This window comes from Amycolatopsis sp. Poz14 (genome assembly GCF_006704225.1).
Lineage (GTDB): Bacteria > Actinomycetota > Actinomycetes > Mycobacteriales > Pseudonocardiaceae > Amycolatopsis > Amycolatopsis nivea.
In genome coordinates, this window is the sequence record NZ_JACLHD010000001.1 from 4,753,239 (window position 1) to 4,810,909 (window position 57,671).

44 protein-coding genes (2 of these 44 cut by a window edge) are annotated in these 57,671 nt (G+C 70.6%); 23 read left to right on the top strand and 21 right to left on the bottom strand.

Features of this window, described 5'->3' with window-relative positions:
* The 5 genes from der to FKO37_RS22650 form a co-directional block, all read left to right on the top strand.
* Window positions 1-928, top strand: the 3' portion of a protein-coding gene (gene der, locus FKO37_RS22630) for a ribosome biogenesis GTPase Der (protein WP_134668134.1). It extends 557 nt beyond the left edge of the window; the window shows 928 of its 1,485 coding nt (coding positions 558-1,485); its start codon lies beyond the left edge, outside the window; it ends in the stop codon at window positions 926-928.
* A 273-nt stretch (window positions 929-1,201) separates the two neighbouring features.
* Complete coding sequence (locus FKO37_RS22635) at window positions 1,202-5,089, top strand: Pls/PosA family non-ribosomal peptide synthetase (protein ID WP_238605690.1); 3,888 nt, start codon at window positions 1,202-1,204, stop codon at window positions 5,087-5,089.
* An 82-nt stretch (window positions 5,090-5,171) separates the two neighbouring features.
* Window positions 5,172-6,536 carry a M1 family metallopeptidase gene (locus FKO37_RS22640; RefSeq protein ID WP_238608319.1) on the top strand — a complete coding sequence of 455 codons (1,365 nt, stop codon included), beginning with the start codon at window positions 5,172-5,174 and terminating at the stop codon, window positions 6,534-6,536.
* A 497-nt stretch (window positions 6,537-7,033) separates the two neighbouring features.
* Window positions 7,034-9,328, top strand: coding sequence for a hypothetical protein (locus tag FKO37_RS22645; RefSeq protein WP_238605691.1), 2,295 nt, complete (start codon window positions 7,034-7,036; stop codon window positions 9,326-9,328).
* Between the two features lie 21 nt (window positions 9,329-9,349).
* Complete coding sequence (locus FKO37_RS22650; protein ID WP_238605692.1) at window positions 9,350-11,638, top strand: Tat pathway signal sequence domain protein; 2,289 nt, start codon at window positions 9,350-9,352, stop codon at window positions 11,636-11,638.
* 1 nt (window position 11,639) lies between these two features.
* On the opposite strand, the gene FKO37_RS22655 is transcribed toward FKO37_RS22650, so the two are convergent.
* The 5 genes from FKO37_RS22655 to FKO37_RS22675 form a co-directional block, all read right to left on the bottom strand.
* Window positions 11,640-13,370: an FAD-dependent monooxygenase gene (locus FKO37_RS22655; protein ID WP_238605693.1), complete on the bottom strand. Its 1,731-nt coding sequence runs from the start codon at window positions 13,368-13,370 to the stop codon at window positions 11,640-11,642.
* Window positions 13,357-15,282 carry a maleylacetate reductase and hydroxyquinol 1,2-dioxygenase domain-containing protein gene (locus FKO37_RS22660; RefSeq protein WP_238605694.1) on the bottom strand — a complete coding sequence of 642 codons (1,926 nt, stop codon included), beginning with the start codon at window positions 15,280-15,282 and terminating at the stop codon, window positions 13,357-13,359. The genes FKO37_RS22655 and FKO37_RS22660 overlap by 14 nt, the downstream gene beginning before the upstream one ends.
* Before the next feature lie 92 nt (window positions 15,283-15,374).
* Window positions 15,375-16,256, bottom strand: coding sequence for an AraC family transcriptional regulator (locus FKO37_RS22665; RefSeq protein ID WP_238605695.1), 882 nt, complete (start codon window positions 16,254-16,256; stop codon window positions 15,375-15,377).
* Between the two features lie 41 nt (window positions 16,257-16,297).
* On the bottom strand, window positions 16,298-17,122 hold the full coding sequence (locus tag FKO37_RS22670; RefSeq protein ID WP_238605696.1) for an NAD(P)-dependent oxidoreductase: 825 nt from the start codon (window positions 17,120-17,122) through the stop codon (window positions 16,298-16,300).
* 48 nt (window positions 17,123-17,170) lie between these two features.
* Window positions 17,171-17,968: an IclR family transcriptional regulator gene (locus FKO37_RS22675; protein ID WP_037815491.1), complete on the bottom strand. Its 798-nt coding sequence runs from the start codon at window positions 17,966-17,968 to the stop codon at window positions 17,171-17,173.
* A gap of 129 nt (window positions 17,969-18,097) precedes the next feature.
* On the opposite strand from FKO37_RS22675, the gene FKO37_RS22680 reads away from it, so the two are divergent.
* The 6 genes from FKO37_RS22680 to FKO37_RS22705 all read left to right on the top strand — a co-directional run bounded on the left by FKO37_RS22680 (window position 18,098) and on the right by FKO37_RS22705 (window position 27,229).
* Window positions 18,098-19,030, top strand: coding sequence for a 5-dehydro-4-deoxyglucarate dehydratase (locus FKO37_RS22680; protein WP_238605697.1), 933 nt, complete (start codon window positions 18,098-18,100; stop codon window positions 19,028-19,030).
* Window positions 19,030-20,286 (top strand): glucarate dehydratase family protein, encoded by a 1,257-nt coding sequence (locus FKO37_RS22685; RefSeq protein ID WP_238605698.1) that lies wholly within the window; start codon window positions 19,030-19,032, stop codon window positions 20,284-20,286. The genes FKO37_RS22680 and FKO37_RS22685 overlap by 1 nt, the downstream gene beginning before the upstream one ends.
* 4 nt (window positions 20,287-20,290) lie before the next feature.
* Window positions 20,291-21,439 (top strand): hypothetical protein, encoded by a 1,149-nt coding sequence (locus FKO37_RS22690; protein WP_238605699.1) that lies wholly within the window; start codon window positions 20,291-20,293, stop codon window positions 21,437-21,439.
* A gap of 359 nt (window positions 21,440-21,798) precedes the next feature.
* Window positions 21,799-23,253: an aldehyde dehydrogenase (NADP(+)) gene (locus FKO37_RS22695; RefSeq protein WP_238605700.1), complete on the top strand. Its 1,455-nt coding sequence runs from the start codon at window positions 21,799-21,801 to the stop codon at window positions 23,251-23,253.
* A 78-nt stretch (window positions 23,254-23,331) separates the two neighbouring features.
* A complete protein-coding gene (locus FKO37_RS22700) occupies window positions 23,332-25,650 on the top strand; it encodes a polysaccharide lyase 8 family protein (protein WP_238605701.1) in 2,319 nt (772 codons plus the stop codon).
* A 106-nt stretch (window positions 25,651-25,756) separates the two neighbouring features.
* Window positions 25,757-27,229, top strand: coding sequence for an NAD(P)/FAD-dependent oxidoreductase (locus FKO37_RS22705; RefSeq protein WP_238608320.1), 1,473 nt, complete (start codon window positions 25,757-25,759; stop codon window positions 27,227-27,229).
* Window positions 27,230-27,362: 133 nt separating this feature from the next.
* On the opposite strand, the gene FKO37_RS22710 is transcribed toward FKO37_RS22705, so the two are convergent.
* Window positions 27,363-28,115: a maleylpyruvate isomerase family mycothiol-dependent enzyme gene (locus tag FKO37_RS22710; RefSeq protein WP_238605702.1), complete on the bottom strand. Its 753-nt coding sequence runs from the start codon at window positions 28,113-28,115 to the stop codon at window positions 27,363-27,365.
* A gap of 44 nt (window positions 28,116-28,159) precedes the next feature.
* On the opposite strand from FKO37_RS22710, the gene FKO37_RS22715 reads away from it, so the two are divergent.
* The gene (locus FKO37_RS22715; protein WP_238605703.1) at window positions 28,160-29,050 is read left to right on the top strand and encodes a MerR family transcriptional regulator; all 891 of its coding nucleotides are present in this window, start codon (window positions 28,160-28,162) and stop codon (window positions 29,048-29,050) included.
* Between the two features lie 132 nt (window positions 29,051-29,182).
* Here FKO37_RS22715 and FKO37_RS22720 read toward each other — a convergent pair whose 3' ends face one another.
* The 6 genes from FKO37_RS22720 to FKO37_RS22745 form a co-directional block, all read right to left on the bottom strand.
* Window positions 29,183-30,343, bottom strand: coding sequence for a VWA domain-containing protein (locus FKO37_RS22720; protein WP_238605704.1), 1,161 nt, complete (start codon window positions 30,341-30,343; stop codon window positions 29,183-29,185).
* The gene (locus tag FKO37_RS22725; RefSeq protein WP_238605705.1) at window positions 30,340-32,520 is read right to left on the bottom strand and encodes a DUF5682 family protein; all 2,181 of its coding nucleotides are present in this window, start codon (window positions 32,518-32,520) and stop codon (window positions 30,340-30,342) included. The genes FKO37_RS22720 and FKO37_RS22725 overlap by 4 nt, the downstream gene beginning before the upstream one ends.
* Entirely contained in the window at window positions 32,517-33,602 is a 1,086-nt protein-coding gene (locus FKO37_RS22730; protein WP_238605706.1) for an AAA family ATPase, read from the bottom strand. The genes FKO37_RS22725 and FKO37_RS22730 overlap by 4 nt, the downstream gene beginning before the upstream one ends.
* A complete protein-coding gene (locus FKO37_RS22735) occupies window positions 33,599-35,041 on the bottom strand; it encodes a DUF5691 domain-containing protein (RefSeq protein ID WP_238605707.1) in 1,443 nt (480 codons plus the stop codon). Before FKO37_RS22735 ends, FKO37_RS22730 begins: the two co-directional genes overlap by 4 nt.
* Window positions 35,038-36,345 (bottom strand): SWIM zinc finger family protein, encoded by a 1,308-nt coding sequence (locus tag FKO37_RS22740; protein WP_238605708.1) that lies wholly within the window; start codon window positions 36,343-36,345, stop codon window positions 35,038-35,040. Before FKO37_RS22740 ends, FKO37_RS22735 begins: the two co-directional genes overlap by 4 nt.
* 106 nt (window positions 36,346-36,451) lie before the next feature.
* Window positions 36,452-37,609 carry an NAD-dependent epimerase/dehydratase family protein gene (locus FKO37_RS22745; RefSeq protein WP_037815513.1) on the bottom strand — a complete coding sequence of 386 codons (1,158 nt, stop codon included), beginning with the start codon at window positions 37,607-37,609 and terminating at the stop codon, window positions 36,452-36,454.
* 188 nt (window positions 37,610-37,797) lie between these two features.
* Between FKO37_RS22745 and FKO37_RS22750 the strand changes: the two genes are divergently transcribed.
* A complete protein-coding gene (locus FKO37_RS22750; protein ID WP_238605709.1) occupies window positions 37,798-38,304 on the top strand; it encodes a GtrA family protein in 507 nt (168 codons plus the stop codon).
* Here FKO37_RS22750 and FKO37_RS22755 read toward each other — a convergent pair.
* Together FKO37_RS22755 and FKO37_RS22760 are read right to left on the bottom strand one after the other, a co-directional pair.
* Entirely contained in the window at window positions 38,234-40,408 is a 2,175-nt protein-coding gene (locus tag FKO37_RS22755) for a glycosyltransferase family 2 protein (RefSeq protein ID WP_037815516.1), read from the bottom strand. The genes FKO37_RS22750 and FKO37_RS22755 overlap by 71 nt on opposite strands.
* Complete coding sequence (locus tag FKO37_RS22760) at window positions 40,405-41,349, bottom strand: NAD(P)-dependent oxidoreductase (RefSeq protein ID WP_037815517.1); 945 nt, start codon at window positions 41,347-41,349, stop codon at window positions 40,405-40,407. The genes FKO37_RS22755 and FKO37_RS22760 overlap by 4 nt, the downstream gene beginning before the upstream one ends.
* A gap of 224 nt (window positions 41,350-41,573) precedes the next feature.
* Between FKO37_RS22760 and FKO37_RS22765 the strand changes: the two genes are divergently transcribed.
* From FKO37_RS22765 to FKO37_RS22775, 3 genes are read left to right on the top strand one after another with little or no spacing between them, the layout of a single operon-like run.
* Window positions 41,574-42,017, top strand: a complete 444-nt coding sequence (locus FKO37_RS22765; RefSeq protein WP_037815518.1) for a hypothetical protein — start codon at window positions 41,574-41,576, stop codon at window positions 42,015-42,017.
* Complete coding sequence (locus FKO37_RS22770) at window positions 42,014-42,622, top strand: hypothetical protein (RefSeq protein WP_238605710.1); 609 nt, start codon at window positions 42,014-42,016, stop codon at window positions 42,620-42,622. Before FKO37_RS22765 ends, FKO37_RS22770 begins: the two co-directional genes overlap by 4 nt.
* Before the next feature lie 7 nt (window positions 42,623-42,629).
* Window positions 42,630-43,712, top strand: a complete 1,083-nt coding sequence (locus FKO37_RS22775) for a hypothetical protein (protein ID WP_238605711.1) — start codon at window positions 42,630-42,632, stop codon at window positions 43,710-43,712.
* On the opposite strand, the gene FKO37_RS22780 is transcribed toward FKO37_RS22775, so the two are convergent.
* On the bottom strand, window positions 43,654-44,175 hold the full coding sequence (locus FKO37_RS22780; RefSeq protein WP_238605712.1) for a 2'-5' RNA ligase family protein: 522 nt from the start codon (window positions 44,173-44,175) through the stop codon (window positions 43,654-43,656). The genes FKO37_RS22775 and FKO37_RS22780 overlap by 59 nt on opposite strands.
* 173 nt (window positions 44,176-44,348) lie before the next feature.
* Between FKO37_RS22780 and FKO37_RS22785 the strand changes: the two genes are divergently transcribed.
* The 4 genes from FKO37_RS22785 to FKO37_RS22800 all read left to right on the top strand — a co-directional run bounded on the left by FKO37_RS22785 (window position 44,349) and on the right by FKO37_RS22800 (window position 48,836).
* A complete protein-coding gene (locus tag FKO37_RS22785; RefSeq protein ID WP_167756662.1) occupies window positions 44,349-44,510 on the top strand; it encodes a hypothetical protein in 162 nt (53 codons plus the stop codon).
* A 123-nt stretch (window positions 44,511-44,633) separates the two neighbouring features.
* A complete protein-coding gene (locus FKO37_RS22790) occupies window positions 44,634-45,434 on the top strand; it encodes an alpha/beta fold hydrolase (protein WP_238605713.1) in 801 nt (266 codons plus the stop codon).
* Between the two features lie 965 nt (window positions 45,435-46,399).
* Window positions 46,400-47,926 carry a CehA/McbA family metallohydrolase gene (locus tag FKO37_RS22795; RefSeq protein ID WP_134731298.1) on the top strand — a complete coding sequence of 509 codons (1,527 nt, stop codon included), beginning with the start codon at window positions 46,400-46,402 and terminating at the stop codon, window positions 47,924-47,926.
* Between the two features lie 94 nt (window positions 47,927-48,020).
* Window positions 48,021-48,836: a hypothetical protein gene (locus FKO37_RS22800; protein ID WP_037815525.1), complete on the top strand. Its 816-nt coding sequence runs from the start codon at window positions 48,021-48,023 to the stop codon at window positions 48,834-48,836.
* A 69-nt stretch (window positions 48,837-48,905) separates the two neighbouring features.
* Here the strand turns inward: FKO37_RS22800 and FKO37_RS22805 are convergent, their stop codons facing one another.
* The 4 genes from FKO37_RS22805 to FKO37_RS22820 form a co-directional block, all read right to left on the bottom strand.
* Window positions 48,906-49,904 carry an IS481 family transposase gene (locus FKO37_RS22805; protein ID WP_238605714.1) on the bottom strand — a complete coding sequence of 333 codons (999 nt, stop codon included), beginning with the start codon at window positions 49,902-49,904 and terminating at the stop codon, window positions 48,906-48,908.
* Window positions 49,905-50,025: 121 nt separating this feature from the next.
* Window positions 50,026-50,784 (bottom strand): class I SAM-dependent methyltransferase, encoded by a 759-nt coding sequence (locus tag FKO37_RS22810; protein ID WP_238605715.1) that lies wholly within the window; start codon window positions 50,782-50,784, stop codon window positions 50,026-50,028.
* A gap of 38 nt (window positions 50,785-50,822) precedes the next feature.
* Complete coding sequence (locus FKO37_RS22815) at window positions 50,823-51,746, bottom strand: serine protease (RefSeq protein WP_238605716.1); 924 nt, start codon at window positions 51,744-51,746, stop codon at window positions 50,823-50,825.
* 814 nt (window positions 51,747-52,560) lie between these two features.
* Window positions 52,561-53,040 (bottom strand): hypothetical protein, encoded by a 480-nt coding sequence (locus tag FKO37_RS22820; RefSeq protein ID WP_037815532.1) that lies wholly within the window; start codon window positions 53,038-53,040, stop codon window positions 52,561-52,563.
* 181 nt (window positions 53,041-53,221) lie between these two features.
* Here FKO37_RS22820 and FKO37_RS22825 point away from each other — a divergent pair, with 181 nt between their 5' ends.
* From FKO37_RS22825 to FKO37_RS22835, 3 genes are all read left to right on the top strand, one after another.
* Window positions 53,222-53,893 carry a GntR family transcriptional regulator gene (locus FKO37_RS22825; protein WP_009079497.1) on the top strand — a complete coding sequence of 224 codons (672 nt, stop codon included), beginning with the start codon at window positions 53,222-53,224 and terminating at the stop codon, window positions 53,891-53,893.
* Window positions 53,894-53,957: 64 nt separating this feature from the next.
* The gene (locus FKO37_RS22830) at window positions 53,958-55,370 is read left to right on the top strand and encodes an aldehyde dehydrogenase family protein (protein WP_238605717.1); all 1,413 of its coding nucleotides are present in this window, start codon (window positions 53,958-53,960) and stop codon (window positions 55,368-55,370) included.
* Between the two features lie 25 nt (window positions 55,371-55,395).
* Entirely contained in the window at window positions 55,396-56,478 is a 1,083-nt protein-coding gene (locus FKO37_RS22835) for an alcohol dehydrogenase catalytic domain-containing protein (protein ID WP_238605718.1), read from the top strand.
* 4 nt (window positions 56,479-56,482) lie between these two features.
* Here FKO37_RS22835 and FKO37_RS22840 read toward each other — a convergent pair whose 3' ends face one another.
* Complete coding sequence (locus tag FKO37_RS22840; protein ID WP_205673282.1) at window positions 56,483-57,175, bottom strand: GNAT family N-acetyltransferase; 693 nt, start codon at window positions 57,173-57,175, stop codon at window positions 56,483-56,485.
* Between the two features lie 14 nt (window positions 57,176-57,189).
* A protein-coding gene (locus FKO37_RS22845; protein WP_037815538.1) for a pyruvate dehydrogenase crosses the window boundary here: on the bottom strand, window positions 57,190-57,671 show its end. The gene runs 1,834 nt beyond the window's last position; the window shows 482 of its 2,316 coding nt (coding positions 1,835-2,316); its start codon lies beyond the right edge, outside the window; it ends in the stop codon at window positions 57,190-57,192.

The following is a 57,671-nucleotide window of genomic DNA, read 5'->3' on the forward strand; positions in this document are numbered from 1 at the left end:
GCACCCGGTCAGCGCGCTGCACGGGCGCAGCTCGGGCGACCTGCTCGACGCGATCATGGCCGCGCTGCCCGAAGCGCCGCGCGAAGCCGGCACGGTGACCGCCGGGCCGCGCCGCGTCGCGCTGGTCGGCAAGCCGAACGTCGGCAAGTCCAGCCTGCTCAACAAGCTTTCCGGCGAGCAGCGTTCGGTGGTCGACTCGGTCGCGGGCACCACGGTCGACCCGGTCGACTCGCTGGTCGAGCTGGACGGCGAGGTCTGGCGGTTCGTGGACACCGCGGGCCTGCGCAAGCGCGTGAACTTCGCCGACGGCGCGGAGTACTACGCCTCGCTGCGCACCAAGACCGCGATCGACGCGGCCGAGGTCGCGCTCGTGCTGCTGGACGCCTCGGAACCGCTGACCGAACAGGACCTGCGGGTGCTGACGATGGTGGTCGAGGCGGGCCGCGCGTGCGTGCTCGTGTTCAACAAGTGGGACCTGGTCGACGAGGACCGCCGGTACGCGATGGTGCGCGAGCTGGACCGCGGCCTCGTGCGGGTGCCGTGGGCGGAGAAGGTCAACGTCTCCGCGCTCACCGGGCGCGCGGTGCGCAAGCTCGCGCCCGCGCTGCGCACGGCGCTGTCGTCGTGGGACCAGCGCGTGTCGACCGGTCAGCTCAACGGCTGGCTGTCCGACCTCATCGCGGCCACGCCGCCGCCGGTGCGCGGGGGCAAGCAGCCGAAGGTGCTGTTCGCGACGCAGGCGGGCATCCGCCCGCCGACGCTGGTGCTGTTCACCACCGGGTTCCTCGAGGCCGGGTACCGCCGGTTCATCGAGCGGAAATTCCGCGAGCAGTTCGGCTTCGCGGGCAGTCCCGTCCGGGTGAATGTGCGCGTCCGCGAAAAGAAGCAGAAGCCGAAGGCGGGCGGAAAAGCGGCCCGCAACCGCTGATTCCTTTCCCGGCAAGGGAATTCCCGGCGCATCCGATTTCCCGGGATTCCCTTGCCGGACCAGCGGTCCGTGACGTCCGACACGCGGGCGTTACCCAGGCGCGACCTGGGCTTGATCGCCGCGTAAGGTAGACGGTCGCTACGGGCGCCTCATTCGGATGGCCAGCCCGAATGACGCTCGCGAAAGGTGAGTGATGGGCTTGCGCGCCCACAGTCCGACCGTGTCCACCCCGTTCCGGAATACCGGAACGCACCCGGCCGCTGGGGCGGCCCGGTGACGCTGACCGCCGATTCCGGCAGCACCGAAGCCCTGACTCTCGCCGTCGAGGCCGCGCTCTCGCCCGCTCTGTTCGAGACCGCCGCCCCCGCTGCCGAGCGCACCCTCCTGGACATCCTCACCGCGACCGCGGAGCGGCATCCGAACGCCGCCGCGCTCGACGACGGCACCGGCCCGCTGAGCTACCGCAGGCTGACCGAAGAGATCGACGCGTACGCCCGCAAGCTGCGCGAGCACGGCGTCGGCCTCGGCGACCGCGTCGGCATCCGGATCTCCTCGGGCACCGCCGAGCTGTATATCGCGATCCTGGCGACCCTGTCGGTCGGCGCGGCGTACGTGCCGGTCGACGCCGACGACCCCGACGAGCGCGCCGAGCTGGTGTTCGGCGAGGCAGGCGTCGCGGCGATCGCCACCGACGGCGAGATCACCGTCGCCGGGACCCCGGGCGGCGCCACCGGGCAGCCCGGCCCGGCCGACGACGCGTGGATCATCTTCACCTCCGGCTCCACCGGCAAGCCGAAGGGCGTCGCGGTCACGCACGCCTCGGCGGCGGCCTTCGTGGACGCCGAAGCGCAGCTTTTCCTGACCGACGAGCCGATCGGCCCCGGCGACCGGGTGCTGGCCGGACTGAGCGTCGCGTTCGACGCCTCCTGCGAAGAGATGTGGCTGGCCTGGCGGCACGGCGCCTGCCTGGTGCCCGCGCCGCGCGCGCTGGTGCGCACCGGCGTCGACCTCGGCCCGTGGCTGGTCGCGCAGGGCATCACGGTCGTCTCGACGGTGCCGACGCTGGCCGCGCTGTGGCCGGCGGACGCGCTGGAAGACGTGCGCCTGCTCATCTTCGGCGGCGAAGCCTGCCCGCCGGAGCTGGCCGAGCGCGTGGCCGTCGAAGGCCGCGAAGTGTGGAACACCTACGGCCCGACCGAGGCGACCGTTGTCGCCTGCGCCGCGCAGATGACCGGCGAGGGCCCGGTGCGGATCGGGCTGCCGCTGGTCGGCTGGCAGCTCGTCGTGGTGAACGAGGAGGGCGAGCCGGTCGCCATGGGCGAGACCGGCGAGCTGGTCATCGGCGGGGCCGGGCTGGCCCGGTACCTCGACGCGGAGAAGGACGCGCAGAAGTTCGCGCCGCTGCCGTCGATGGGCTGGGAGCGCGCCTACCGCAGCGGCGACATGGTCCGCGCGGAGCCGGAAGGCCTGCTGTTCCTCGGCAGGCTCGACGAGCAGATCAAGCTCGGCGGGCGCCGGATCGAGCTGGGCGAGGTCGACGCGGCGCTGCAGGCGCTGCCCGGCGTGCGCGGCGCGGCCGCCGCGGTCCGCCGCACCAAGGCGGGCAACCAGGTCCTGGTCGGCTACATCGTCCCCGAGGACGGCGAAACGCTCGACACCGACGACGCCGCGACCCGGCTGCGCGCGCAGCTGCCCGCCGCGCTGGTGCCGCTGCTGGCGACGATCGACGACCTGCCGACCCGCACGTCCGGCAAGGTCGACCGCGCCGCGCTGCCGTGGCCGCTGTCCACTGTGGACGCGAGCGCGGCCGGGCTGTCGCCCACCGAGGCGTGGCTCGCCGAGGGCTGGAGCGAGATCCTCGGCGTGTCGGTGAGCACCGCCGGCGCCGACTTCTTCACCAACGGCGGCGGCAGCCTCACCGCGGCGCAGCTGATCGCGCGCATCCGCACCCGCCACCCCGAGGTGTCGGTCAGCGACATCTACCAGAACCCGAAGATCGGCGCGCTCGCCGCGAAGCTGGACGCGCTCAGCGGCGAGGAGACCGAACGCCGCGAGATCGCGCCTACGCCGCGCCGCGCCGGTCTCGTGCAGTCGCTGCTGATGGTCCCGCTGATGGGTCTCGTCGGGCTGCGCTGGACGACGCTCGCCGCCGCCTGCTCGAACGTGCTGGCGCTGCTGGGTGTGTCCTGGGCGCCGACGCTGAACTGGGCGTGGCTGGTGCTCGCCTGGCTCGTGCTGTTCACCCCGGCGGGCCGGATCGCCATCGCCGCGGGCGGCGCGCGCGTGCTGCTGTCCGGCGTCCGCCCCGGCACCTACCCGCGCGGCGGGAGTGTCCACTTGCGACTGTGGACCGCCGAGAAGCTGGCCGAGTTCTCCGGTGCGGACAGCGTCGCGGGCGCGTCGTGGATGACGACGTACGCGAAGGCGCTCGGCGCGCGCATCGGCAAGGACGTCGACCTGCACTCGCCGCCGCCGGTCACCGGTTTCCTCAAACTGGGCCGCGGCGCGGCGGTGGAGCCCGAGGTCGATCTGTCCGGCCACTGGGTCGACGGCGACGTCGTGCACATCGGCAAGATGCGGATCGGGGCCGAAGCCAGGGTCGGCGCGCGCAGCACGCTGTTCCCCGGCGCCCGGATCGGCAAGGGCGCGGAGATCGCCGCCGGGTCGACCGTGCGCGGCGCGGTCCCGGCGGGCCAGCGCTGGGCCGGTTCGCCCGCGGTGCGCTCGGACGTCAAGGACGCGCTGAAGTGGCCGTCGAGCCGTCCGCCGCGGTCGCGGTTCTGGGCTTCGGTGTACGGCGCGACCTCGGTGTTCCTGGGGCTGCTGCCCGGGATCGCCGCGCTGCCGGGCGTCGCGGTGATCGGGTACGCGGTCGCTGGCACCTCTGATCTGAGTGCCGCGTTGAGCCAGGCGTTGATCTTCGTGCCGGTCGCGACCGTCGCTTACTTCCTGACCTACGCACTGCTCGTGCTGGCCGGCGTCCGCGCGCTGGGCGTCGGCATGGTCGAGGGCTATCACCCGGTGCACGGCCGCGTCGCGTGGCAGGTCTGGGCGACCGAGCGACTGATGGGGATGGCCCGCGAAGGCCTGTTCCCGTTGTACGCCAGCCTGTTCACGCCGGTGTGGCTGCGGCTGCTCGGCGCGAAGGTCGGGCGCAACGTGGAGGCGTCGACCGTCCTGGCGCTGCCGAAGATGACCAAAGTGGACAGTGGCGCGTTCCTCGCCGACGACACCATGGTCGCCACCTACGAACTGGGCCACGGCTGGCTGCACGCCGCCCCGGCGCGGATCGGCAAGCAGGCGTTCCTCGGCAACTCGGGGATGACCGCGCCGGGCCGTTCGGTGCCGAAGCGCGGGCTGGTCGGGGTGCTGTCCTCGACGCCGGCGAAGGCGAAGAAGGGCTCGTCGTACCTGGGCATGCCGCCGCTGCCGGTGCGCCGCGCGGTGGAGGAGAGCGACACCAGCCGCACGTACACGCCGCCGCTGCACCTCAAGGCGGCGCGGGCGCTGGTCGAGCTGTGCCGGATCCTGCCGGTGATGTGCGCGGTGGCGCTCACCGTCGGCGTCGCGTTCGCGCTGGTGGCGCTGGCGGAGTGGGGCGGCTTCTGGGCCGCCGCGCTGCTGGCCGGGCCGGTGCTGCTGGCCGCCGGGATCGTCGCGGCGCTCACCGCGACCGCGGCGAAGTGGCTGCTGGTCGGGAAGTTCCGCGAGATCGACCATCCGCTGTGGAGTTCGTTCGTGTGGCGCAACGAGCTGGCCGACACGTTCGTCGAGGCGCTCGCGGTGCCGTGGCTGATCGGGTCGCTCGGCGGCACGCCGCTGCTGCCCGCGTGGCTGCGCACGATGGGCGTCAAGATCGGCCGCGGCGTCTGGCTCGACACCTACTGGCTGCCCGAGTCCGACCTGGTCGAACTGGGCGACGGCGCGACGATCAACCGCGGCTGCGTGGTGCAGACGCACCTGTTCCACGACCGGATCATGACCATGTCGCGGGTGACGCTGGAAGAGGGCGCGACGCTCGGCCCGCACGGGATCGTGCTGCCGGGCGCGAGCATCGGCGCGCGCACCACGGTGGGCCCGGGTTCGCTCGTGACGCGCGGCGACGCGGTGCCCGCGGACAGCCGCTGGCTCGGCAATCCGATCTCGGCCTGGCGGCGGTGAGGGCACGGCCGTTGCGGCCCCTGCCCTCGTGCCTCATCCTGGAAACGATCACGGCAGCGGGCGAAGGCGGGTTTCGGTGCGGGTGAACGGGAAAGCGGCCGCGCCCGGAGCGGAGACCTCGGGCGACGGGTACCTCCCCGCGCACGGGAACGGCGGCTACCGGGTCCGGCACTACGACCTCGATCTCGACTACCGGATCGGGCCGAACCGGCTGTCCGCCGCCGCGGTGCTCACGTGCGAGGCCACTCAGGCGCTGTCCCGGCTGACGCTCGACTTCGGCGAGTTCCGGGTGTCGCGCGTGCTGGTCGACGGCAAACCGGCGAAGTACGCGCGGCGCGGGCTGAAGCTGCAGGTCAAACCGGCGCGGTCGCTTCCGTCCGGTGCCGAGTTCCAGGTGGAGATCCGCTACGCGGGCAATCCGCGGCCGGTCAGCAGCCGGTGGGGAGACATCGGCTGGGACGAGCTGACCGACGGCGCGCTGGTGGCGAGCCAGCCGGTGGGCGCGCCGTCGTGGTTCCCGTGCAACGACCATCCGGCGGACAAGGCGAGCTACCGGATCTCGGTCGCGACGTCGTCGCCGTATCTCGTCGCGGCGACGGGGAATCTCGTGTCGCGGTACCAGTCGGCGAGCACGACCAAGTGGGTGTTCGAGCGGCCGGAGCCGACTTCGACGTACCTGGTGAGCGTCCAGATCGGGCGGTACGAGGACCTCGAATTGTCTTCCGGCGCCTGGGTTCCGGGTACCGCGGTCGACCGGCCGGACGGCGTCGTCCAGCGAGCCGCGGTGCCGCCCCGGCTGCGGCGGGCGTTCGCGCGGGACTTCGGGCGGCAGGGCCGGATGATGGACGCGCTCGAGGAGTGGTTCGGGCCGTATCCGTTCGGCGAGTACGTGGTGGTCGTGACGGACGACGATCTTGACGATCCCATCGAGGCGCAGGGGATGGCGATCTTCGGGGCCAACCATGTGGACGGGAAGCGGACTCACGAGCGGCTGGTGGTGCATGAGCTGGCGCATCAGTGGTTCGGGAACAGTCTGACTGTCGCTGATTGGCGGCATATTTGGCTTAATGAGGGGTTTGCTACTTACGCCGAGTGGTTGTGGTCGGAGCGGGCTGGTGGGGAGTCGGCGGAGGGGTTGGCTCGGGGTTGGTATGCGCGGGTGCGGGCTAAGCCTGCGGATGTGATTATCGGGGATCCTGGGGTTTCTCGGATGTTTGACGAGCGCGTGTATAAGCGTGGGGGGTTGACGCTGCATGCGCTGCGGGGGGAGATGGGGGATTCGGCGTTTTTCGCGCTGGTTAAGGCTTGGGCTGTGGAGAATCGGCATGGGGCGGTGACTACGGAAGGGTTCGTGGCGCTGGCGGAGTCTTATGCTGGGCGGTCTTTGGGGGAGTTCTTCGTCCGGTGGTTGGAGAGGGTTGAGTTGCCGTCCTTGCCGTTGTTGTGAGGGTGGCTCGTCGCCTGGCGGCGACATTGCCTGCCTTGGTTGCGTGGGGCACCCCGAAGGTTGATTGTGCTGACGGTTCGGGGGTGCTTGTCAAGGCGGGAAAGATGCCTTGACAAGCACCCCCGAACCGCAGGGGAGCTTCGTATCGGGGTTGGGGGAGGGCTGGGTGCCTCGCTCGTTGGGTGGATCGGCTGCGGTAGAGGGGCTGGGTGCCTCGATGGTTGGGTGCGTCGGCTGCGGTTGGTGAGCGGGGCGGTCCGTGAAGGGCCCCTCGCCGCGTGCGGAAGGTCGTGGGGGGAACCCTGAGGGAATCAGAGTCAATGAGGGTGGCCCTCACGCGCTTCACGTATCTGAACGCACACCCGCCGGATCCCAGTCATCGGATGTCTGTGCGGCTTTCCGGGTGAACAACTCTGGCTTTCGGTTGCTCTGTCTGGATATATTCCGCTGACCCCGCTCCTGCGGGAGCGAAACGTAATATGAATCCGGAGGGTGACATGGTCGGGGTGTCGCGGCGGACGGTGCTTCGATCGGTGTCGGTCGCTGCGGGAGCGGCGGCGTTCGGCGGGCTGTGGGCGCAGGGTGCGCCGCCGGCGGTGGCGGCGCCGCGCAATCCGCATCGGGATGTTGCGGTGGATGCGCGGATGCGCTGGCAGCGGTTGCCGAAGAACTGGCAGGAAGCGCCGTTTCTCGCCAACGGTTATCTCGGGGTGCAGGTCTACGCCGGGCAGACGCCGCAGGTGCTGAAGTTCATGCTCAGCCACACCCAGGTCCAGGACCAGCGCGTTCAGTGGGAAGCGGGGATCGGGCTGTCGCGGTTGCCGATCGGGGCGGTCACGCTTGCCTTCGCCGGAGCGATCACTGGGGTCGACTGGACGCTCGACCTTTACAACGCGGAGCTCGGCGGCACCATCACTACGACGCGCGGGCAGGTCGCGTTTTCCGCGGTGGTGCACAACGATCTTGGCGTCTTGCTCGTCTCGCTCGAGCCCAGTGCGGGTGAATCCGGGGCGACGTGGGGGTTCGCGCCGCTCGTGTCGGCGACGACGCGGACGGTGCGCAAGCCGCCGGAGTACACCGCGAATCCTGAGCCGGAGCAGGCCAATGGATACTGTGCGCAGCCGCTGATCGCCGGTGGTGGGTATACGACGGCGTGGCGGGAGAAGCGGGTCGGCACGAAGCGGTTGTTCGCGGCAGCGGTCGCTTATTCTTTCCCGCGGTCTACGCATACCCGGGACGCGGTGTCGTTGGTCGGGCGGACGCTCGCGATGAATCCGGATCTGCTGGTCGCCTGGCATCGTCGCTGGTGGAACGGCTTCCACGAGCGCAGTTTCGTGTCCGTGCCGGACAAGCAGGTCCAGCGGTTCTACTGGATCCAGCTTTACAAAATCGCCTCGGCGACCCGCGAGGACGGGCCGGTCACCGCCGAATGGGGGCCGTGGTTCCCCGAGGTCGGCAACAGCTGGACGGCGGTCTGGTGGAACCTGAACGTCCAGGTCACGTATCCGATCGTGAACAGTACCAACCATCCGGAGCTGGACGCGGTCACCGAAACGTTCCGCCGCGATCATGCGAACCTGGAGGTGTCGGTTCCGTCCGCCTATCGGGACGGCGACACTTACGCGCTTTCGCATCCGGGGGACTGGCGGCTGCGGCCCGGCGGCGTGCGGACGGTCGGCGTGCCGGGGACTACGTCCAAAACGGACCAGACCGGGAACCTGTTGTGGGGCTTGCACAATGTTTGGCTCGCGTACCGCCATCACCTCGACCAGTCGGTGCTGCGCGACGTGCTCTACCCGACGCTCGCGAAGGCGCTCAACTTCTACCGGCACTTCCTCTTCACCGGACCGGACGGCCTCCTGCACCTGCCGCTCACCCGGTCGCCGGAGTACGCCGACGCGGCCGATTGCACGTATGACCTGTCGTTGATCCGCTGGGCCGCGACGACGTTGGTCGACTCCGCGCGGATCCTGCGATTGAACGAGCCGCGCGTGCCGATGTGGCGGGAGATCGCGGCGAAACTCGTTCCGTACCATGAGGATCCGGCCGACGGCGTGCTGATCGGCGACGGGGTCCGGCTCGCTGCTTCGCATCGGCACTTCTCGCATTTGCTGTGGCTGTACCCGTTGCGGGAGAAGAACTGGGAGCGCCCGGCCGATCGGGACATCATGACCCGCACTTTCCGGCATTGGGCGGCGGATCAGTCGGCGTGGCACGGCTACAGTTACGCGGCCGCGTCGTCGATGAACTCGGTGATGGACCAGCCCGAGGAAGCGTTGCGGTACTTGAAGTTCTTCCTCGATCGGAACATCGTCGCGGACACTGAGCTGACCGCGAACACGATGTACCGCGAGGGCTCGAACTTCGCCATCGAAAGCCCGATCACTGCCGCGCAGTCCGTTGTGGACATGCTGCTGCAAGGGTCCGGGGGAGTGGTGAAGGCGTTCCCGTCGGTGTCGGCGAAGTGGCCGGACGCGTCGATCGCCGGGCTGCGTACCGAGGGCGCGTTCCTGGTGGACGCGTCGCGGCGGCGCGGTGCGACGGAGTTCGTGCGGGTGCACAGCGAAGCTGGTGCGCCGTTGGTGCTTGATCACGGCATCGACGGCGAGATCGACGTGCGTGACCAATGGGGTCGGCGGTTGCCGTGGCGGTCGATTGGGGCACGGCGGATCACGGTGGAGTTGCGGCGCGGGAGCACGGTCACTGTCACCCCGCGTGGTGCCCGTCCGGACTTCGGGCCGCGTGACGTTCCTTCGCTGGGTGCTGTTCCGGCCTGGGGTTTGCCTGACTAGAAAACGAGGAGGCTGGCGGACATGGACATCTCGCGCCGGACAGTGCTCGGCGGAGCGCTCGCCGGGATCGCCGCCGGAGCGGTCGGGCTGCCGCAAGCCAGCGCGGCGGAGCTGGGCCGCGACGGCGTCGACTGGGCGGATTTCCTGGCGACTGCGGACCTGCGCTGGCGGCGGATGCCGAAGACCTGGTACGAGGGGCCGTTCCTGGGCAACGGTTTCCTCGGTTCCGGCATCTACGCCGAACCCGGGCGCAACGCGGTCCGCTTCAACGTCCAGCACAGCCAGGTGCAGGATCACCGGCCGCAGTTCGGGTCGCTGTTCGGCCTGGCGCGGCTGCCGATCGGGTACTTCACGCTCGAACCGGTCGGCGCGATCACCGGGCTCGACTGGCGGCTCGACCTGTGGAACGCCGAACTGACCGGCACGATCACCACCGCGGCGGGCAGCCTGGAGCTGCGTGCGATCGTCCACACCGGACAGTCGTTGCTCGCGGTGGAGGTACGGCCGTCCGAGGGAGAACGCGGTTTCCAGTGGGTCTTCCATCCGGCGAAGGCGATCAGCCCACGCGCTGACCCGGTATGGAAGAAACCGCCGCCGGACGGATACGTGGAGAATCCCCCGGTCCAGTTGCAGCAGGCCGGCGACGCGCACCTCGCGGTCCAGCCGCTGCTGGCGGGCGGCGAGCACGTGACAGCCTGGCGCGAGGTCACCCGGGGCAGTGCGCGGACGCTGTACACGTCGGTCGCGTGGTCGCATCCGGAGAAGACCTCGGCGGTCCGCGCGTTGCACACGGTGCGGCGCGCGAGCACGCTGGACGTGCTGACCTGGGACCACCGCCGCTGGTGGCACGACTACTACCGGCGCAGCTTCCTGTCCGTTCCGGACACTCGGCTGCAGAGTTTCTACTGGATCCAGCTGTACAAAGTCGCGTCGGCCGCGCGCCGGGAAGCGCCGGTGATGGCGACTTCCGGGCCGTGGCTGGAAAACACGCCGTGGCCCGCGACGTGGTGGAACCTCAACGTGCAGCTGGAATACTGGCTGATCCAGGGTTCCAATCACCTCGAACTCGACGCGGTCAGCTACGCGCTCGGCAAGTACCGCGACCGGCTCACCAGCCAGGTCGCGAAGCCGTATCAGGCCGATTCCGCGGGCATCCCGCGCACCACCGACATGACGCTGCTCAACGGTCTCGCCGATTCCACCAGCGGCTACCCGGTCGGCATCCCCGGCCAGGACACTCCGACGCCCGAGGTCGGCAACCTCACCTGGGCGCTGCACAACGTCTGGCTGTCCTACCGGCACACGATGGACCGTCAGCTGCTGCGAGACACGCTGTTCCCGTTGCTGCGCAAGGCGATCAACTACTACCTGCACTTCCTCGCCTCCGGCGCGGACGGGCGGCTGCATCTCCCGGCGACCTTCTCCCCGGAGTACGGCGTGAACGCGCCGGACACCAATTACGACCTCGCCCTGATCCGCTGGGGTTGCAAGACGCTGCTGGACACCGCCCGCGAGTTGCGTATCGCCGACCCGCTGACGGGGAAGTGGCAGCAGGTGCTCGCCACGCTCACCGATTACCCGGCCGACGAGAACGGCTACATGATCGGCGCGGGCGTCCCGTTCGCGAAATCGCATCGGCATTACTCGCATTTGCTGCAGATCTATCCGCTTTACGAGATCACGTGGGAACAGCCGGAGCACCGCAAGATCATCGAAACTTCGCTCAACCACTGGGTCGGCTTCGAGGGTGCGTTGCAGGGTTACACGTTCACCGGGGCCGCGTCGATTTCCGCGCAGATGCTGCGCGGCGAGAAGGCCGCGTACTACCTCGGCGAACTGCAAAAGCGGTATATCCAGCCGAACACGATGTACAAGGAATCCGGTCCGGTCATCGAAACGCCGTTGTCCGCGGCGAAATCCATGCAGGACATGCTGGTGCAGAGCTGGGGCGGCGTCATCCGGCTGTTCCCGGCGGTGCCGGAGGCGTGGGGCGACATCGCGCTGCGCGACTTCCGGACCGAGGGCGCGTTCCTGCTCAGCGCTTCCCGTTCCGGCGGGAAAACGCGCTGGCTGAAGGTGCACAGCGAAGCCGGTGCGCCGTGTGTCCTGCGCCCGGGCATCGACGGCGAGTTGACGGTGACGGACGCGCACGGCCGTCCGCGGCGCTGGCGGCGGCTGGCGAACGGAGACGTGCAGGTCGATCTCGGACGCGGTCAGGACGCGTATGTCTGCCGCCGCGGCGACCGGCCGGACTTCACGGTCCGGCCGGTCGCGCCAGGCGGGGCGAGCGATCCGTGGGGGATGCCGTGAGTTAACGGTCCAGGAGCTTGCGAAGTGCTTCCGGCAGGCCGGTTCCGGCGGCCGCGTGCCGCCAGGCGACGCAGCCGTCCGGCCGGATCAGGAGACAGCCGTCTTCCTCGATCTCGCTGATCCGCGCCCAGTCGCCGTAGGAATCGCGGGCCTCGGGCGAACCGATGGTCACCACCCGGAGGTCCAGCCCGAGGTCCGCGCCGGCTTTCGCGGCGGCGTCCCGCCAGGCGCCGCCGGTGAGTCCGGTGAGGACAGTCCACCGGCCATGACCGACGAGGTCCAGTGTGGACACTCGGCGGCCGTCCGGGCCGACGAGCCAGACGTGCGGCAGTTTCGCGCCCGGCGTGGTCGTCGGACGGTGGTACAGCTCGGGATCCCGGTCCGCAGCGGGCTCGACGCCGTCCGGGAGCACCGCGGCCGAGACGTACCGCTGGTCCATTTCCACGCCGTGCGCGTTGAACTCGTAGTTCTTCAGCTCGATCGCCGCCTGCAGTTGCTTGCGCCGCAACGCTCCGTCCTCGGTCGGGGCGGTGCAGGCGGCGAGACCGGCGGTGATGGCGTCCGCATCGGAGTCGCCGTCGATGCCGAGCGCGGCGAAGATCGGCCCGAACTGGTCGCGGCTGAGGTTCGCCCGGTCCACGATCTGCTTGCCGACCGGGGCGCGCTCGGCGCTGTAGCTGTCGAGAAGTCCTTCGCCCGCCTCGCCGCGGACGACCATCGCGAGTTTCCACGCCAGGTTGTACGCGTCCTGCACCGAGGTGTTGGACCCGAGCCCGTTCGACGGCGGATGCCGGTGCACCGCGTCGCCCGCGCAGAAAACGCGGCCGGACGAGTACTGCGTGGCGTAGCTGTGGTTGACCGTCCACAGTGAAGTCGAGGTGATCTCCACCGGCAGGCCGGGATCCCCGACGAGGTCGCGGACGATCCGGGCCGCTTCCTCGGCGGTCACGTCGGGCGGCGGCTGGGCGATGTCGTAACCCCAGGTCAGCAGCCATTCGTTCCACGGCCGGACCATCCGCACCAGACCCATCCCGATGCCGCCCAGGTGCGCGCCGGGCCGCATCACCCAGTACAGCACGCTCGGCCGGTGCGCGACGTGCTCGGAAAGATCGGCGGTGAAGGTGATGTTCATGCTGCCGGCCTTGCCGGACTGGCCGTCGATCGGCAGCCCGGCCTGCTCGGCGACGCGGCTGCGGGCGCCGTCCGCGCCGATCAGGTAGCGGGCGCGGAGGGTGAACTCGTCGCCGCGGACCCGGTCTCGCAGCCGCGCGGTCACCCCGTCGGCGTCTTGGGTGAAGTCGAGGAATTCCGTGTCCAGGCGCAGTTTCGCCCCGCGAGCGGCGGCGTTCGCGGCCAGGATCGGTTCCAGGTAGGTCTGCGGCAGGTCGATCATGTGGCACGGGCTCGCCGCCGCGTACTCGGCGGCCGAGCGATCGGCGGTGCCCCAGCTCGCGATCCGGCCGATTTCCTCGCCGACGAGCGACGTGCACAGCACGGTGTCGCCCATCAGCTCCGGGGGAGTGCCTTGCGCGAGCGCCTGGTCTTCGATGCCGAGGTCGCGGAGGACTTCCATGGTCCGCTGGTTGGTGATGTGCGCGCGGGGCGTGTGCGCCATCCAGCCGTACTTGGTCGCGAGCACGGTGCGCACGCCGTAGGTCGCGAGCAGCAGCGCGGCGGAACCGCCTGCCGGGCCGCTGCCGACCACGAGGACATCGGTGTCATAGCTGGTCATGGTGGGTTCCCGGGGAGATGCGGAAGGTGAAATCGAGGCGGCGCCAGGGTTCGCGCCCGTCCGGCGCGGGGCCGGTCTGCTCGGCGAAGTCGACGATCAGGCCGTCCTTCACGCCGAACACGGTGTCCGAATCGAGGTAGTCGCCGCCGCGGACGAACAGCTGGGTCACCAGCGTGCGGTAGCCCGGTTTGGCGATCATGAAGTGCACGTGCGGCGCGCGGTAGGGATGCCGTTCGGTCGCCGACAGCATGCCGCCGACCGGGCCGTCGTCCGGGATCGGGTACGCCGACGGCACGATCGTCCAGAACCGCAGCCTGCCTTCGGCGTCGGTGCGGAACCGGGCGCGCAGCACCGGGCCGTCCAGGTCGGGGAGCTGGACGTCGTAGAAACCGTCCTCATTGGACTGCCAGACGTCCACGACCGCGTCCGGCACCGGAGTCCCGTCCGGTTCGGTCACCTGGACGTCCGTCCACAGTGGAGTTCCCGGAAGCCCTTCGGCGAGATCCGCGCCCTGCTCGGTTTCCGGCGGGCCTTCGACGTAGAACGGGCCCAGCACGGCTGACGGCGTGGTGTCCGGCGTGCGCGAGTTCGTGAGCACGTCGACCACGCTCGAAACGCCGAGGGTGTCCGACAGCAGGATGAACTCCTGCCGCGTGTCCGAGCTGATCTGCCCGGTGCGGGTGAGGAAGCCGATCGCGTACTCCCACTCTTCCTGAGTGAGATCGGTGCGCACGACGTACGAATGCAGCGTGCGGACCAGCTCGGACAGCAGTTCGCGCAACCGAGGGTCCGGCGTGTTGGCGAAACTGTCCACGACCTCCTGCGTCAGCCCGCGCAGATCCGGCGGCGTGCCTTCCGCGGGGGTCGGCCGGGTGCCGGACCACGCACGCCGCAACAGATCCTCGATGCCGTCGCGGGTGAGTTCGCGCGGATTAGGATACGGCGCGGCGGTGGCCAGTTCGGCGGCCTTGGCGAGATCGCCTTCGGCAAGACCGATTTCGGCCAGCGAATGCGGTACCGGCAGGCTGGCGATCAGATCGAACACTGCGGTCGGCGCGTCCGGCGCACCGAGCGCTTCGGCGATCCGCCGCATCGCCTCTGGAGCGTTCGGCGCGTTGTACGCCATAGCGTGCGGAAGGACGATCGTGTGCGTTTCCGCGTGCGGCAGCCCGAAGCTGCCGCCGAGGGTGTGGCACAGCTTGTGGTGCAAGCCCATCCCGACCGAACCGAGGCAGGAGCCGGCCAGCCACGCGGCCCGCAGCGCGTCTGTCCGAGCGTCCACATCGGACGGATCGGCGGCGATCCGCGGCAGCGCGGAGGCGAGCAACCGGATCGCCTCCAAAGCGAACTGGTCGACGATCGGGTTCGCCTGCGCCGAGTAGAGCGCCTCGACCGCGTGCGCCATCGCGTTGACGCCGCTGGTCAGCGAGGTCGGCACCGGCAGGCCGAGAGTGAGGTCGACGTCGTAGACGACCACCTCGGGCAGCACCTTCGGCGACGACTGGGTGGTCTTGCGGCCGTTCTCGGTCTGGCCGACCACCGGCGTCATCTCCGAACCGGCGTACGTAGTCGGCACGATGACCTGCGGAATGTCGGTGCGCAGCGCGAGCGCTTTGGCCAGCCCGGTCGCGGATCCGCCGCCGATCGCGACGACGCAGTCCACGGAGTGCTCGGTGACCAGCGCGAGCGCGCGTTCGGTGACCTCGACCGGGGTGTGCATGGCGGGCTCGCCGAAGCGGGCGGCGAGCCGCGGGCCGAGCGCCTCGGCCGTCCGGTCGGCTGCCTCGGCGGCGGACTTCCCGGCCACCAGCAGCACCCGGCCTGCCTCGAGCCGCTGCACCTCGTCGGGAACGACGGCGAGCGTGCCGCTGCCGAACACGACCCGGGCCGGGTTGGCGGTGTAGGTGAACATCGACGGTCCTTCCACGCGGGTACGTCGAGTATCCGGGCGGAGGAGAGACCGCGCCTGCACAGACGTGCTGAGCGGACTGCACGAAACGCGCGTCAGCCGTCCCGGCGAAGCGCGGCGGGCGTGGTGCCCAGCTGGGCGCGCAGGACTCGCGTGAGGTGTTCCTGGTGGGAGAAACCGCAGCGCACGGCGATGTCCGCGATCGGTTCGGTGCCGGTCCGCAGCAGCAATCCGGCCTGCTCTACGCGCAGTCGCAGCAGGTACCGGTGCGGCGGCAGCCCGGTGCGCGCCTTGAACCGCCGGGCGAACCGGCTGACGCTCAACCCGGCTGCCGCGGCGAGTTCGTCGAGGCCGAGGGGTTCGGCGAGGCGTTCGTCCATCAGCTCGCGCACCTGGGCGAACTGCCGGTCGGTCAGCGCCTCGACCGGCCTCGCCGCCGCGGCCGCGCTCCGGCCGGCCCGGTGCTGGCGGGCGAGCTGCGCGGCGACGAGGGTGCTGAGCTGATCCGCGTACGCGCGGGCGCCGGGTTCCCACTCGCGCACGACCTGGTCGAGCGCGAGAACGAGCTGTTCGAGCAGGGGATCCACGCTGCCGAGCTCGTCGGCCAGCTGGATCGGAGCGTCCGATCCGGCGGCCTCCTGCACCGCCGAATCCGGCAGGTAGACGTGCAGCGTGTCGAGCTCGCCGCCGAGTTCCACCGACAGTTCCTGGTGCGACGGCTGGAGAAAGAGCCCGCCCGCCGGGATCCGCCTGCTGCGCTCGCCGGGCGTCCCGACGCCGCGGCGGACCGTGACCGGACCGGCGAGGTGCAGGATCAGCTGGTGCGTGCGCGCGGGCCCGAACTCCGCGCGATACGGCCGTTCGCGCTGTTTGGACAGGTAGATCCGGTCCCAGCCGAGACCCGCGCTGGTGCGTTCCGGGCGGATCCACGGCAGGGAAAGGATGCCGTTCGTGTCGGCAGGCCCGAGCTCGCCCACGGCGTCCTCCTCCTCGAGGGTCCCGTGGGCGAGGGTACCTCTCAGAGCGGGTTGAACACGCCCAGCGGCGCGGTGCAGAACGGCCCGCCGACGTACTCGGCGGCGGCCCCGGTCGGCGCGGGCTTGTCCGCCAGCTGCTCGGCGTAGACCTCGGCGTTGTCGTGCGACTTGTAGCCCAGCGCCTCGGCCTCGGCGAGCGAGTAGACGCGGCGGGTGTTGTCCGAGACGCCCCAGATCATCCGGTAGCCCGGCGACGGCGCGCTCAGGCAGGCCTCGAACAGCCGGGCCCCGTCGTCCGGCGACAACCAGCTGGTCAGCCCGCGGATGCCGAGCGGCAGCGGGGTCTCGAAGCACGAGCCGATGCGGATGACGATCACGTCCATGTCGAAGCGCGACGCGTACAGGCTGCCCAGCGCTTCGATGGCGGCTTTGCTCACGCCGTAATAAGTGTCCGGCCGGGTGCTGGAGTCGGCGGGCAGCCCGTGCTCGCCCGCGTCGGCGTTCCGGCGGAAGCCGACGGCGTGGTTGCTCGACGCGAGCACGACCCGGCGGATCCCGGCTTCCCGGGCGGCTTCGAGGACGGTGTGCGTGCCGTTGATGTTGACGTCGAGGGTGGCGTCCCACGAGGCCTCGCGGCTGAGCCCGCCCAGGTGGATCACCGCGTCCGCGCCCGCGCAGGCGGCGGCCATCGCCTCGGGGTCGGTGACCGAGCCGGTCACGATCTCGACCGCTTCGCCGTCCTCGGCGGCGGGCTGCTCGGCGAGGTCGAGCAGGCGCAGCACCCGGCCTTCCCGGCGCAGCCGCGGCCGCATCAGGGTGCCGACGACGCCGGCCGATCCGGTGATCAGCACACGCTGGTCTGGCATGGAGTTCCTCTCACGAAAGCCCGCGGACGGGCGACACGGTGGCGGCGGTCAGCGGATTCCGGCGCGGCGCAGCTGCTGGCCGAGCTCGGCGGTGGTTTCGGCCAGCAGTTCGCCGACGCGTTCGACGTCGGCGTCGGTGACCTTGCCCAGCGGCATCGAGCAGCTCATCGCGTCGGTGCCGGGGATGCGGTACGGGATCACCGCGGCCACGCAGCGCACGCCGAGGGTGCCTTCTTCGATCTCGGCGGCGTACCCGCGTTCCCGGGTGCGCGCGAGGTCGGCGTGCAGCGCGTCGAGCGTGGTGATGGTGTTCGGGGTGAGCGCGACCAGCTCGTCGGGCATGAGCGCCTCGACCTCTTCGTGGGTCAGCTCGGCGAGCAGGGCCTTGCCCAGCGCGGTCGCGTGCGTGGGCAGCGTGCGGCCGACGCGCGAGATGAGGTGCGTGGAGTGCTGCGACTCGCGCGTCTCCAGGTAGACGACCTCGGTGCCGTTGCGGCGCGCGAAATGCGCGGTGAAGCCGGTCTTCTCGCGGATGCGCTCCAAAGCTTCGGTGGCGTAGGGGACGATCGCGTCGCGGTCGAGGTACGCGGTGCCGCAGATCAGCGCGCGCACGCCGAGCCGGTAGCGCGCGGAGTTCGCGTCGGCCTCCAGCCAGCCCGCGTCCAGCAGGGTGCGCAGCAGACCGTGCAGACTGGAGCGGGGGAACCCGGTGCGCGCATGGAGATCCGACAGCGACAGCCACACGTCGTTCGCGGCGAACGTCTCGATCAGGTCGATGGCGCGCCGCGCCGACTTCACGCCCGCGGACTCCGCGGGAGCGGTGGCGGGGTCCGTCTTCTGCGCCATGCGCGTCCTCCAACCGGGCCGTTGACTTGTGAGTCCGGCCATATTAGCGTCCCGAACAGCGTTCTTGTGGGTGAACATAGTCACGATAACAGACTCCATTCAAGAATGTGAACATTGGAGCAGAAACTGATGGCACAGACCGAAATCGAGCTGGACGGCTTGCTGGCGTTCCCGCTGACCCCCTTCACCGAAGACCTCGAGATCAATCTCGACGGGTTCGCGGAGAACGTGGAGAGCCACATCGCCGCCGGTGCGGGCGCGCTGTTCGTCGCGTGCGGCACCGGGGAGTTCAGCTCGCTGTCGGTCGACGAGGTCGCCGCGCTGCTGGCCAAGGCGCGCGAGGTCGCGAACGGGCGGGTACCGGTGTGGGTCGGCGCGGGCGGTGGTGCGGCCGGTGCGCGCGCGGGCGTCGCGGCGGCGCAGGCGGGCAACGCCGACGGGGTGTTGCTGCTCCCGCCGTACCTGGTCACCGGGCCGCAGGACGGGCTGGTCGACTACGTGCGCTACGCGGTCGGCGACACGTCGGTCCCGGTGATCGTCTACCACCGCAGCACCGGCGTCTTCACCGCGCCGGCCGCGGCGAAGCTGCTGGACATCCCGTCGGTGGTCGGGATCAAGGACGGCTACGGCGACGTCGAAACGATGACCCGGATCGTCACCACGATCCGTGCGCTCGGCACGCAGCGGTCCGCGGACTTCTTGTTCTTCAACGGTCTGCCGACCGCTGAGGTGTCCGCGAAGGCGTACGCGGCGGCAGGCGTCGCGCGCTACTCCTCGGCGGTGCACTGCTTCGCGCCGGAAATCGCGCACCGGTTCCACCGCGCGCTCGCGGAGAACGACGACGCGACGATGGACGCGCTGCTCGCCGGGTTCTACCTGCCGCTGGTGGCGTTGCGCGACGAGACGCCCGGCTTCGCGGTGTCGCTGGTCAAGGCCGCCGCCCGGCTGCGCGGCGACAAGGTCGGCACCGTCCGGCCGCCGTTGATCGAGCCGACGCCGGAGCAGATCGACCGGCTGGGCAAGGTCGTCGAGAACGGTTTCGCCGTGCTGAAAGGCCTCTGATGAAGATCCGGGACGTAGTGCTGACCCCGGTCGCCTTCGCGGACGCACCGCTGCTCAACGTGATGGGCGTGCACGAGCCGTTCGCGTTGCGCAGCGTGGTCCAGGTGGTGTGCGACGACGGCGTGGTCGGCCTCGGCGAGTCTTACGGCGACGCGGCGTTCCTCGGCGAGGTGCGCAAGGTGCTGCCGGAACTGGCCGGACACGACATTTTCGACCTGCCGGGCCTCAAGCGGATCATCGCGCGCGAGCTGGCCGGAACCGTGCTGACCGACGAGCACGGCCTGATCGGCGGGTTCTCCATCCGCAAGACGATCGCCAGCGTGTACTCGCTGTTCGAGGTCGCCTGCCTGGACGCGCAGGGCCAGTTCCTCGGCCGTCCGGTCGCCGACCTGCTCGGCGGCAAGGCTCGCGACGCTGTCGACTTCTCCGCGTACCTGTTCTACAAGTACGGCGCGCACATCGATGCGGACGAGGACAGCTGGGGCGACATCCTGACGCCGGAAGCGCTGGTCGGCTCGGCGAAGCGGATGGTCGACGAGTACGGGTTCCGCTCGGTCAAGCTCAAGGGCGGGGTTTTCGCTCCGGAGCAAGAGATCGAGGGCATTCGCGCGCTCGCCGAAGCGTTCCCCGGGCATCCGCTGCGCATCGACCCGAACGCGGCGTGGACGCCCGAAACGAGCATCCGCGTGGCCGCCGAACTCGACGGCGTGCTGGAGTACCTCGAAGACCCGACGCCGGGCATCGAAGGCATGGCACGTGTTGCGCGCGAGGCGAGCATGCCGTTGGCCACCAACATGTGCGTGGTGAACTTCGGCGACCTGGAGCCCGCGTTCCGGGCGCGCGCGATCGGCGTCCTGCTGTCCGACCACCACTTCTGGGGCGGCATGCGCGACACCCAGGCGCTGTCGGTGGCTTGCGAGAGCTTCGGCGTCGGGCTGTCCATGCACTCCAACAGCCATCTCGGGATCAGCCTCGCCGCGATGGTGCACGTCGCGGCCGCGACCCCGCACCTGACGTACGCCTGCGACACGCACTGGCCGTGGAAGACCGCCGACGTGATCGAACCGGGCGTGCTGAATTTCGTCGACGGAGCGGTCGCGGTGCCGGACCGGCCCGGGCTCGGGACCACGCTGGACCAGGACGCGCTCGCCAGGGCGCACGAGGACTATGTCCGATGTGGACTGACCAAACGGGACGATGTGACGTACATGCGCAAGTACACGCCCGGTTTCGAGCCGAACACGGCGAGGTGGTGACCCGGTGAAGGTGACCGGATACGCGTATCCGTGGGACGTGCTCGGCGACACCGCGTTCGCCGAGCGGGTGCAGGACCTCGGCGTGGACGAGGTCGCGGTGGCCCTGGCCTACCACAGCGCGCGCGCCGCGACGCCGTGGTCGACCGAGCGCACCTCGGTGGTCGCGCGCACCGCCGCGCTCTACCGCCCGGTGCGCGCGGAAGCCTGGGCGGGCCGGGATCTCGTCCCCGCCGCGCCGGACTGGGTCTCGTCGGAGGACAGCGGCGGCGACGCGGTCCGGCGGCTCAATGACGCCGGAATCCCGGCTGCCGCGTGGATCGTGCTCACGCACAACTCGCAACTGGGCACTGAGTTTCCGCAGTACGCCGTGCGCAACTGCTTCGGCGAGACGTACCCGTGGGCGCTGTGCCCCGCGCAGCCGGCGGTACGCGAGTACGCCGCGACGCTGACTGCGGAATCCGTTGCGGGACTGAAGCTTTCGTCGGTGCTGCTGGAGGCGTGTGGTCCGCTCGGCGGCGTGCACCAGCATCAGCACGAAAAGACCGACGGCGTGTGGGCTCCGGCTACCGCGCGGCTGTTGTCGATCTGCTGCTGCGATGCTTGTGCGGAGGGCTGGACCGGCCTCGACCCGTCCGACGTCCGCGAGACTCTGCGGGCCGAGGTGCAGCGGCTGATCGCTACGGCGGATTTGTCGGTGGTCGAGGATAGACTTCCGGGTGAGTTGAAGGAAAAGCTGCTTTCCGGTCGGCAGCAGGCGACCGACGCGTTGCGCGCTGCGGTCTTGGCGGTGCTGGAGCCGGGTACGCGGATCGTGCTGCACGGCGCGCTCGACCCGTGGGTCACCGGCGCACTGCCCGGCCTGACCCCGACGGCCGCCGACGACGCCGAGACGGTCGTGCTGCAGAACTGGGCACCGGGTCAAGCGAGCGTCGACGCGGTCGCGGCCGCACGGCGAGCGCTGCCGGACCGAGTCGCGATCGGCAGCTACATCACGGCGGTCGCGGCTAGCGCGGTGCCGGACATCGCGGCGTATGTGGGCGAACTGGCTAAGGCGGGAGCTGCGGAATTGCACCTGTACCACTTGGGTCTCGCCGGTCCGGCGCGGTGGCCGGATCTGCATGCCGCTACTGGTGCTGCGCACTCGGTGTCGTGACGGTTTGTTTGATGAGATGCGTTGCGTCGCCTCGGCGTTGGAAGACGTGCTGGCTGCACCCGACGTCCTGAATTTGTTTGATGAGGAGGTCCGTTGAGCCGCGAAGCCTCCGGCCCGGCGCGGGAACCCGTGTTGGCCGCTGAAGCTCGGCGGTTCAGCGATCGCGTCCCGGCTGATCGAGCCGCAGCGCGCCTGACGTCCTGAACCTGTTTGACGAGGAGGTCCGTTGAACCGCAAAGCGTCCGCCCCGGCGCGGGAACCCGTGTTGGCCGCCGAAGCCTGGCGGTTCAGCGATCGCGTCCCGGCTGATCGAGCTGCAGCGCGCCTGACGTCCTGAACCTGTTTGACGAGGAGATCCATTGAGCCGCGAAACTTCCGCCCCGGAACTGGAAAGCGTGCTGGCCGCCGCGGCCGCAGCCGCCCGGCCGTTCGCCGAGAGCACCCCGGCTGACCGGGCCAAGTGGCTGGCCGCCGCCGCGGACGCGCTCGACGCTGCCGCCGAAGAGCTGATTCCGCTGGCGCACCAGGAAACCCGCTTGCCGGCCGCGCCGCGGTTGAAGGGCGAGCTCGCGCGCACCACGTTCCAGCTGCGGCTGTTCGGCGAAGTGCTGCGGGACGGCGAATTCCTGGGCGCGACCGTCGACCACGCCGACCCGGCCTGGCCGATGGGCGCCCGGCCGGACCTGCGCCGGGTGCTTGTGCCGATCGGTCCGGTGCTGGTGTTCGCCGCGAGCAACTTCCCGTTCGCGTTCAGCGTCGCGGGCGGCGACACCGCTTCGGCGCTGGCCGCGGGGTGTCCGGTGGTGCTCAAAGCGCATCCGGGCCACGAAGAACTCTCGACGCGGACCGGCGAGATCGTCGCCCAGGCGTTGACCGCAGCCGGTGCGCCGGAGGGTGCGTTCGCGGTGATCCACGGGGTCGAACAGGGCGTCACGGCGCTCAGGGACCCGCGGATTTCCGCCGCCGCGTTCACTGGTTCCGTGCCGGGCGGGCGCGCGCTGTTCGACATCGCGGTCTCGCGGCCGACGCCGATTCCGTTCTACGGCGAGCTGGGCAGCGTCAACCCGGTCGTCGTCACGCCGGGTGCGGTCGCCGCGCGCGGCGAAGCGGTGGCGAAGGGCTACGCCGGGTCGTTCAGCCTCGGCGCGGGCCAGTTCTGCACCAAGCCGGGCCTGCTCTTCCTGCCCGAGGGCCACGGATTGGACGACTCTCTCCGCGAGGCGGTCAGCGCGGTGGCTCAGCAGGAAATGCTGAACGACCGCATCGCGGCCGGGTTCGCGCAGAAGCTGGCGGACCTGCGTGCGGTGTCCGGCGTCGAATCGGTCGTGGAAGGCGCGCAGGACGGCGACGCGTTCACCCCGTCGCTGCTGGCCACCACGGCGAAGGAGTTCCTCGCGGGCGGCGAGGCGGTCCGCGAGGAGCACTTCGGCCCGGCGTCGCTGATCGTCACCTACTCCGACCAGGCCGAACTGATCGAGGTCCTCGACAGCCTCGAACCCGGCCTCACCGCGACGGTCCAGGGCGAGGACGGCGACGCCGATTTCGTGCGTCCGCTGCTGCCGTCCCTGACCCGCCTGGCCGGACGGCTGCTGTGGAACGACTGGCCGACCGGCGTCACGGTCAGCTGGGCCCAGCAGCACGGCGGCCCGTACCCGGCGACGACCGCGCCGACCACGACGTCGGTCGGCACCGCCGCGATCGAACGCTTCCTGCGCCCGGTGGCCTGGCAGAGCTTCCCGGACGCGCTGCTGCCGGAAGCCCTTCAGGAAGCGAACCCGTGGCAGCTGCCGCGCCGTGTCGACGGAGCGCGCTGAGCAGACCCCCTCGTGCGCGGCGGTCCCGGTTCCGGCCGGGATCGCCCCGCACAACCAACCCCACTGGGAGGCACCGTCATGCCCGTGAACCGCAGAACCGCACTGCGTGGCGGTGCCATCGCCGCCGCGTCGGCCGCGCTCGTCGCCACCGCGCGCCCGGCCTTCGCCGCACCTGCCGCGGATCCGCTGAAGAAGATCGTGGCCGGCTACCGCGAGCTGCAGACGGGCATCAACCGCCCGTCGCCGGAACGCACGGCCGCGCTGAAAAACCTCGGCCGGGTCGCGAAGTCGTACTACGACAGCATGTCGGTGTCCGGAAACGGTCCACTGTGGACGGACCTGCCGCTCGGTCCCGGCAGCGACTACACGACGTCGATGTACGCCCGGCTGCGCGCGATCGCCGTCGACTGGGGGACGCCGGGCAGCACGCTGTCCGGCGATCCGAAGGTGCTCGACGGGATCAAGAAGGCGCTGGAGCTGATCTACGCCAGCCAGTACAACCCGCAGGTCGGCGAGATCGGCAACTGGTACACCTACGAGATCGGCGTGCCGTACTACCTGCTGCACACCCTCGTCACGGTCGCCGACCAGCTGACCGCCGACGAGCTGGCGCGGTATGTCAGCCCGGTCAAGCGGTTCGTCGGGAACCCGAATCTGCGCGCGAACAACCCGAAGATCGTCGAAACCGGCGCGAACCGGGCGGACAAGGCGCTCATCTCCATCGTTTCCGGCGCGCTGACCGGCGACACCGCGTGGATCCGCACCGGCATCGACGCGATCACCGACGTCGCCGGCGGGGGAGCGGCCAGCGTCCTGGCGAAGCTGGACCGCGCGGCGGGCGACGGTTTCCACGCCGACGGCTCGTTCATCCAGCACGACACCATCCCGTACCCCGGGCACTACGGCATCGTCCTGCTGACTGCGCTCGCCGGGACGATCCACGTCACCGAAGGCACCGAGTACGCGCTGCCGGACGAGCTGAAGCAGAAGGTGTACGCGCTGGTCGGCGACACGTTCGCGCCGTTCGTGTACGCGGGCGCGCTGATGGAGCCGGTGCGCGGGCGGATGCTGTCGCGGCAGGGCGAAACCGCGCACGACATCGGACACCAGCTGACCGTCGCGACTTTGGTCCTCGCCCGGTCGGCGACCGGCCCCGTGCAGTCCGAACTGTCCGGGCTCGCCGCCAAATGGATCAAGGAAGGCGCGTACGCGCCGTTCCTGGAAATCCCCGATCCCGAACGGTTCGCGCCCGGCCCGGACCTCGTCGCGACGCCGGGCATCGAGTTCGCCCAGGAGATGCTCGCCGGACGCGTGCGGCCCGCGCCGATCGTCGCGACGCACCGGATCTTCGGGCAGCAGGACCGGATGGTGCACGTGACCGAGGGCTGGTCCGCGTCGCTCGGCGTCGGCTCCACGCGGATCTCGCGCTACGAGTCGATCAACGGGATGAACCTGCACGGCTGGCATGTCGGCGACGGGGTGCTGTATCTGTTCCTTCCCCACGCGAAAGGCCACTATTCGGACGCCTATTGGCCGACTGTCGATCCTGCCCTGCTGCCTGGCACGACGGCGAAGGCCGGGCCGCCGGGGCCGCTGGCAGCGACGCCGTTGACGACGAAAGCGCACGTCGGCGGCGTGCGCTGGGACGCCCGGCACGGCGCGTACGCGATGGATTTCGTCTCCGAAGACGGTTCGCTGACCGCGAAGAAGTCGTGGTTCTTCACTCCGGCGGGCGTCGTCTGCCTCGGCGCGGGAATCACCGACACGTCCGGGCAGGCGGTCCGGACGACGATCGAAAACCGCAACCTCGGCGAAAACGGACGCGGCACGCTGCTGGCCGACGCGCGCGCGGTCGGCGATTCGAGCACGCTGCACCGGCCGCGCTGGCTGCACCTCGACCAGGTCGGCGGGTACGTCCTGCTCGACAACGCCGAGGTCACCGCCCTGCGCGAAGACCGGACCGGCGCGTGGCGCGACGTCGACACCGGTGCCAACACGAAGGGCACCACGACACCGAACACGCGGCGGTACCAGAAGCTGGTGATCGAGCACGGTGCGAAGCCGGTGGACGCGAAGTACGCGTACGCGGTTCTGCCGGGCGCGTCGGTGGTGGGGACGGTCGCGTCGGTGCTCGCGTGGCGCGTGCGGGCCAATACGCCCGCTGTCCAGGCTTTGCGGCTGTGGGATAACACACTGCTCGCAAACTTCTACAGTGCGGGTACGGTAGACGAAGTATCCGTTTCAGGACCGGCTTCGGTAGCGCTCGGCCGGAACAGCATCGCTGTTTCCGACCCGACGCAGCTGCAGGACAGCGTCCGCGTGACGGTGCGGCGGCGCACGGTGGAAGTTCCGCTCAAGGACACCTTCGGCGCCACCAAGGTGGTTTCCTTGCGGTGAACCCGGTTTTCCCCGCCGGGCCGGTGGTTCCCGGCCTGGCCCGGCGGGGCCCCACTTGATCCGGCCCCGGCCGTAAAGTGGGCGGAGTCGCTTCTCGCGGGGAGGAATCGTGGCGCATTTCGATGTCCTGGTGGTCGGAGCCGGGCTTTCCGGCATCGGCGCGGCCTGCCGGCTGCAGCAGCAAGCCCCGGACCGGACGTACGCCATCCTCGAAGCGCGCGACACGATCGGCGGAACCTGGGACCTCTTCCGGTACCCGGGCGTGCGCTCCGACTCGGATATGTTCACGCTCGGCTATCCGTTCCGGCCGTGGCGCAAGGAACAGGCGATCGCGTCCGGCGCCGAGATCCTCGAGTACATCCGCGAGACCGCCGCTGAGCACGAGGTCTCCCGGCTCATCCGGTTCGGGCACCGGGTGGTCCGCGCGTCCTGGTCGTCCGCGTCGGCCCGCTGGACGGTAGCGGCCTCGCACGACGGCGAGGTCGTCACTCATACCTGCTCTTTTCTGTATTTGTGCAGCGGCTACTACAGCTACGAGAACGGCCACGTCGTCGACTTCCCCGGCCGCGACTCGTTCCGCGGCGAGATCGTGCACCCCCAGTTCTGGCCGGAGGGGTCGGACTTCGCGGGCAAACGAGTGGTCGTCATCGGCAGCGGCGCCACCGCGGTGACCTTGGTGCCGGAACTGGCTTCCACGGCGGAGTCAGTGACGATGCTGCAGCGCTCGCCGAGCTACGTCCTGTCCCGCCCGTGGACGGACTCGCTCGCCCGCCGCCTGCGCCGATTCCTGCCTGCGCGGCTCGCGTACCACGTGGTGCGCGCGAAGAACGTCCTGGTGACGACCTTGCTGTACCAGTTCTCGCGCCGCCAGCCCGACCGCGCGGCGGCTTTCTTGCGCGACGCGGCCGCGAAGCAGTTGCCCGCCTCGATCCCGGTCGACCCCCATTTCTCGCCCCGGTACCGGCCCTGGGACCAACGACTCTGCCTGACGCCCGGAGCGGATTTCTTCCGCGCACTCCGCAGCGGCCGAGCGGACATCGTCACCGACCGGATCGACCGCTTCACCCCCGACGGCATCACGCTGGAATCCGGCGCACACCTGCCCGCGGACGTGGTCGTCACCGCGACCGGCCTGCGCGTGATCGCGTTCGGCGGAATCGAGCTGACTGTCGACGGCGAGGTCATCGAACCGTCGGAACAGCTGGTGTACAAGGGAATGATGCTCGGCGGAGTGCCGAACCTGGCGTGGTGCATCGGTTATGTGAACGCCTCCTGGACGCTGCGCTCGGATCTCGTCTCGCGGTACGTGTGCCGGTTGCTGAACCACCTGTCACGCAACGGTTTTGACACCTGTGTGCCCCGCCCGCCCGCGATCCCGTCCACGCGTCGGCGGCCGATCATGAACCTGACGTCGGGCTACCTCACCCGCGCCGCCTCAGTCCTGCCCCGCCAAGGCGACCGCCGCCCGTGGCTGATGCGGCAGAACTACCTGCTGGACGCAGCGGATCTCCGCCTGAGCCGCATGGACGACGGGGTGCTGCGGTTCGAGCGGGTGGGGGCGCAGCGCGTGACCTCCTGACCTGGTGGGCTGTGCTCGGTTTTTTGTGATTGGTCAGCGGGTGTGCTTTTTGAAGCTCGCCGAAAAGGAACCCAGGCTGCTGAACTCGACAGGTCGAGGGTTCGGCAGCCCGGGTTCCGGGAGTTCGACGCGCTCACGCCGCCGAGTGAGCCAGCCAGTGGTCGGCCAGGTCGCGGTCGCCGGTGATCGTTACCCGGTCGGCTGGCAGGCGCCGGGTGAGCACCAGCAGGAGGTCCTGGACCGAACCTGTCAGCGTCGCGTCCGCAGCGTCCGCAGCGTCCGTCGCGCGCGTCCACCGGACGCCGTCGGGGGTACGGGTGATCAGCCAGCCCGCACCGTCGCCAGGTCGGAGCTGGAGCGTCTGACCGGTGCCGCGCAGGGCCGAGAAACCTGGTCTCAGGGTCGCCATGACCGGATGGGACAGCATTTCCAGCCACTCGCTGACCGCGTCGGCCGCGAGGTCCGGTGCCACTGCGAACGCGGTCCCGGTGGCGAAGGCCGCGTCCGCGTGGTGCACCGTCGTGTCGTGGAGCATGCGGCGCAGCCAGAACGTCGCCGGTCGCGGGCCGAAGTAGGTCCACACTGGACGGTCGGCGGCAGCGAGCACCGCGTCGGCGAGGTCCGCGGCGCCCGCTTGCAGCCAGGCCGACCATTCGCCGGGTGCGCCTGGGTCCGCCTCGAACGGGTCGGGAACTGGAGCCGGACCGGACCGGATGAGGTCCGCCGCCCAGCGATGGGCCTGTCCGACGTGACCGGCCAGCACTCGCAGCGGCCACTCCGGGCAGGTGGGCACCGGAGCCTCCGGATCCGCGCCGGCGACGGCCTTCGCGAATCCCTCCGTGTGTTCGTGCAATCCCTGGACAAATCGTGCGGTATCGAGATCCATGGCCGTACCGTAGGAACTCCACCCGGCTGGAGGTTCCATCGGAAGTGACTGGCGACACACTCGGAATCGGCGACCTGGCGCGGCGCACCGGCGTGCCCGTCCGCACGATCCGCTTTTACTGCGACGAGGGACTGCTGGCACCCGTGCGCAGCGCCGGCGGACACCGTCGATTCGACCCGGCGGACGTCAGCCGCCTCGTCCTGGTGCGGCGCTTGCGCGGACTCGGGCTGAGCTTGAAGCCGATCATGGACGTCCTTGCCGGAGAAAGTTCCCTTTCCGACGTCGTGTCCGCAGAGCGCGCCGCGCTGGACCGCGAGCTGACGACGCTGGCCTGGCGACGCTCAGCCCTCCGCGCCGTCGAGGAGGCACCGCCTGCCGCCCGCGCCGCCCGGCTCGAGCTGCTGTCCGTCGCGACGGACGGCTTCGGCGCGCATGCGGCCCTGGTCCGCCTTTGGCACCCGATGGCCACCGGCGCCGTCCCGCCGGACACGGCAGACATGTTCCTCGCCGCGAGCGCGCCGCGGCCGCCGGAACTGCCGACCCCAGCGCAGGTCGTCGCCTACGCCGAGTTAGTGCTGCTCGCCGCCGACCGCGCGTTCGCCGCCCGGCTGCGCGCCAGCCCGCTGGTCACGCACCTGGGTGCCCTCCACGAAGGCGTCGGCGAGGCCTGCGAGCTGGCGGCCCCGCAGGTAGCGGCCGGATCCGAGCCGGAACCAGGACCGGCACTCGACCGGTTCGCCGCGGCCCACGCCGCCGCGTCCGGCACCCGCGACACCCCGGAGTTCCGCTGCACACTGCGACGGCGCACCGCTGGCGATCGGCATCCGCAGGTGCGCCGCTATTGGCGTCTCGCGGGCGAGATCACTGGAGAAGCCGCGCCGGTCGGGGTCGCGCATACCTGGCTGCTGGACGCGCTGGACCGCTCGGCCGGCTGAGATTTCTCGAGCGGGAAACGTGTCGGCTCGCGCGACGCGTTTCGCTGGGCTGGACGGACCAGCGAGCGGGGGTTCGCTCCCTAGCCCGCGCTCGCCGAACCGTTCCCGGCGGAAGAGGCTAGGCGCGCCGGGTCATTGAGCGGTCGCCGAGGCGGCCCATCGGGACAAGTCCTCCCTTCGGAGTGCGGCGGCCATCAGATCCGGGAAAAGGTCTGGCGTGCAGGCGAAAGCGGGCACCCCCAGTTCGCTGAGCGCGGCCGCGTTCTCGTGGTCGTAGAACGGCGCTCCCGAGTCCGACAGTGCCAGCAGCGTGACCACTTGCACTCCGGATCCCACCAGGTCTGCGACTCGGCGCAGCAGATCGTCTCGTAATCCGCCTTCGTACAGGTCGCTGATCAGCACCAGGAGGGTTTGTTCGGGGCGTTCCACGAGTCCTTGGCAGTACGCCAATGCGCGGTTGATGTCGGTGCCGCCGCCTAGTTGGGTGCCGAAGAGGACGTCGACCGGGTCGTCCAGGTGGTCGGACAGGTCGGCGACCGCCGTGTCGAACGCGACGAATTTCGTGCTCAGGGCGCGCATCGAGGCCAGCGCCGCGCCGAAAACGCCTGAGTACACCACGGATTCTGCCATTGAGCCGGACTGGTCGACCGCGAGGATCACGTCGCGGCGGACGCTTTGTTCTCGGCGGCCGAAGCCGAAAAGCTGTTCGGGCACAATGGTTTTCAGCTTGGGGGAGTAGTGCTTCAGGTTCCGGCGGACGGTGCGGTCCCAGTCGATGTCCGCGCCTCGGGGGCGTTGGGTGCGGGCGGCACGGTCCAGTGCACCGCGGACTGCTGCTCGGGTGCGTTCGGCTAGGCGTTCCTCCAGCTCGGTGACGACTTTGCGTACGACGGTGCGTGCGGTTTCCTTCGTCTCCTCGGGCAGGACGTTGTTGAGGGACAACAGGGTGCCGACCAGGTGGACGTCCGGTTCCACGGCGCTGAGCAGTTCCGGTTCCAGCAGCATCCGGGTTATGCCCAAGCGGTCTACGGCGTCGCGTTGCATGACTTGGACTACGGAGCCGGGGAAGTACTTCCGGATGTCGCCGAGCCAGCGCGCGACTCGTGGTGCGGAGGCTTGCAGGCCGCCGCTGCGGTCGCCGCTGCTGCGGGAGTTTTTGGGGCGCTCGTCGTAGAGGGCGGCCAGCACGTTGTCGACGCCGGTGTCCCCTTCGGACAGTGCGTGGCCGGTGCCGTCGGAATCTCCGCCCAGCACTAGGCGCCAGCGGCGGAGGCGTTCGGGGTCGGTGGTCACGGGGCGGCTCCCAGGAGGGTGGCGAAGACCGGCAGGACGGCTGCGGCGCGGATTTCGTCCAGGTCTTCGGCGAGCGTCGGCTCGACCCGGCGAACGCCGGACAGGGTGGCGGCGCGTTCGCCGATGGCGCGTTTTTCCGGACTGGCGAAGGCGCCGAAAGTGCGGCGCAGCAAGGGAAGCACCTCGGTGAAGACCTCGGGCGGGATCGAGGTCAGCCAGGTGTCGACGACGCGCAGCATGCGTTCGTCGTGCACCAGCAGGAGCGCGCCGCCGGAGAAGAAGCCTTCGACGTAGGCCGCGCCGTCGGTCGGGGCGATGCCGGGGGTGAGCATGCGGCTCAGCCGGAGTTCGACCTCAACGCCGTCCAGCAGGTCGGCGTCGTGCAGCAGGCGCACGATGCGGCCAGCCAGCAGCGGGGGCAGGGCGTCGCGGGTGGAGAGGCGGGCCAGTGCGGTGAACCAGCGGTCGCGGGCGGCGTCGCCGAGGAGGTCGGTGGCTTCGTGGACGTCGTCGATGAGTTCGCAGAACTGTGCGGCGGCTTCCTCGTCGATGCCGTGCACGGCGGGGGGAAGGCCGGCGCAGACCCGGGTGAGGATTCGGTCGGCGACTTCTTGCAGCTGTGCGGTGTCGGTGCCGCGGACGTCGCCGTAGCGGGTTGCCCGCGCCAGTGGCGGCAGCGCGGTCATGAGGTGCGCGACGTCCGCGTCGGCGGCGGCGCGGGTGTCCAGAGCGGCGAGGGTTTCCGGCAGAGCGTCGCCCAGGTCGGCGAGGAGGCAGCGTTCTACCGCGGCGGTGATGTCGGCGAGCGGCGGAGATTCGGCGACGGTTTCGCGCACGACCGCGGTGGCGGCCGCGGGCACGGTGGTGCCGTGGACCGCGGCCGCGACCAGGTCGACCTCGAACCCTGGTTCCCAGCACAAAGTCCAGGTCTCCCGGAAGGTGCCTTTGTTCCGCACCGAGGACAGTTCCGGTTCGCCCCAGGGGATGCCGAGGATCTGCAGGCGGTGCAGCAGGCGCGAGCGGTCGAGGCCGCCGGGGGTGCGCAGGTCCAGATCCAGTTCCCGCGCTTGAGGTTCGCGTTTGAGCCGGAGCCGCCGGGCGGTGGCGATCAGGTCGGCGGCCAATGGCGCTTGCGGCACGTGGTCCGGGACCTCGCCGAGCAGTTCGCCGACCACGAGCCGTCGCGTGACCAGGTCGGCCTGGACGTCGTCGCCTCCGCACAGGACCGCGCGGGTGGCGGCGTCGACCTCGGCCAGTCCGGCGGACGACCGGCCGCGCAGGGCGGCCAGTGTGTCGGCCAGCCGCACCGCTTCGATCACGTGCGCGGTGGAGACCGGCAGATCTTCCTCGCGCAGCACTCCGGCGACGGCGGTGAGCCACCGGGTGGTGACGTCGGCGGAGGTGCTGAACAGGTGGTGGTACCAGCCGGGAGAGCGGACGCCCGCGCCGTAGCCGGTGACCGACGCGAGCCTGCCGTGCGTCCACGGCACCCACGTGCACACGACCTTGCGCTTCGGGAGTCCTTTGAGGACAGCCTGGTCCTTGGACGCGGGCGGAAGCGGATCGGCAAGCGCGGGCACGTGCCATGCCCCGCACACGACGGCGATCCGTTCGTAGCCTTCCTTCCGCGTCTTGCGCAGCACGTTCCGCATGTACGCCTCGCGCCGCTGCTCGTGCGGATCGTCCGGCCGGTCGCCCTCGCGCAGCGCGGTCATCGCGTCGGCGATCACCTCGAACGGCGATTCCTCGCCTCGCCGGGATTCGACGAAGTCGTCCCACCAGCGTTCCGGATCGTCGTATCCGCCCGCCGCGGCGAGCTCCGCGAGCGGGTCGGTGCGCGGTGCGGTCCGTTCCTCGCCGAGCGCGAACTGGTGTGCGGCGGGGAGATCGCAGAACTTCACCGGGACACCGGCCGCGGCGGCGTACCGCAGGGCCTGCCATTCCGGGCTGAACACCGCGAACGGCCAGAACGCCGCGCGCGACACGTCGTCGGACGCGTACGCCAGCAGCGCCACCGGCGGACGCATGCCGTCGTCCGCGGCGAGATCGACGAGCTGGTCCGCTTCCGGCGGTCCCTCGATCAGCACCACGTCCGGTTCCAGTTCGGCGAGCCGGGCGGCGACCGCCCGCGCCGAACCGGGACCGTGGTGCCTGATCCCGAGGAGGTGAGTGGTCATCCGGCGATCTCCTGGCCTGCCCGGTAGAAGTCGGCCCAGCCTTCCCGCTCGCGCACCACGGTCTCCAGGTACTCGCTCCAGATCGCGCTGTCCGCGACCGGATCCTTCACCACCGCACCGTGAATCCCCGCCGCGACGTCCTGCGCGCGCAGCACGCCGTCGCCGAAGTGGGCGGCCAGCGCGAGACCGCCGGTGAGCACGCTGATCGCCTCGGCCGTCGAGAGCGTGCCCGACGGGGTTTTGACCGCAGTGCGGCCGTCCTCGGTGCGGCCGGCCCGCAACTCGCGGAACACCGTGACCACCCGGCGGATTTCGGCGAGATCGGCGGCTTCGGCGGGCAGCGACAGCGCGGCGCCGAGCTGACCGACCCGCCGCCGGACGATGTCCACCTCGGCTTCGGCGGTGTCCGGCAGCGGCAGCACGACGGTGTTGAACCGCCGCCGCAGCGCGCTCGACAGCTCGTTGACGCCCTTGTCCCGGTTGTTCGCCGTGGCCACCAGCGTGAACCCGGGCCGGGCCTGCACCTCGGAGCCCAGCTCGGGGATCGGCAGCGTCTTCTCGGACAGGATCGTGATGAGCGAGTCCTGCACGTCCGCCGGGATCCGGGTGAGTTCCTCGAGCCGCGCGACCTTGCCGTCGCGCATCGCCCGCAGGATCGGGCTTTCGACCAGCGCCCGGTCGCTCGGCCCTTCGGCGATGAGCCGCGCGTAGTTCCAGCCGTAGCGGATCTGCTCCTCGGCGGTGCCCGCGGTGCCCTGGACGAGCAGCGTGGAGTCCCCGCTGATCGCCGCCGCGAGGTGTTCGGACACCCAGGTCTTCGCCGTGCCCGGCACGCCGAGCAGCAGCAGCGCGCGGTCGGTGGCGAGGGTGGCGACCGCGACCTCGATCAGCCGTCGCGGACCGACGTACTTCGGGCTGATCTCGGTGCCGTCGTCGAGTTTCCCGCCGAGCAGGTAGGTGACCACCGCCCACGGGGACAGCCGCCAAGACGGCGGTTTCGCCCGGTCGTCGGCCGCGGCGAGAGCGGCCAGTTCGCCGGCGTATTCCTGTTCGGCGTGCGGCCGGAGGACGGGGGACGTCATGCGAGCTCCTTGTGCATTTCACGGCGGAAGGACAGGGTTTCGGCGACTGCGCGCCGCCACGGGGCGGCCTCGCCGGGAAGCGGGATCTCGGCCAGCGGGTGGCCGAGGCAGGCGACGGGCACGGCTTTCGCGATCAGCGCGGCCGCGTGCGCGACCAGCCGGTGGTCGCGCTGCCCGGAGACCCAGTCGAGCAGCACCGTGCCGAGCGCGGCGGGCCACGGCTGCGGCAGGTCGAGGATGAGCCGGGTCAAGGCCTCGACCGGCAGGCCGCGGGTCAGCTTCGCGACCGTGGCGGCCTGTTGTTCGGGCGACAGCACGCCGATGAGCGCTGCGGTACTGCGGCCGCCGGGCTCGGCTTCCACGAGGGCTTGCGCCCATTGCTCGTCACGCTGCCGAAGCGCGGCGGTGGCCCAGCTTTCGCGCACCACGTTCAGCGGCGGCCCTTCGACGAGCATCCCGGCCAGTTCGCCCGGGGTGCCGTACTCGGCCCAGAACCGCAGGGGAGTGGCGGCGATGATCGCGCGCAATCGGGCGGTGCCCTGCCCGGGCCCGGCCGGGACGCGGATGCCGTCGCGGATCAGGCTGTCGTCCGGTTCGGGCGGGGTGAATTCGAGGACGTCGGCCCGCAGCGCACGGCTGCGTACGGTGACGCAGGCGCGCAGCCGTTCGATCATCCGCTCCCCGGAGGCCGAATCGGGGTACCGGCCGATCAGCCGCAGCGCGATCTCGCGCACCCCGGCCGCCCGGTCGCCGAGCGCGGCTTCGACGAACGGCTCGTCCTCCTCGGTGAGGTGCTCGCCGAGCAAGGTCAGGAACGTCGCCCGGACGTCGGCCGGTTCGTTCCCCCAAGCCGCGGCGAGCGTCTCCCGCGCGCGGGCGGGATCGGCGGCGAGCACGCGTTCCAGCCAGGCCTGCCGACGCGCGGCGGTGCCGAACTGCCAGGCGTCGTCGCTGGTGTCGTCGTCGGCGGCGACCAGGAACGCCCAATCCGGGTTCCGCTCACCGAGCCACGCGCCGACCGGCCCGGCGACCGTCGCGAGCGGCGCCCGCAGCGACACCCGGGTCCGTGCCGCGTCGGCCAACGCGGGCAGCCGCTCGGCCGGGACGCGGAATCCCTTGTGCGCCACCGTGGCGAGCCATTCCTCGACCAGCTCCGGCCGGTTCGCGGAGAGCAGGTGCCCGAGCCGCGCCCGCGCCACGTTCGGGATGAACGGGCGGGTGTCCTCCGCCGCGGCGGGTTCGGGTTCGATGCCGGTGAGCGGTCGCTGCCCGGCGCGCCGATAGCCGGTGTACGCCGCCGCCGCGACGAGCGCTTGGTCGGCGGGCTCGGTGCGGTGTCCGGCGATTTCCGTTACGCCGGGCGGTAATCCGGCCGGGTCGAGGGTCCGGCGGCGGGTGCCGAGCAGGACGGTGCTGACGAGATCGTTCCAGGCAGTCACAGTCGCACCATCCCGTCGCGATGCCAGCAGCTCAACGGCCGCAGCCCCGCTGTCGTCCACTCCGCGGCCACGGTGACCGGCCGCTCGGCCGCGAGCGCCAGCAGCGGCCACGGATCCACCGAAGACACCAGCGGCAGCGCCGCACCGTCCACATCGGACAGTGCCCATCCCTCCCCGTGCCGCGCCGGACGAAGATCGCTCACCAGCACCGGCCACCGGTCCAGCCAAGGATCAGCCGCGAGCGCGGCGGCGTGTTCGGCCAGCGCGGCAGCGAAGGTCCCGCCCACCGGCCCGCTTTCCGGAGCGACGGGTTCCTCCCGGTGGTCGAACACCGCCCGCAGCGGCACCGCACCCGGGTGGAACACCAGCTCGCCCGCGACGACGTATCCCGGCGGCAGCGAACTGTCCAGCGGACGCCCGGGCGGAGCGAACGACAGCACCAGCGCGTGCCGGCCGCTGCGTTTGCCCCGCAGCCACGTGCGCCTGCTGCGCAGCGACTCCTGCTCCTCGTCGATCGCGCCGGTGACCAGCCATTGGTCCGGCACCCGTTCGCCGGACTCCAGCACTTGCGCGTTGCTCACCGAGAACCCGAGCCGGGTCCGGACGGTGTCGGCGAGCCCGGCGGGCAGCGACTCCAGCCTGCTCGCCGCGTCCGCGAGCACGTACACCAGCGACAACTCGGCCAGCAGCCGGTCCGGCCAGTCCCGGCCGACCAGCGCCGCCGCCCGGCGCAGGCCGTTCGCCAGCCCGGGAGCTTGCGCGTCGACCATGCGCGAGGCGACCGTGTACAGCTCGTCGGCGCCGCCGCGTTCGAACGCCGCGAACCCGGCGGACACCCGGTCGGCAAGCCATCCGCGCAGCTCAGCGGCTCCGGAGGTGACCCGCGCGAGCCGTTCCTGCGCCCGCTTCGCCGCAGCTTCGAGATCCTTCGGCGCGTCCGTCTTCTTCTCGGCCCGCTCCGCGCGCGCGGCCCGTTCGTCCAGCCACGGGTGCACCCATCCGGGCTCCTCCGCGCGGGGGACCTGGCCGTCGGCCCAGAGCAGCAGCAACCCCAGCGCGTGCTTGCACGGGAACTTCCGGCTCGGGCAGGTGCACCGGAACGCGGGCCCGGCCGTTTCCACCGTCGTCTGGTACGGCCGCTTCCCGCTGCCTTGGCACGCGCCCCAGACCGCACGGGCGGACGCGCCCGCGTCCGACCACTTCGCCGGCGCCGCCTGCCCGCGCCCGGCTTTCGCCGACGCGGCGTCCGGAGCGAGTTCGAGCACCCGCTCCGGGCTCCACCGCGCCGCTGCTTCGTCCCCCACGTTTTCCTTGCCGCTCTTCCAGTTCTTCCCCCCTCGGGGGCTGACTCGAAGAGCATCCCACCCGCCACCGACAATTTCCGCGGGCGGCGGGGGAGAGCAGCGGAAATCAGGAGGATTCGACCGCCCCGCGCCAGCGCACCGTGGGCCGCAGCCGGTCGTCGTTCACCCGGTGCTTGTTCGCGCCGACGATGTCGAACATCGACTCGATCAGCGTGTCCGACAGCAGATGCGGCTCCAGCCCCAGCCCGACCAGCCCGGTGTGCTTGACGTTGTAGTAGTGCTCGGGCTGCTCCACCCGCGGGTTGTCCAGGTTCTCGATCTGCACCGGCCCGGGGAAGCGGTCGGCGACGAGTTCGGCGATCTCCCGCACCGACATGCTCTCGGTCATCTGGTTGAAGACCCGGAACTCGCCGCGCCCGGCCGGATTCTCCACGGCCAGCCGGATGCACTCGACGGTGTCGCGGATGTCGATCAGCCCGCGCGTCTGCCCGCCCTTGCCGTACACCGTGAGCGGCTGCCCCAGCACGGCCTGGATGACGAACCGGTTGAGCACCGTGCCGAACACCGCGTCGTAGTCGAACCGCGTGGCCAGGCGCGGGTCGAGCGCGGTCTGCGGCGTCTGCTGGCCGTACACGACGCCCTGGTTGAGGTCGGTCGCGCGCAGTTCCCAGATCCGGCAGGCGAACTCGATGTTGTGCGAGTCGTGCACCTTCGACAGGTGGTAGAACGAGCCCGGCTTCTTCGGGTACAGCATCCGGTCGCGGCGGCCGTTGTGCTCGACCTCGAGCCAGCCTTCCTCGATGTCGATGTTCGGGGTCCCGTACTCGCCCATCGTTCCCAGCTTGACCAGGTGGATGTCCGGGTCGATCTCGGCGATCGCGTAGAGCAGGTTGAGGTTGCCGACCACGTTGTTATGCTGCGTGTAGACGGCGTGCTCGCGGTCGATCATCGAATACGGCGCGGACCGCTGCTCGGCGAAGTGCACGATCGCCGCGGGGCGGAAATCGCGCACCGCGTCGAAGAGGAATTCCGCGTCGAGCAGGTCGCCTTCGTAGCTCGTGATGCGCTTCCCGGACACCTCGTGCCACGCGTCGACGCGGGTGCTCAGGTCTTCGATGGGGACGAGGCTCTCGGCGCCGAGCTCGACGTCGTACTGCCGCCGCGCGAAGTTGTCCAGAACAGCCACTTCGTGGCCTTTGTCCGACAAGTGGAGCGCAGTGGGCCAGCCTAGGTAGCCGTCACCGCCGAGAACCAGCACTCGCATCCGGAGCACCCTTTCCTTTCGTTTTCGCGACAGGCACGGCCTTTCGTTGTACACGACGCCCGGATGTCGCGGTGGCAGATCCGAACCTAATCGCCCGCCGCTGATGTTCGGCTGGCAGTCAGCTGTGAATCCGCTGTGGGCCGGGGGGTCGCGCGGCGGAGCCGGCGGCCCGAGGGGAGACTGGGACTATGACGACGGTAACCAACCCGGCGAACCCGCGCACGACGGAAGAATCGCCCGAGCCGCGCCGCCGCGGCCTGGCCAGGTTCGTCCGCGCGGCCGCCAGTTCGGTGGCCGCCACGCTGCTCAGCCAGGCCGCGCTGATCGCGGTGCTCGCCGCGGGCGGGGCCCCATGGCTGGCCAGCGCGTGCGCGTTCGCGGCCGGGGCGGTGCTGAACTTCTTCCTCGCCCGGCGCTGGGTGTGGGGCCGCCGCGGCCGTCCCGAACCCGTCCGCGAGCTGCTGCCCTACGTCCTCGTCATCTCGCTCGGCGGCCTCGCCTCGGTGGGCCTGACGACGCTCGCCGGCCACCTGCTCGCGCCGTTGCACCTGCCGCACTTCTGGTGGGTCGTCCTGCTCGACGCGGCGTACGTGCTCAGCTACGCGCTGGTGTTCGTCGCGAAGTTCACGCTGCTCGACCGGTTCGTTTTCGACCGCGGCGCAGCACGTACCCGCGCCACCACGTCCCTGTCATGACCCGCGCGTAGTTCGCGCCGTACACGACGCTGCCGCCCTTCTTGCTCTTGCCCGCCTTGCGCAGTCGCATGCTCATCGGCCGTTCGAGCACGCGCGCGCCTTGCGCGGTCGCGCCCAGCAGCAGTTCCGACGACTGGTACTGCGGTTCGTTGAGCGGGATCGCGCACGCCAGTTCCGCGCGCAGCGAACGGAATCCGAACGACGTGTCGGTGATCCGCCGCCAGGTGAGCACAGACGCGAGCCACGCGAACACGCGCACGCCGATCCAGCGCATCCGGCTGTCGGCCTCTTCGTGGCCCAAACGCCGGGAGCCGGTCACGAAATCGGCAGTGCCGTCCAGCAGCGGTGCGAGCAACTCGGCCATTTCGCTGTTGTCGTACTGACCGTCGCCGTCGGTGGTGACGATGTACTTCGCGCCGTTCTCGGCCGCAAGGTGGTACCCGAGGCGTAGCGCGGCGCCCTGGCCGCGGTTAGTCGGCGCGACGCACACGTACGCGCCATGGTCTTCCGCGATGGCCGCAGTGTTGTCCGTACCGCCGTCTACGACCACCAGGACGTCTACCGGCAGCCCGAGACATTCGTCCGGCATCTTCTCCAGCACTTGTCCGATGCCGCCGGCTTCGTTGTACGCGGCGATCACTACGGTCAGTTCGGACAGCTTCGCGCCGGGATGCCGGTCGTGGAAGTCCTTGATCGCGCCTTCGTCGACAGAGTCGGGATAACTGCCGAGACGGCGACGGCTCGCCACAGTGAGCGTCGTGAACCCGAGCGCACCCGCGACTGGCAACAGCACGAGCGCGGGAAGCTGGTAGCGCCAGGAAAACTCGAACACCGCGGACCCGAACAGCAGGAACAACCCAGTGCCCGCAGCGAACAACGCCCCGCTGCGCGCAGGGTGCCGGGGTTTCTTGCGCCGCAGCACGGTCAGCAGGCCGAGCAGCGCGAAGAACCCGAGCACCGCGCCGGGCACGAACCCGCCGTTGATCTGGTAGTCGCGCAGGAACGCCGCGATCGGCTCGTTGACCTGGGGATCCGTGCTGTCGTACTGCTGGGTGACCGCCTTGACCGCGGCGGGATCGGCGAACTCCGGATAGGTCAGCTGGAACTGCCACCGGTCGATCGGCACGTCGGTGGGCGCGGTGTAGCGGGTGAACTGGAAGCTCTTCCCGAAGTCGCCGAGGATCGACGTCGCGACGTCCCACCACTGCGCTTTCAGCGCGGTCATCGCGAATTCGTGCGCCAGCACGCCCTTGTCCGCGCCGGGCGGCAGCGGGCCGGGCCACGCCGGGTCGAGGTCGGCGTGCGTGTAGTTGTCGACCAGCCGGTTCTCGACCGGTTCGGTGGGACAGAACTGCCGCACGACCGGGTCGAGCTGGAGTTTCGCGCAGTCCGCGACCGCGGCGGTCCGGCCGTAGAGCATGCTGCCGGACGGCCCGCTCAAGCCCCAGTTTCCGGTCTCCGCCTTGACTTTCGCCGCGTACGGGACCACCACGACGAGGATCGCGAGCAAGCCGACCCCGGCGTCGCGCCAGCCGCGCCACGAACGCCACGCGCTGCCCGCGGCGAGCACGTAGAGCAGGAACGGCACGGCGATCGTGACGCCGATCAGCCGCACCAGCACGCCGAACCCGACCACGAGCCCGGCCAGCGCGATCCGCCGCCAGTTCGGTTTTCCCTTGGCCAGCACCAGCCACAGCAGCCCGAACAGCAGTGCCTCGAACAGCACCTCGGCCATGATGTTCTGCTCGATCTGCACCTGGTAGGCGTCGAGCAGCAGGGGCGCGGCGGCCAGCGCGCCCACCCAGTTGCGCGCGCCGAGCCGCCGGGCCAGCGCGTAGATGCCGACCGCGATCGCCAGTCCGGCCAGGTGCTGCACGGCGGCGACGAACGACAGTCCGCCGACCGCGAGCAGCGGTTTCAGCAGCAGGTCGTAGCCGACCGGGTTGATCCCGTCGGCGCGCAGGCCCTGCAGATTGTCCAGGTAGCGGAAGGAATCGATGTACAGCAGCGCGGGCCGGTAGGCGATCCAGGACAGCACCCGCAGCGTGGTTCCCGCGGCGAGGAGCACCAGCAGGAACGCGTGGCGCCGGAGGAATCCGGTCACGGCGCCTCGGCCCGGTCCAGTCCGGAGAAGTACTTCCACGCGGTGGCGAGACCGTCGGCGAGGGTGATTTCCGGGCGGTAGCCGATGGTTTCCGCGCTCGCCGAGACGTCCACGACCACCGCCGGCATCTCCCCGGCGGGCGCGGGCACGTGCTCGATCGGCAACTCGGCCCCGGTCACCGCGCGCACGGTCTCGACCATTTCCAGCACGGACACCGAACGTCCGGCGCCGACGATCGCGCGACCGGTGTAGCCGCTTTCGTAGGCGAGCACGATCGCGCGCACGACGTCGTCTACATGCACGAGGTCCCGACGTTGCTCGCCGGTGCCGTACACCCGCACGCCTTCATTATTCAACGCCGCACGCATCATGCGCGGCACGAAGCTGTCTTTGTGCGACATGCCAGGCCCGTACACGTTGGTGAAGCGCAGCGCGCACGTCGTGATGCCGTACGCGCCCGCGTAACCCGACAGCAGCATCTCGCAGGCCGCTTTCGTGGCACCGTATGGCGTAAGCGGCTTCGTGGGCAGGTCGACCGTGATGGTGTTAGTGCCGACATCGCCGATCACTGCGTTCGTGGACGCGAGAATGAAGCGCGGCACCTCGCGTACGCGACACAGTTCGAGAAGTTCTTGTGTCACCGCAACGTTCTCCGCGTACGTGTCGCGCGGCAGCTCTACGGACTTCAGCACGGACGTCAGCGCAGCAAGGTGCACGATCCCGCCGACGCCTGCCTCGACAGCTGCTTCGCGCGTTTCGGCGGCACGCAGATCTCCGACGACGACGCGCACTCCCTCGTCCGTCGTCTCGTAGCGCACGCGGTCCACGACAGTGACCGGATAACCGCGCTCACGGAACTCGCGCACGACAGCGCGGCCGATGAAACCGCTGCCGCCGGTGACGACGACGGGTGTCCTTTCGGGACTGTGGGGGAGTGTCATGGCGCACAACCTACCTCCGCAGTCTGTGCGTCACTTGTGCGTCCCTCGCCCGCGCGAGCGCGGGACCGCGTGCGGGCACCCCCAGCGACCGCACGCGGATCCCGGTGTTTAGTTTTCTAAACGATGCGCGCGGCGAGTGTAGCCGGAACGGGACGGCTGGTGTCAAGTTTTCGGGACGGTTATGCTGGTCGCTGTTACGGAGACGGAACAGTGATGGGGGCGGCATGGCCGAGCAGGCGGGGGAGCGCAGCTTCGCGGAACGTCTGGCGCACCTGATCGCGACCGTGCATCCGCCGGACCGCAAGCCCTACTCCTACCGCGAGATCGCCCAGGGCGTCGCGGACGTGACCGGCGTCAGCATGTCGGCCACGCACGTCCAGCAGCTCGCCGTGGGCGCGCGGCGCGACCCGAAGCGGTCGCACATCCAGGCGCTCGCGCGGTTCTTCGGCGTGCCGGTCACCTACTTCTTCGACGACGAGGTCGCCGGCCGGGTCGACGAGCAGGTCGCCGACGTGGTCGCCTGGCGCGACACCCAGGCCCGCGACCTGGCGCAGCGCGCGATGCGGCTGTCCGAGCGCGACCGGCGGACCGTTTCCGCCCTGATGGACCAGCTCGGCAGCTACGCCGAGGGGCGCGACCGCACCCGGCGCGGACGCAAGCCGGAGTGAGTCGGGCGGCTATGCTGGCGGCGGCCGGAGCGCCGGGGACCCCCTGGTGCACCAGGCTGGTCCAGCCGCCGATCGCCTCGGGAGGGGACATCGACCCGACCGTGCGAGCGCGCGCCCGCGACCGGGTGCGCGACCTGCTGCGGCACGTGCCCGCCCCGCGGCCGTGGTCGATGAACGCGTGGATCGACCGGCTGGAACGGCACCGCGGCCGCGACATCGACCTGGTCGCGGTCGACTACGCGCCCGGCCAGCCCTCCGGCGCGTGGCAGCGGCACGACGACTTCGACCTCATCGCGTACGCGGCGGGCACGTCGTCGCTGCACCAGGACCACATCATCGCCCACGAAATCGCGCACCTGCTGTGCGAGCACCGCGGCGAATGCGTGCTCACCGACGCCGAAGCGGCGACGCTCGCGCCGGATCTCAGCGCGCACCTGCTGTCGCATCTGCTCACCCGCGTCACCACGAATTCCGACGAGTACGAAGCGGAGCTCATTGCCGTGTTCCTGATGAGCGCCGCCACCGAGAGCGGTGCGCAGCTGCGGCCAGGCGCTTCCGGTCCGGCAGCGGATCGCGCGCGGCGCTTCGCGTCGCTGCTCGGGTAGTGCGCGGATGATCGACGTTTTGTTCTTCGGCGTCGGCCTGCTCGCCGTCGCGGTCGGGATCTGGCGCGCGGTGCGAGCACGGCGGACCGGTGCCGGCGCGGGCCTCGCGACCAGCCTGATCGCCCTCGGCGTCGCGTTGTGCTTGCTCGCCGACAGTGCGCAGGCGATCGAGAGTCAGCTGTACCCGAGTCTTGGTCGGCTGCTCTCGAACCTCGCGACGATGGTGGCCGCGTACGGCATCGAAGTGACTGTCGCGGAGATCGGTGGCGTGGCAGAGCGTCGGCGGCGCGCGCGGCTCGGGGCGTTGATTGTCGCGCTCGTCGTGCTCACTGCGTCGTTCTTCGCGACGCGCGGGCTTCCGACGGGCGTCGGGCTCTTCGACGAGCTGTACCGGTCGAATCCGACACTGGTCGTGTACATCGTCGTCTACACGCTGTACCTGGGTTTGGCGGTGGCGGACATCGCCGTGGTATCGGCCGGGGCGGTGCGCGCGGGCACCGGTGCGCTGCGGGCCGGGCTGGGCATCATGTTGCTGGCCTGTGTGTTCGCTTTCGCTTATCTGATCGGCAAGATCGTCGGCCTGATCAGCGACCTGACCGCGGAGCATCCGGTCACGAAGCTGTGCCGCGGCGCGTTTTCGACGGTTCCGTGCACGCTCGCGGTCGGCTTTCCGGCGGTATCGGTGCTGCTGGTCGTAGTGGGGCTGACGGTGCCTGCGGCGCCCGCGGTGGGCCGGGCGGTGCGCGACGCGCGGACGCGGGCGGTGCTCCGGCCGCTGCGGGAGCACCTGGCTTCCCGGTACCCGGATGTCGTCCGGCTCGACGACGCGTCGGGGACCGGCCGGGAGCGGTTGCTGACGATGATGAGCGAGATCAACGACGGACTGCTGCTGTCCGGGGTCGGGCCTGAGTTGTCGCCGAGCGCGGCTGTGCGGGTGCTGCGCAGTTCCGAGCCGGTGCTGGACCAGTCCGCGGAGCCGCCGGTGCTGCCCCAGGAGACCGCTTTCGCGGCTGAGGTGGCTCGGCTGCGGGCTATCGCGCAGGAGTTCCGAGCGGAGCTGACAGCCGGAGCTGCCAACCCTGCTCCGTGAGCACGACGAGGTGCAGCGTGTCCGCCCGGGCAGTGAGCGGCAGTGCTGCTCGGGCGCGTTCGGCGACCTCGGCGCGCTGGTCGTCGGTGCCGCCGAGGGCGATCGTCAGGTGCGCTGGCGGGTGCGCTCCGAAGCGTCCGCCGTACGGGGGCACGTCGGGCCAGTGATCGCACACGGCGTCGGCGAGGGGCTGGAGCGCCGGGGCGGCCGCTGCGACGAATCCGGGTGCGAGGACGAGGTCGGTGAGCTGCACATCCGTTACGGGGAAGCTCGCGGCGAGGTGTGTGACGTCGGCGTCGGTCTGTTCGGTGAGCCGTTCGGCGGGCAGGAACGGGTACAGCGCCGTGACGTGCGGCGGAAGACCGGGACGGACGAGTCCGGGGTCGACGGCCGCGGCGGTTTCGAGCAGGACGGCGGCGGACGGGAGCGTGACGACGAGCGCGCTGGTTCCGGGCGTGGGCACGGCCCCGATCCTGCCGGACCGCCCGCGCCGTCGCACCGCGAGGACCCCGCTTCCCGGCGGAAAGGAGAGGCAACCCTTTCTTTTCTGCTTCTTCCGGTGAATTCCGCTTAACCGAACCCTAAGTCTTCCCCAAGTCCGCCGACGGCGATTACCGGCGGTCCTACACTCGGTGGATGAAGATCGTCCTATGGACCGCATTGTGCGGATTGTGCGCCGTCACCGGCCACGTGCTCCTGGGCGTCGTGGCAGGTTTCCTTCTGCTGGCTTGTGTTCCGCGCCGTCCCGCCCCGGGCCGGCCGGCACCCGAAAGAGAATTGATCAGCTCCCGCGGCTGACTTTCCGGAGAATTCCCCCGGAATTGCCGCCCGGCGGCCGGCGCCGCCTCCTCCCGGCCGCCGGAGTCCCGGAATTGTCGGTGCCGTGCGGTACAACGGTGGCCGGCGAACAGGGAGGGAACGATGCATTACGTCGAACACGGTTCCGGCACGCCGGTGCTGGCCGTCCACGGCTGGATGCCGGACCACCGCCTGATGACCGGCTGCCTCGAGCCGGTCTTCGCGCGGCGGCCCGGATTCCGGCGGATCTACCCGGATCTGCCCGGCATGGGCGAGTCGCCCGCCGGGTCCGCGCGCGGGTCGGACGACCTGGTGGCGGGGCTGGCGGACCTGGTGGACGACCTGATCGGGGACGAGCCGTTCCTGCTGGTCGGCGAGTCGTACGGCGGCTATCTGGCGCGCGGGCTCACGCGGGCGCGGCCCGAGCAGGTCGCCGGGCTGGCGCTGGTGTGCCCGGTCGGCCGCCCGGTGCCGGTGCTGGAGCGGGACGTGCCGGAGCACGAGGTGCTGCGCGCCGACCCGGACCTGCTGGCGAGTCTCGATCCGGCGGAGGCGGCGGAGTACGGGGAGATGGCGGTGGTCCAGTCCGAGGAGACGCTGGCGCGTTTCCGCGCGGACGTCGCGCCTGGCCTGGCGGCCGCCGACCGGGCCGCGCTGCAGCGGATGCTGGCGGGCTGGAAGCTGTCGGTCGATCCGGAAAGCGGTCCGGCGTACCGGAAACCGGCGCTGATCGTGTGCGGTCGGCAGGACGCTTCTACGGGATTCGCGGAGTTGTACGGATTGCTGGGGCACTATCCGCGAGCGAGTTACGCGGTGCTCGACCGGGCGGGGCACAACCTGCAGTTCGAGCAGCCGGTGTTGTTCGAGGCGCTGGTGGAGGAATGGCTGGACCGGGTCGAGGAGGGGAGTGGTGCGGTGACGTGAGGGTGGGTGGGGTGCTTGCTGGCTGAGGGGCCCGGCTGTTCCTGTGGCGGCGGTGCTGCGGCGTGTGGTGCGCGGTTTAGCGTGGTGCTAGGTCGGTGCCGGGCGTGGCGACTTGCTGAGCGCTGGGTGGTGGCGCGCGGTCGGGTGCTGCTCGGCTTTTTCCTGCGCAAGGTTGTGCCGTTGCGTCACGTGGTGCGCGGTGTGGTGTGGTGCGCCGGGGGTGGCGAATCGCTGCGTGCTGTGCGGTGATTGGGTGCTGTTCGCGGTGTGGTGAGCGATGTTGCGTCGTGGCGGTGCGCGGTTCGTGTGGTGCCGGGCGAGTCGCTTTGCGGTGGCGGGTGGTCGGGTGCGGCTCGGCTGTTCCCGGGTGCGGCGGGCGGTGCTGCGTTGCGTGGTGCGCGGCGTGGTGTGGTGCCGGGTTGGTGCGCGGGCGTGGCGAGTCGCTGCGTGCTGGGCGGTGGTCGGGTGCTGTTCGCGGTGTGATGGGCGGTGCTGCGTCGTGCGGTGCGTGGGTTCGTGTGGTGCCGGGCGAGTCGCTGTGCGTTGGCGGGTGTTCAGGTGCGGCTCGGCTTTCCCGGTTCGGCAAGTGGTCCTGCGTCGTGCGGTGCGCGGTTTGCTGGGGCCCTCGGGCGATGCTGCATGAGCCGAGCTGCCGTGCGCGGCTCGCTGTGCGACGGCAGTCAGCTGCTCTGCTGTTCCGCGCGCGGAATGTCGTCCTGCGTCGCGTGACGCGGGTCGATGTGGTGCTGGGTCGGTGCCGGGCGAAGCGAATCAGCGAATGTTCCGGTCCCGCTCCACGATCCGGTGCGTGGCAACCACTCTCGCCCGTCGTCGGCCGGATGCGCGGCTCAACGCGGCGATCCCTAGCAGCCGAGGCGAGTCGCCCAGTGTTCACCGCAGCGTCGTTGAAGGGGGTGGCTTCGAGGGCTAGCGTCGGCGCGACTTCATTGCTGCGGAGGTAAGCCATGTCCACTGGGGAACTCAACCGGCGCAACCTGTTCCGGGCCGGAGGCGTCGTCGCGGCGGGGGCGGCGATGAGCATGGTGCCGGGCGTCTCGTTCGCGGCGCCCGCGCCCGGTGCCGGGCAGCAGACGAAGACCGTCACCGGCACCTTTCGGCCGGACGTGCCCGACTGGTACTACCTCCCGGTCGACGTGCCGCGCGGCGTGAAGCAGATCGACGTCGTCTACTCCTATGACAAGCCGTCGGTGCCCGCGGGGACGCGCGGAAATGCTTGCGACATCGGGATGTTCGGGCCGGAGGGGCACGAACTGGGCACCCGCCGCGGCTTCCGCGGCTGGTCCGGCGGCTTCCGAGACCGGTTCTCGATCAGTGCCGCCGAAGCGACGCCCGGGTACCTCGCCGGGCCGATCACGCCCGGCCGCTGGCACGTGATTCTCGGTCCGTACACGGTCGCGCCGCAGGGGCTGAACTACCGCGTCGACATCACGCTGACCTTCGGCCGCGACACCGCGAAGCCGTTCCAGCCGAACCCGGCGCCGGAGACCGCGCCCGCGCGCGACCGCGGCCGTTCCTGGTATCGCGGCGACTCCCACCTGCACACCGTCCACTCCGACGGCAAGCGCACGCCCGAGCAACTGGTCGCGGATGCCCGCGCGGCCGGCCTGGACTTCATCGTGTCCACCGACCACAACACGTCCAGTTCGCAGCTGGTGTGGGGCAATTACGCCACCGACGACCTGCTGATCCTGAACGGCGAAGAGGTCACCACGCGGTCCGGGCACTGGCCCGCGATCGGCGTCCCGGCAGGCACGTGGATCGACTGGCGCTACCGCGCTTCCGACCCGCGCGACTTCCGCCGGTTCACCGACCAGGTCCACCGGGCGGGCGGTCTGGTCACGGCCGCGCACCCATTCGCGAATTGTTTCGGCTGCACCTACGAATTCGCGTACGAGATCGCCGACCTCGTCGAGGTCTGGAACGGCCCGTGGACCGCGGACGACGAAGCGAGCGTCACGCACTGGGACGGTCTGCTGCGCGGCGGCCGGTGGATCCCGGCGATCGGCGATTCCGACGCGCACAACCCGGACCAGACCGTCGCGCTCCCGCACACGGTCGTCCAGGCGGACCGGCTGGGCCGGGCCGAACTGCTCGCCGGGCTCAAGGCAGGGCGTTCGTGGCTCGCCGAGTCGAAGGACGTGCAGCTCGACTTCTCCGTGTCCGGAGCGGGCCGCAGCGCAGGTATCGGCGGACGGCTCGTCGCGGGCATCGGCACGCCGATCGAGGTGCGCGCGGTTGTTCGCGGAGTTCCCGGCACGACCGTGACGTTCCTCGACCAGCTCGGCCCGGAGCACAGCGAGACCGTCCCGGAATCCGGCACCGCGACCGTCACGTGGACGACGTACCCGCGCTACAGCCGCTGGGTCCGCGTCGAGGTGCGGCGTCCGTCGGGCGGTCCGAAGACGACCACGCCGAACGCCATGGTCGCCATGTCGAACCCGATCTTCCTGGGCGCCGCCGACGCTGGCTGACCCGACCCGAGCGTCCCGCGACCCGGACGCCCGGGCAGACTGTGCACTTAAAGTGGGCAGTGGGGAAGGGCGGGCACGGGTGCGCGGGTGTGGCGTGCGAGCGGCGATCCTGGCGGTCGTCGTGGCGCTCGCGGCGGTGGTCGTCGTGGTCGTCATGTTCTCGAGCAGTGACGAGGTGAAGACCCCCGGCTGCACGGTCGCGTTGCCGAAGGGTCCGAACGACGCTTCCGCGCCGCAGTACACGCTGCAACCGGAACCCATGAACAACGCCGCGATCATCGCCGCCGTCGGGATCAAGCAAGGGTTGCCCTCACACGCGGTCACGGTCGCGCTCGCGACTGCTCTGCAAGAGTCGAAACTCCGCAACCTGAGCGGCGGCGACCGGGATTCGATCGGCTTGTTCCAGCAGCGCCCGAGCCAAGGCTGGGGCACGCCCGACCAGCTCCAGGACCCGGTCTACTCGGCGACGGAGTTCTACAAGAAACTCGCGAAACTCGACAACTGGCAGACGATTCCGATCACCGAAGCGGCGCAGGCGGTGCAGCGCTCCGGCGCCCCCGACGCGTACGCCCAGTGGGAAGACGAGGCCACCGCGCTGACCGGAGCGCTGACCGGCCAGTACCCCGCGGCGCTGACCTGCCGGAACCTGACGCTGAACCCGCCGGCGAACCTGGTGACCGTGGCGAACGCCGAACTCGGCACGGCGCGCTTGAGCGGCGCGCACCCGTCCGCGGAGGGCTGGCGGATCGCGAGCTGGCTCGTGGCCCGCGCGGCGAAGCTGGGCGTGGACCGGGTGAGCTTCGCCGGCCAGACGTGGACCGCGGAGGCCGGGGCGTGGGCTCCGGACGAGAAGGCAGGGCAGAATCTCTCGCTGCATCAGGCTCCGGCCGCGCCGCCCAGCTCAAGCTGATCGGGTGCGCTGGCGGGCAATTCGACGCGATCATGGCGAGTTTGTCGCCGGGTCGTTCGGCTTCGAGCCTTAGCTGTGATGTCCAGGGAGGTTGGTCAGCCGGGTGACGGGTGGTTTGCCTCCGGTGGATGTGTGGGGCCGGTGGTGATTGTAGAAGTGCAGCCATCCCGGCAGCGCTGCCCGGCGGTCGTGTTCGCTGGGATAGAAGCGGGCGTAAGCCCATCCCTCGGCCAGGGTGCGGTGGAACCGTTCGATCTTGCCGTTGGTCTGCGGCCGGTAAGGCCGGGTCCGTTTCGGGGTGATGCCCAGCTCGGTGCAGGTCCCGCGCCAGGCCGACGAGCGGTAGCAGGCACCGTTGTCGGAAAGCGCGCGTTCGACGGTGACGCCGCGGTCGGCGAACCAGGCGACCGCGCGGTGCAGGACACCGACGGCGGTGTCGGCTTTCTCGTCGGCGCAGATCTCGGCGTAGGCGACGCGGGAGTGGTCGTCGATCACGGTGTGCACGAACGCGGTGCCGGTGCGGGCGTGCCGGTCGGTGCTCCAGGTTCCGGTGCGGCGGGAGGTCGCTGATCTGTTCTTTTTGCCTTGCTGCTTGCCGACGTGGCGCCAGCCGCCGCCGTCGGGGATGTTGCCGAACTTGGTGACATCGACGTGGATCAGCGAGCCGGGGTGGTCGTGCTCGTAGCGGCGTAGCGGTTCGCCGGTGGCCCGGTCGATGCGGGAGAGCCGGTTGATCCGGCAGCGGGTCAGGACGGCGTGCACGGTCGAGGCAGGGATGGCGAGCCGGCCGGCGATCTGGGCCGGGCCCAGCCGCTGGCGCCACCGCAGCCGCACGATCCGGCGGGTCAGTTGCGGGGACGTTCGGGCGGGGCTGTGGTGCGGGCGGCAGCTGCGGTCGGTCATCCCGGCCGTGCCTTCGGCGCGGTAGCGGTCGGCCCACTTCGCGGCGGTCTTGGTGGCGACCATGAACATTTTCGCGGCGGCGGTGCAGGTCCAGCCCTGCTCGACGATCAGGCGGGCGAGGCGCAGGCGGGTGCGCGGGGTCAGGGCGGCGTTAGGGTGGGACACGAAGGCCTCCGGCGGGCGAAGCGGTTCCTAGACAGCTCCACTTCACCCCCGGGGCCTTCACCTGTCAGCACGACAGGCCGGTCACCGCCTTAACCCGGGACAACGTCCCTGGACATCACACTTAGCCGTCCGCAGTCGCGAGGACTCTGCGCCTCAGATCGAAAGCGGACAGCACGTGGACACCTTCGTCGTGGAGAGAGCGCAGGGCAGGATCGTCGCCAGGGTCGAGCGCCGCAGCCGCTTCCCACATCGCGCGTTCTGCGGCCCGCCACTGCGGACGATCCCGGACCGCAACGTTCGCGAAGCCCGCGCCGACGAGTCCGGCTTCGGTGTCGACCGCCCGGATTCGTGCCGAGACGCGCTCGTCCGCGCGGTCGACAGCCTCCCAGGTCGTCAGCGAGACGCGTCCGCCCGGACGGAGCACCCGGCGTATCTCTTCAAACGTCTCGGCGGTCGCCTGGAACTGGATCGCGTCGACGCACACGACCGCATCGACCGACTCCGCGGGCAAGGCCGTGTCGGCGAGATCGCCCACCTGGAACTCCGCGTCCACGGAATCGAACTGCCGAGCCAAGGTCCGAGCCTGCTCGATCGCCGCCCGCGAGAAGTCGACACCGATCAACCGCGCCCCGGTCCGGGATGCGATTTCGAGGCCGTATCCGCCGCGCCCGCACGCCAGGTCCAGCAGCCGGTCGCCGGGCGCGAGCCGCAGCGCCTCGACGACTTCCGCGATGCCCTTCCAGGAGAGCAGACTGCTCGACAGCAGCCGCGGCGGCAGGCCCAGATGCCGCTGGGGGATCTCGTCGCGTGCGGGGCTGTCCAGCATGTTCGAGTACCACTCGTCGAAGTCCTCCGCCGACGGTCCCGATCCGGAACTCACCGCAGTCCTCCTGAGCCTGTTTTCCGTCGCTGTCCGGGTCAGCTGATCGCTGAGCGGTAAAGCTGGGCGATGTCGTCGTCGAAGTAGGCGCTGTAGGAGACGTCCGGGGTGGCGCCGCCGGTCTGGTAGCCGCCGATGGCACCGATGACGGTACCGGTTCCGGTGTTCGGGTCCTGGTTGATGACCCAGGGGCCGCCGCTGGTGCCGTCGGGGAAGCCGGGGCAGGCGACGCGTTGCTGGTAGGTGTCGGACTGGGTGGTGGTGCCCGTGCAGACGACCGGTTGTTCGGTGCCGTCCGGGTAGCCGGTGAGGGTGATCGTGTGCGAGAAGCCCTGGTTCGTGCCGAGCTGGTTGGCGCCGGTGAGGCTTTCGAGGCTCGCGGAACCGGGCTGGGCGACCTTGAGGAACGCGAAGTCGAGGTCCTGGTCGGACGAGGACTTCCACCCGTCGGCGACGACCGCGGCGGTGACCTGCCAGGTGCCGTACGGGGCGATGCCGTCGTGGTAGCCGGGTTTGAAGGTGATGCCGGAGACGTCGCCGCCGATGCAGTGCGCGGCGGTGAGGAGCAGGTCGCCGGTGGGGCTGTGCACCACGCTGGCCGAGCAGAAGTGGTTGCCGCCGGAGAACAACGCGCCGACTGCCGGGCTGGCCGTCGCGGTGTTGCTGCGGGAAGTGTTCGTCCCTGGGCTGGAGGCATCGGCGGTTGCCGGGGTGCTGCTGGACGAGGTGCTTGTCCCGGCGCCGGGGGCATCGGCGGTTGCTGAGGTGTTGCTGGAAGAGGTGCTCGTCCCCGTACCGCGGGAATCGCCGCCGGTCGCGACGGCCGGGGTGCCCGTGCCGCTCGGCTGGACGGCCGGACCGGTGACGTCAGCGGTGTCGACGACGGCGTTGGCGCCGCCGGTCGCGACGATCGCGGCCGCCGCGCAGACGATCAGCGCTGTGCGGGAAACGTTGACTCTCACGCTTCAAGATGACCATGCCGACGCCCGCCGGGCATCCTGTGCGGCCGGATGCACAGCAACCTCACAGCGCTCGCACATCCGCTCACAGCAGGGGGATTTCGGGTCGGGGAGGCCGGGATTTTCCACCCTCGCGGGGGTGGTGCGCGGGTGGTTGGCGAGCGCTGGGAGGTGCCTTCTCGACACCCGCGTCGGTGTCGGGTGCGGCATGAACGGCCAGCTTGGTGGGCTGGCGGGTCATGTGGTCAGCGCCGCGGGATGTGGCCTGGTTGAGGTTGGGGTTGCCCGGGTTCGTGGGGTGATCGGCGAGTTTGGTGGTCTGGCGGTCATGCGGGCAGCGCCGCGGGTTGCGGCCTGGCTGTGGTTGGGGTTGCCCGGGTTCGTGGGGTGATCGGCGAGTTTGGTGGTCTGGCGGTCATGCGGGCAGCGCCGCGGGATGTGGCCTGGCTGTGGTTGGGGATGCCCGGGTTCGCGGGGTGACCGGCCAGTCTGGTGGGCTGGCAGGTCATACAGGCTGTATGCGGCGGTACCGGCGGGCGCGCTGCCCTCGGCCCCGGGCGACCGGCCAGCCTGGGGGACTGGCCGGTCACCTGCTGGGCAGGCAGCCTGCGGGACGGCCGCATGGTCGAGCCCGTGCGGTCTCCGGTCACCCACTCGATTTGCGTCGAGTCGGCGGCTGTTGCCGGTCCGGGCGTTGGCCACCGGCCGGACCGGCAACAGCGTGCCCACGACTTCGATCTGACGAAGTCGGGCGCCTACCTAGGCGACACCGCCTCCGAGCCGAAGCGGGTTACTCGCGTGCCGCGGATCGGCATGGTCACTCACCCGCCGGCGGGGTGTGGGTGACCAGCAGGGTCACGCCTGCTTCTCCGTCGCAGTCGACCATGACTGGGCCTACTCCGTTGCCGATCTTCGTCGTGAGTTTCGCTGTTGCCTTGAAGGCGTCCGGGTTCGGGTCGACGATCTTGAGGTCCTTGAGGATCTGGTGGCCTGGGTAGCCGCCGATCACCTTCTTCAGGCCCTTTCCTCCGCCGCAGTTGCCGGTGATCGTGACTTCTCCGCCGGGAGCGGCGGGGTTCGGGTCGACCTTCACGGTTGCCCGGGCGCCCTCCGGCGGCTGTTCGGCGGCGGGCGGCTGGGCGACAGCGGCAGGCGCGGCAGCAGCGACAGGCGCGGCTGGATGATCGCTGGTGGCGGCCGCCGCGACGCCGATCGTGCCGCCTGCGATGACGGCTGCGGCCAGTGCCGTGCCTGCGACAAGGCGGCCGTGGCGCAGGATGGAAGACTTCGCTGACATTCGGGTTCCCTCCCTCGGTATGTCCATTGAGGACACTGCGGTTCACCCCGGGTTATGGGGTTCGTCCGGGTAGTCGCCGCGACCCCCTCCGCAGGTTCTCTCCGGCACGAAAAGTGACGGGGGTCACACTGGTGGGGAAAGGCTACGATAGCGGGAAATCCAACGCTGGCGGGGAGTTTTCGTGACAGTGGCCGGAGAAGCGCGCGAACGGCTGAGTCCGCGGGTCGCCAAGCAGGTGCGCGACCTGATCCTGACCGGCGCGGTCCGCGGCGGCGAGCGGCTGCGCACCGAGCATCTCGCGGAGCGGCTCGGCGTCAGTGCGACACCGGTGCGCGAAGCGTTGATGGCGCTCGCGGGCGAGGGCATGGTGGATTTCCGTCCAGGGCGCGGATTCCGGGTGATCCCGGTGACGCGCCGGGACGTCGTCGACGTGTACGCGATGCAGGCCTACGTCTCCGGCGAGCTGGCCGCGCGGGCGGCGGAAGCGTTCGATCCGGCGGGGCTGGCGCGGCTGGACGACCTCCAGCGCGAGATCGAGAAGACCGTGCGCGAAGGCGACCTCGACGCGACCGAGCGGGCCGATTTCGCGTTGCACCGCATGGTGAATCACGCGGCTGCCGCGCCGAAGTTCACGTGGATGCTGTCGTTGACCCTCCGGTACGTGCCGTTCTCGGCGTACGCGGACATTCCCGGCTGGCCGCTGCTCGCGCGCGACGACCACGATCGGGTGCTCGCCGCGTTGAACGAGCGCAAGCCGGAAGCGGCGCGGGAAGCGATGGCGGCGCACATCCGCGAGGCCGGGGACCTGCTGGTCGACTTCCTCGCGGCGCAGGGCGTGCTCGCGGCGCACTAGACAGCCGGAGCGTTTTCTATAGAATCCGGCCCGAGGGGGCAGAACCCAGGGCGAAGGAGACTCGGTGGCTGAGCGCGACGTGCTGTACATCGGCGGCGAATGGGTCCGTGCGGAAAGCGGAACCTCGATCCCGGTGGAAAACCCGGCCACCGAGCAGGTCCAGGCGCGCATTCCGGAGGGCACGGCCGCCGACGTCGACCGGGCGGTCTTGGCGGCGCGCGAGGCGTTCCCGGCGTGGGCGGAGACCAGCCGGGCCGACCGCCGCGAACTGCTGCGAAAGCTGCACGACGGCCTTGCCAAGCGGGCGGAAGAAATCGGCGAAACGATCGCGAAGGACGTCGGCACGCCGTTGCGGATCGCGACCCGGATCCAGGCCGCGCTGCCGCAGACCGACGTGCAGACCTACGTCGACCTGCTCGGCCAGGACGAGCCGGAGGAGAAGGTCGGCAACTCGCTGATCGTGCGCGAACCGGCGGGCGTGGTCGCGGCCATCACACCGTGGAACTACCCGCTGCACCAGATCACCTGCAAGATCGCGCCCGCGCTGGCGGCGGGCTGCACGGTCGTGGTGAAGCCGAGCGAGGTCGCGCCGTTGAGCGCCTACCAGCTGTTCGACGCCATTCACGAGGCCGGTTTCCCGCCCGGCGTGGTCAATCTGGTCACCGGCTACGGGCCGGAGGTCGGCGAGGCGCTCGCGACGCATCCGGAGGTCGACGTCGTGTCGTTCACCGGTTCGGTCCGCGCCGGCACTCGGGTCGCGGAGCTGGCGGCGCGCACGGTCAAGCGCGTGACGCTGGAGCTGGGCGGCAAGTCCGCCAACGTGATCCTCGACGACGCGGACCTGGCGACGGCGGTGAAGGTCGGCGTCTCCAACGCGTTCCTCAACGGCGGCCAGACCTGCACGGCGTGGACGCGCATGCTCGTCCCGCGCGAGAAGCACGACGAAGCGGCGGCGCTCGCGAAGACGTTCGCCGAAGGGTTCACGACCGGCGATCCGCTGGACCCCAAGACAAAGCTCGGCCCGCTGGTGAGCGCGGCGCAGCGCGACCGCGTGCGCGGTTACATCGGAAAAGGCATTGCCGAGGGCGCGACTTTGGTGACGGGCGGCATCGAAGCTCCTGCGGACACAGGCTACTTCGTCGCACCGACAGTTTTCGCGGGCGTCGACCCGGATTCCACGATCGCGCAGGAAGAGATCTTCGGCCCGGTGCTGTCGATCATCCCGTTCGACGACGAGGAAGACGCGCTGCGGATCGCGAACAACTCCCGCTACGGCCTGCACGGCGCGGTGTGGTCGGCCGACCAGGACCGGGCGCTCGCCTTCGCGCGCAAGGTCCGGACCGGGCAGATCGACGTCAACGGCGGGGCGTTCAACCCGCTCGCCCCGTTCGGCGGCTACAAGCAGTCCGGGCTGGGCCGCGAAATGGGCCGCGCCGCGCTCGACGAGTTCACCGAACTCAAGTCCATCCAGCTCTAGCCCCGGCTCTCAAGGAGAAGACATCGTGGTCAAAGCCGTGGTCGTGCGCGAGCAGGGCGGGCGTTCGGAAGTCTGCGACATCGTGCTGCCGCCGGTCGGTCCGGAGGACGTGCGGGTGCGGGTCGCGGCCGCCGGGGTGTGCCATTCCGATCTGTCCATGGTGGACGGAACGCTGCGTCCGCAGTACCCGTTCGTGCCGGGACACGAGGCGTCCGGCGTCGTGGCGGAGGTCGGCAGCGACGTCACGCACGTGCGGCCGGGGGACCGGGTGGTGCTCAACTGGGCCGCCGCGTGCCGGGAATGCTGGTTCTGCCAGGCCGGGGAACCCTGGTTGTGCTCGGCGATCGAGGGCGTTACCACGCTGCCGCGCGGGGAGCTGGACGGCCAGCCGCTCAACGTTCTGCTCGGCGTCGGCGGGTTCGCGGAGGAAACCGTGCTGCCGGGGCACTCCGTCGTGCCGCTGCCGGACGGCGTGCCGCTCGACCTGGCCGCGCTGATGGGCTGCGCGGTGCTCACCGGGGTCGGCGCGGTGCGCAACACCGCGAAGGTCCGAAAAGGACAGAGCGTGCTCGTGCTCGGGCTCGGCGGGATCGGGCTGTGCGTGGTGCTCGGGGCGAAACTCGCGGGCGCCGGCCAGATCATCGCGGCCGACCTGTCGCCGGAGAAGGAAGCGCTCGCCCGCGCGGCCGGTGCGACGGATTTCCTGGTGAGCGACGACAAACTCGCCAAGCAGGTGCGCGGGCTGACCGAGGGGCGCGGCGCGGACTACGCCTTCGAATGCGTCGGCGCGGCGGCCACGATCCGCGCCGCGTGGAGTTCGGTGCGCCGCGGCGGGCACTGCACGGTGGTCGGCGTCGGGCGGAAGGACCAGCAGGTCGTGCTGAACCCGCTGGAGATCTTCCACTTCGCCCGCACGCTCACCAGCACCGTCTACGGCGCGTCCGACCCGGATCGCGACATCCCGGTGCTCGCCGACGAGGTCCGTTCCGGTGCGCTGGACCTGGAAACCCTGGTGACGCACCGGATTTCGCTCGACGAGGTCGGCGACGCGTTCGACCGGATGCGGCGCGGGGAGGGCGCCCGCTCGCTGATCCGGATCGGGGACTGAGCCGTCAGCGAGGCGAGCCGGGCGAGACGATGTCCCAGGTGCCGAACAGGGTCAGCCCGGCGGACGCGGCGAGGGCGATCGACGCGTGGTTGTCGAGCTGACACCGGTACTGCGGCTCGTGCTCTCGCCCGAGCGCGTGCCGCGAGATCGCCCGTACGAGGCGTCGGGCGTGCCCCTTGCCCCGATGTGCCGGCAGCGTCACCACGCCTAAGTCGGCCAGCGGTGCGTCACGCCACGGATACATGCTCGCGACCGCCGCGAGCTGTCCGTCGGCGAACGCGCCGTAGACCGCCCAGTGGTCCAGTTCGACGGACGCGTCGTCCAGATCCTGTTCGGACGCGGCGGCCTCGAACGCGGCGAACGCTTCGGCGTCCGAGCCGGTGAGCGGCCGGACCGACGCGTCGTCCGGTTCGGCGAGCAGCTTTTCCCTTGCCTCGTCGGTGAAATAGAACAGGTTGTCGGCCCCGTGCAGCAGAATCCCCGCCGAGGCCAGCCGCTGCCGGAACTCCGGTTCGTCGCGCGGGCGCCCGAGGGTTTCGGCCATCGCCGGGGTGAGCCGGATCCGGGTCCGCCCGTCCGCGGTGACGAGGACGGTGAGCCGCTCGTCCTCGTCCAGCGCGGCGTCGACGGTCAGGCTGAATCCGCCGCCGTCCGGGACCGGAGGCAGCCAATGGCGGGTGACGGCGGCGGCGAACAAGAAACGCTCCTAGCTCAGTCGGCCACGTCCAGCGCGGCCTGGATGATGCTGTCGGTGTCGATGCCGTGGTGCCGGTACACGCTCTCCAGGTCGCCGGACTGCCCGAACCGCGTCACGCCCAGATGCGCCGCCCGCACGCGGTGGACGTTCGCGAGGAACGCCAGCGTGTGCGGGTGCCCGTCCAGCACCGTCACCATCGGCGCGGACCGTTCGGACGGCAGCGCCGACTCCAGGATCCACGTGTCGGCGGTGTCCTGGCCTGCCCGTGCTTGCACCGCGCGGAACAGCAGGCCGGGGCTCGTCACGCACACGACGTCGGCGTGCTTGCCCAGCGCGTCCAGCCGGTCGGCGGCTTCCAGCGCCTCGGTGACCATCGCGCCCATCGTCACCAGCGTGACGTCCGGGCGCGCCACCGCGGCGGTGCGGATCGGGTACGCGCCCGCGACGACCTGGCGGCGGCGACGCTCCCGCGCGGCCGGATCAGCCGGCACCGCGG

Coding starts and splice junctions, on each gene's coding strand:
- FKO37_RS22785 (WP_167756662.1), top strand. CDS start 44,349: ATGAAGATCGTCCTATGGACCGCATTGTGCGGATTGTGCGCCGTCACC.
- FKO37_RS22775 (WP_238605711.1), top strand. CDS start 42,630: ATGATCGACGTTTTGTTCTTCGGCGTCGGCCTGCTCGCCGTCGCGGTC.
- FKO37_RS22760 (WP_037815517.1), bottom strand. CDS start 41,349: ATGACACTCCCCCACAGTCCCGAAAGGACACCCGTCGTCGTCACCGGC.
- FKO37_RS22685 (WP_238605698.1), top strand. CDS start 19,030: ATGAAGATCCGGGACGTAGTGCTGACCCCGGTCGCCTTCGCGGACGCA.
- FKO37_RS22700 (WP_238605701.1), top strand. CDS start 23,332: ATGCCCGTGAACCGCAGAACCGCACTGCGTGGCGGTGCCATCGCCGCC.
- FKO37_RS22765 (WP_037815518.1), top strand. CDS start 41,574: ATGGCCGAGCAGGCGGGGGAGCGCAGCTTCGCGGAACGTCTGGCGCAC.
- FKO37_RS22790 (WP_238605713.1), top strand. CDS start 44,634: ATGCATTACGTCGAACACGGTTCCGGCACGCCGGTGCTGGCCGTCCAC.
- FKO37_RS22750 (WP_238605709.1), top strand. CDS start 37,798: ATGACGACGGTAACCAACCCGGCGAACCCGCGCACGACGGAAGAATCG.
- FKO37_RS22795 (WP_134731298.1), top strand. CDS start 46,400: ATGTCCACTGGGGAACTCAACCGGCGCAACCTGTTCCGGGCCGGAGGC.
- FKO37_RS22710 (WP_238605702.1), bottom strand. CDS start 28,115: ATGGATCTCGATACCGCACGATTTGTCCAGGGATTGCACGAACACACG.
- FKO37_RS22645 (WP_238605691.1), top strand. CDS start 7,034: ATGGTCGGGGTGTCGCGGCGGACGGTGCTTCGATCGGTGTCGGTCGCT.
- FKO37_RS22730 (WP_238605706.1), bottom strand. CDS start 33,602: ATGACGTCCCCCGTCCTCCGGCCGCACGCCGAACAGGAATACGCCGGC.
- FKO37_RS22660 (WP_238605694.1), bottom strand. CDS start 15,282: ATGTTCACCTACACCGCCAACCCGGCCCGGGTCGTGTTCGGCAGCGGC.
- FKO37_RS22675 (WP_037815491.1), bottom strand. CDS start 17,968: ATGGCGCAGAAGACGGACCCCGCCACCGCTCCCGCGGAGTCCGCGGGC.
- FKO37_RS22745 (WP_037815513.1), bottom strand. CDS start 37,609: ATGCGAGTGCTGGTTCTCGGCGGTGACGGCTACCTAGGCTGGCCCACT.
- FKO37_RS22820 (WP_037815532.1), bottom strand. CDS start 53,040: ATGTCAGCGAAGTCTTCCATCCTGCGCCACGGCCGCCTTGTCGCAGGC.
- FKO37_RS22680 (WP_238605697.1), top strand. CDS start 18,098: ATGGCACAGACCGAAATCGAGCTGGACGGCTTGCTGGCGTTCCCGCTG.
- FKO37_RS22725 (WP_238605705.1), bottom strand. CDS start 32,520: ATGACCACTCACCTCCTCGGGATCAGGCACCACGGTCCCGGTTCGGCG.
- FKO37_RS22650 (WP_238605692.1), top strand. CDS start 9,350: ATGGACATCTCGCGCCGGACAGTGCTCGGCGGAGCGCTCGCCGGGATC.
- FKO37_RS22655 (WP_238605693.1), bottom strand. CDS start 13,370: ATGACCAGCTATGACACCGATGTCCTCGTGGTCGGCAGCGGCCCGGCA.
- FKO37_RS22670 (WP_238605696.1), bottom strand. CDS start 17,122: ATGCCAGACCAGCGTGTGCTGATCACCGGATCGGCCGGCGTCGTCGGC.